A 55,859-nucleotide genomic window follows, 5' to 3' on the forward strand; every position below is an offset into this window, starting at 1 on the left:
CTTGCGGAGGGAGGTGACGGGCATGGATGCCCGTCAAGCGCTGCGCCCCAGGATGGGGCGTTCAGCGCGGTCCTCCCGGGAGCAAGGCCGGAGTGAGGGAACCCGGAGCGAAGCGGAGGGCCGGATGAATGGAGCGCAGCGGCTTTGCTTACTTTGGCCAAGACCAAAGTAAGCCGCCGTAAGGGCGGAAAGGTGACTATGCGTCGCCATCGCAAATGAATGCGCATACAACTTCAAAACAACCAAAACTCCAAAACCCCCAACCCCCCAAAAACCCCAACAAAAGATCACCGCGCCTCCATATGCGCAATCATCAACTGCACACTCTCATTCCCCCGAAACTCATTCACATCCAACTTGTAAGCCAACTCCACCCACCGCACTGTAGGATTCGGCCAGACCTCCCGGTCAATCCCAAAGGCAATCCCATCCAACCGCACCGCCCCACACTCGCTCTTGAGCACCACTTTCAGATGCCGCTCCCCTACGACCCGCTGTTCGACCAGCTGGAACACCCCATGGAACAACGGCTCGGGAAAGTGCTGCCCCCAGGGCCCGGCATTGCGTAATGCCCGCGCCAGGTCCAGGTGAAACTCCTCCACCGCCAACGTGCCATCCGACAACAACCGCCCGGTCAGGTCTTCCTCACGCAACTGGCGCCGCACCTCGTCGTCGAACGCCTCGGCAAACGCAGGGAAATTCTCGGCCGGCAAGGACAGCCCCGCCGCCATGGCATGCCCACCGAACTTGCTGATCAAGCTCGGATGCCGCGCCGCAACGGCGTCCAGCGCATCACGGATATGGAACCCCGGCACCGAGCGCGCCGAGCCCTTCAGCACCCCTTCTCCCGCATCGGCAAAGGCGATGGTCGGGCGGTGATAACGCTCTTTAAGGCGCGAAGCGAGGATACCGATCACCCCCTGGTGCCAGTCGGCGTCGAACAGGCACAAGCCATAAGGCATGGACTCGACCGGCAGATCCTTGAGCTGGGCCAAAGCCTCGCGCTGCATGCCCTGCTCGATGGACTTGCGATCCTGGTTCAGGCCATCCAGTTGCTGGGCCATGTCCAGCGCAAGCGCCGCGTCTTCGCACAACAGGCATTCGATGCCCAGGCTCATGTCGTCCAGGCGCCCGGCGGCATTGAGCCGAGGGCCAAGGATGAAGCCAAGGTCAGTGGAAGTGATGCGCTTGTGGTCGCGCCGCGCCACTTCGAGGATGGCCTTGAGCCCCGGGCGGGCGCGACCGGCGCGGATACGCTCCAGCCCCTGATGCACCAGGATGCGGTTGTTGGCATCCAGTGGTACCACGTCGGCGACGCTGCCCAGTGCCACCAGGTCAAGCAGCTCGCCGATGTTCGGCTGCGGCTGCGTTTCGTAGCGCCCCAGGCTGCGCAACCGCGCACGCAGGGCCATCAGCACGTAGAAGATCACGCCGACACCGGCCAGTGACTTGCTCGGAAACGCGCAACCGGGCTGGTTGGGATTGACGATGGCGTCGGCGGCCGGCAGTTGCTCGCCCGGCAGGTGGTGGTCGGTGACCAGCACCTTGAGCCCGGCAGCCTTGGCCGCGGCCACGCCATCGACGCTGGAGATACCGTTGTCCACGGTGATCAGCAATTGCGGCTGGCGCTCGAGCGCAACCGCGACGATCTCCGGGGTCAGGCCGTAGCCATACTCGAAGCGGTTGGGCACCAGGTAGTCGACATGGGCCGCACCCAGCAAGCGCAAGCCCAGCACGCCGACCGTGCTGGCGGTGGCGCCGTCGGCATCGAAATCGCCGACGATGAGAATGCGCTGGCGCTGATCGAGCGCCTCGACCAGCAGCTCCACCGCCGCGTCGATACCCTTGAGTTGCTGGTAAGGCAGCAAGCGCGCCAGGCTCTTGTCCAGCTCGGCCTCGGACGCTACGCCACGGGCGGCGTACAGACGGGTCAGCAAGGGCGGCAGGTTGCCCAGCAACGGCAGGGGGGACGGCAGGGGACGTGGTTCGATACGCATGGGGTCTTCGCAATTCCGCTTTGTTTCAGGTCAGCCGCGCTCGCCAAGCAGCCATTGCAACTGCACTTCGTGCTGGCCACGGTCGTCGGTGACGAACACAGTGCCTTCGCTGATCATCACGTCCCACTTGATGGTACGCGGCATATCGGTGGCGAGGGTTTCCAGCACTTCTTGCGGCACGGCGGCAATGCTCAGGTTCTTCAGGCCCTTGACCGCGCCGACCACCTTGGTCTCCCACACGCGCAGGCTGCCGTAGGCCAGCAGGCTGGTGCGCTCGGTGCGCCGCGAGCACCAGGTCAGGCGGTCGGCGTCAGGCTGGCCGACTTCGATCCAGTGCAGGATCCGGTCGTCCAGGCTTTTTTCCCACAGTGCCGCCTCATCGACGTCCGACAGGCCACGGCCAAAGGACAGCTGCTCGTTGTACCAGAGGGCATAGCCCAGCAGGCGCACGGCCATACGTTCTTCGGTTTCCGAAGGGTGGCGGGCGATGGTCTGGCGGACGTTCTCGTACACGCCGCGGTCGAGGTCGGTCAGATTCAATTCGAACTTGTAGGTGGTGGACGGCTGGGCCATGGGCAATAGGCTTCTTGCGGGGGGAAAGGCGCACAGTCTAACTGATCCCAGGCGTCAGCGCCGGTTCAGACAATGCCGATATACCTGCCGCCGCCGAGCTGTGATACAACCTGCGTCACGCCCAGACGCCACGGATGCCCCATGACAACGCCCAGCAAACCCCTCGCCGGCCTGAAAGTCATCGAGCTCGGCACCCTGATCGCCGGCCCGTTCGCCTCGCGGATCTGCGCCGAGTTCGGTGCCGAGGTGATCAAGGTCGAGTCGCCCGATGGCGGTGATCCGCTGCGCAAATGGCGCAAGCTGTACGAGGGCACCTCGCTATGGTGGTTCGTCCAGGCGCGCAACAAGCAATCACTGACCCTCAACCTCAAGCATCCTGAAGGCCGCGAAGTGCTCAAGCGCCTGCTGGCCGAGGCCGACATCCTGATCGAGAACTTCCGCCCGGGCGTGCTGGAAAAACTCGGGCTGGGCTGGGATGTGCTGCATGCCCTCAACCCGCGCCTGGTCATGGTGCGCCTGTCAGGCTTCGGCCAGACCGGCCCGATGAAGGACCAGCCAGGCTTCGGCGCGGTTGGCGAATCCATGGGCGGATTGCGCTACATCACCGGTTTCGAGGATCGCCCGCCAGTGCGCACGGGGATTTCAATCGGCGACTCCATTGCCGCCCTCTGGGGCGTGATTGGCGCGCTGATGGCCCTGCGTCATCGTGAAATCAACGGTGGCGACGGCCAAGTCGTGGATGTGGCGCTGTACGAAGCGATCTTCGCCATGATGGAAAGCATGGTGCCGGAATTCGACGTGTTCGGTTTCATCCGCGAGCGCACCGGCAATATCATGCCGGGTATCACCCCTTCATGCATTCACACCACCGCCGATGGCCGACATGTGCAGATTGGCGCCAATGGCGATGCGATCTTCAAGCGCTTCATGCAGGCTATCGGTCGTGACGACCTGGCCAACGATGCCGCCCTGGCCACCAATGATGGTCGCGATGCCCGCCGCGACGAGCTGTACGGCGTTATCGACCGCTGGGCCAACGGCCTGCCGCTGGACACGGTGATGCAGGTGCTCAAGGACGCCGAGGTGCCGGCCAGCCGGATCTACTCCGCCGAAGACATGCTGAGCGACCCGCAATTCCTCGCCCGCGAGATGTTCCTCCAGGCCCGGCTGCCGGATGGCAAACCATTCAAGATGCCGGGCATCGTGCCCAAGCTGTCAGACACCCCCGGTTCGACCGAATGGATCGGCCCTGCCCTGGGCGAACACACGGCTACGGTGCTGGCCGGCCTGGGCTACGACTCAGCCGCCATTGCCCGCCTGCGCGCGGCCGGTACGGTCTGATCGACATCCCATGGGTATTCGTCATCTGCCCATCATCCTCTGTCTGGCGCTGACCTCACTCGCGGGGCAGGCGGCAGAGGCCAGGGAGCGCCTGCTGTGGCTGGTGCGCGACCTGCCGCCGTTCACCATCTTCGAAGGGCCGGCCAAGGGCCAGGGGGTGATCGACCAACTGCTGCCGATGCTGATCACCCGAATGCCCGAGTACGATCACAGCATCATCCGGGTCAATCGAGCCCGGGGCCTGCAGATGCTCCAGGAGCCCAGTTTCACCTGCGATCCGACCCTGCTGTGGACGCCCGAGCGCGCCCGGTATGTGCACTTCTCTCTGCCATCGCTAGGAGTGTTGAGCAGTGGCCTGATCGTGCGCAAGCAAGACCAGGCGCTATTGACCCCATACCTGGAAGGGCAGCAGGTGGACCTGCAGCGCTTGCTTACCGAAACCCGCCTCAAACTGGGGATCGTCGCTGAACGCAGCTACAGCGCGCAGGTCGACGAAGTCCTGCGGCAACTGCCCGATACCGCGTTCAGCCGTCACTACGGCAACGATGCCACGGCCAGCCTGCTGCAAATGCAGCAATTGGGGCGCCTGCAGCTGGTGCTCGGCTACTGGCCGGAGATGCGTTACCTGATCCAGCAGCAGAATGGCTCACTGGACGATTACCGGTTCTATCCCATTCGTAGCGTCAACCGCTACCAGTTCCTCCATGTGGGTTGCTCGGACACTGCCCTGGGGCGCAAGGCGATCGACCATATAGACCAATTGCTGCCCGCGCTGCGTCGCGACACCTTGCCGGGCCTCTATGCACGCTGGCTGGATGCCGAACTCCAGGAGGATTACCTGGGCCAGGCCCGGCATTTCTTCGAAGAGGGTGAAGCCCCTGCGCACTGAGTTGATGTCCATGGGACGGTAACGGCTCCTACACGGGTGCGGGTGAATTCAGGCCAAAAGAAACCCCGGACGCTGGGGGGGGGCGACCGGGGTCAAGCGAAAGCCCTTGGGACTTCCCGTGACAGCCTGAATGGTACCGGAGCAAAGCACCATCAAACTGCCCTTGCTGTGTCTGACGGCCCGGTCAGGCAAAGGTTCCGGGTATTTGCTTCTGATGCTGCAAGGCGGCGATCACACAAGGCTGCAGGCGACCTTCGGCAATTTGCAGGTCACGGTGCAGGCCATCAACCAGGTCGACCAGCAATTGCTGCTCCACCAGCTCTCGCTCACAGACCGTACGCCGCAGAATCGACAAACCGTGTTCATCGAGAACACTCAGGTGCCGGCGGCCACGGCTATCGGCCGGCCCAATTTCGGCCTGGTAAGGGGTCAGGGCATCGTTGAGCAGTCTGCAGATTCTTTCCATCCGGATTACTCGCTGGTTAGGGTAAGGAAACTGACCATCGGGGCCGACGGAAAGTTCGCCCTGGCCCGTCATCACGAGCATGCGCCGCAAACATGACAGCCTAGATACTCTGCCCCCGCCCTGCTGCCGTTAAGCAGGCTACAGGCGCCCCAGTGCCTGTTCCAGGCCCACCATGGACATCGGCCAGGGCAACTCGGCCAGGACTTTCAAACCCTGCTTGCGCGCCTCGAGCGCCAGGCCGATACCCTCAGCGCCGTCACTGCCGACAAATAACAAGCCTCCCGTACAGGAAGCCTGCACCAGATACTTGAACAGGCGACGGGCATGGCGCCTTGGCATTGCCGGATCAAGCACCAGCACATCAACGGACTGCTGTCGCCGCGCCATATGGGCCGTCGCTGCTGGAACATCATCGGTGAGCCGGACGTTGTACACACCTTGGGCATTGAAGGCCTGATGTAACAGCATCTGATAGTAGGGCCGAGCCTGGTGGATAAGAACATTCAGCTGATGCATGAGCTTCCCCCCTGGAGCCATGTGTGGTGTTGGTTTGAACGCCACTTTAGTAGGGGGAACCATCGAACTACATGGGAAAGATCTGAAAGCCGTTCGCGCCTGTTGTGCACCCACAAAAAAGCCCGTGCAAAACGGGCTTCCCTGTGACTGGGGTCGGCTTAGAGTGGTTTGCCGCGGTTGCCATGCTGGCTGACAAAGGCCTGCACGGTCTTCAAGTCATTGGCCAGCACCGTGCAACGCTCCTCACGGGTGAACAGATCGCAAAGATGCGCCGGCAGCTCCAGTGCCTTGGCGACACCGGCCTTCTCCACCGCCTCGGGGAACTTGACCGGATGCGCGGTGCCCAGCACCACCATCGGCGTATCCAGGCTGCGGCGGCATTCGCGGGCGGCCTTGACGCCGATCGCGGTGTGCGGGTCGAGGACTTCACCGGTGCTCTGGAACACCTCGGCGATGGTCTCGCAGGTCTGCTCGTCGGTGACGGCCAGCGAATCGAACAGCTTGCGCGCTTCGGTCCAGCGATCCTGCTCGACGCTGAAGCCGCCGCCTTGCTTGAAGGTGTTCATCAGTTGGGCAACCGCGGCACCATTGCGGCCGTGCAGGTCGAACAGCAGACGCTCGAAGTTGGACGAGACCATGATGTCCATCGATGGCGACAGGGTCGGGTGCAGGGCGTCCTTGACGTACTGGTTGCCGCTCATGAAGCGGTGCAGGATGTCGTTGCGATTGGTCGCCACCACCAGCTGGCTGATCGGCAGGCCCATGTTGCGCGCCAGGTAACCGGCGAAGATATCGCCGAAGTTGCCGGTCGGCACCGAGAACGCCACCGAGCGCGCCGGGCCGCCGAGCTGCAGCGCGGCATGGAAGTAGTAGACGATCTGGGCCATGATCCGCGCCCAGTTGATCGAGTTGACCGCCACCAGGCGAGTGCCCTTGAGGAAGGACTGGTCGGCGAAGCTGGCCTTGACCATCTCCTGGCAGTCGTCGAAGTTGCCTTCGATGGCGATGTTGTGGATGTTGTCGCCGAGGATGGTGGTCATCTGCCGGCGCTGCACTTCCGACACGCGCTGGTGCGGGTGCAGGATGAAGATGTCGACGTTGTCGCAACGGCGGCAGCCTTCGATGGCGGCCGAGCCGGTGTCACCGCTGGTGGCACCGACGATCACCACGCGCTCGCCGCGCTTGACCAGCACGTGGTCGAGCAGACGGCCGAGCAACTGCAGGGCGAAGTCCTTGAAGGCCAGGGTCGGGCCGTGGAACAGCTCCATCACCCACTCGTTGCCATTGAGCTGGCGCAGCGGCGCGACCGCGGCGTGGGCGAAGTTGCCATAGGTCTCTTCGAGGATTTTCTTGAAATCGGCATCGGCGATGCTGCCTTCGACGAACGGGCGCATCACCCGGAAGGCCAGCTCGTGGTACGGCAGGCCAGCCCAGGACGCAATCTCTTCCTGGGTGAAGCGTGGCAGGTTCTCGGGTACGTACAGGCCGCCATCGCTGGCCAGGCCAGCCAGCAGGACGTCTTCGAAGTTCAGGGCCGGAGCCTGGCCGCGGGTACTGATATAGCGCATGGGTGCAAACCTTCGATGCTGGGCGCGGGCCGCCGTCGCGGCCCACCGCCGGAATTAATTGAGCTGTTCGACGCGGATGCGCACGACCTTGCCGACCACGTCCTGGAGTGCCTCCAGGGCGACGATGGCGTCGTCGATACGCTGCTCGACCACACGGTGGGTCAGCAGGATCATCGGCACCAGGCCATCCTGTTCCTCGGCTTCCTTCTGCATGATCGACTCGATGTTGATGCCACGCTCCGAGAGAATGCTGGCGACCTGGGCCAGCACGCCCGGGTGGTCCTTGGCCTGGATACGCAGGTAGTAGGCGCTTTCGCAGGCTTCGATCGGCAGGATCGGGTGGGCCGACAGCGCATCCGGCTGGAAGGCCAGGTGCGGTACACGGTTCTCCGGGTCGGAGGTCATGGCACGAACTACATCGACCAGGTCGGCGACCACCGACGAGGCGGTCGGCTCCATGCCGGCACCGGCGCCGTAGTACAAGGTGGAACCGGCGGCGTCACCATTGACCATCACCGCATTCATCACGCCATTGACGTTGGCGATCAGGCGATCATTGGGGATCAGCGTCGGGTGCACACGCAGCTCGATGCCGTCGGCGGTGCGACGGGCCACGCCCAGATGCTTGATGCGGTAGCCCAGGGCCTCGGCATAGTTCACGTCGGCGGTGGTCAGCTGGGTGATGCCCTCGGTGTAGGCCTTGTCGAACTGCAGCGGGATACCGAAGGCGATGGACGCCAGGATGGTCAGCTTGTGCGCGGCATCGATGCCTTCGACGTCGAAGGTCGGGTCGGCCTCGGCGTAGCCCAGCGCCTGGGCTTCGGCCAGCACATCGGGGAAGGCACGGCCCTTGTCGCGCATTTCGGTGAGGATGAAGTTGCCGGTGCCGTTGATGATCCCGGCCAGCCAGTTGATGCGGTTGGCCGACAGGCCCTCGCGGATCGCCTTGATCACCGGGATGCCACCGGCCACGGCAGCTTCGAAGGCGACGATGACGCCCTTCTCGCGGGCCTTGGCGAAGATCTCGTTGCCGTGCACGGCGATCAGCGCCTTGTTGGCGGTGACCACGTGCTTGCCGTTTTCAATGGCCTTGAGCACCAGGTCGCGGGCGATGGTGTAGCCGCCGATCAGCTCGATGACGATATCGATCTCGGGGTTGCTCGCGACTTCGAACACATCAGCGGTAATGGGGGTACCGGTAATCTGGCAGTTCGGGTTCTGCGAGCGCATGGCAATCTGTGCCACTTCAATACCGCGCCCGGCACGGCGGGCGATCTCCTCGGCGTTGCGCTGAAGTACATTGAAGGTTCCGCCACCGACGGTCCCCAACCCACAGATGCCTACTTTGACCGGTTTCACTGTGAACTCCCCATAGAACGGCCGGCACCTGCGCCGACCGTGAAACATGCCGTCACCCCATGACGACGGCGTACTGAATTGGTTACTTGCTCTCGGCCAGGGCCAGTTTGGCCACTTGCGGCGCCGGCTGGTAGCCCGGAATCACCTGGCCATTCTGTAGAACGATCGCCGGCGTGCCATTTACACCAATCGACTGGCCCAGCTGGAACTGCTTGCTGACCGGGTTGGCGCACTTGGCTGCCTTGATTTCCTTGCCATCGACCATCTTGTCCAGCGCCGCGCGGCGATCACTGGAGCACCAGACCGCCTGCAACTGCTCGTCGCCCGGCGAACCCAGGCCCTGGCGCGGGAAGGCGACGTAACGCACTTCGATACCGCGGCGGTTGAGCTCCGGCACTTCGGCATGCAGCTTGTGGCAGTACGGGCAGGTGGTGTCGGTGAACACGGTGATGTGCGACTTGGTCTCGCCCTTGGCCGGGTAGACCACCATCTCGCCGGCCGGAATACCGTTGATCAACTTGGCGATGCCCTGGCGCTCGGTCTTCTCGGTGAGGTTGACCGGCTTGCCGTCCTGGATCTGGAACAGGTAGCCCTGCATGACGAACTGGCCGTCGGCGCTGGCGTACAGCACGCGGCCGCCCTGCAGCTTGACTTCGTACAGGCCATTGAGCGGGCTGCTGGCAACGCTTTCGATCGGAACCTCCAGCTGGAGGTTCTGCAACGACTTGCGAATCGCCTGCTCGGCACCGGCATTGGTATCGGTGGCCGCGGCGAAGGCAAAGGTACTGGCCAGCGCCAGGGCGGCGGCAGCGAAAATCTGGGTCACGCGCATGGGAACTCCTGAAGGCGGACAGGGGGCCGGATGCAGCACGCCCGTGCTGAAATCGGGGTGTCATTGCGGCCCTCGGTGCAAACCGCCCAAGCCTACCACAGAAGCGACGGCGGTCGAGGCGTGCTTGATCGGGAGCGCAAGGCTGCGTGCGCCAGGGGCGGCGGTTACCGACGAATTTTGTTCAGGTGTCCCAATGCGTAGTCGCAAGTACCTTTAGCGCCAGGCTCTATCTCCTGCAACCGAGTGAAAAATTTGCGTGCGTGTTCGCTCATGACCCTGACAAATTCATCTTTATCGGCGGCGACAGACACCTCGCTGTGACAATTGACGCTCACCTGCAGACGACCATTGGCAGGGGTAAGTTTGACTTCGATTGGCTGGTCCGGAAAAAAGCAGCTGAACGCTTGCCCCTCACTGACCTTCAGCAGTCCCTCTGACAAATAGCTCCACAGGTCGTCGACATAATCAAACATGCTTTGGTCAATTAGACTTTTACCATTGATCGATAGAACCAAAGCCCCTTCAATTTGATCCAGGCGGCGTTCCTCGCCTTGAAACTCAAAGAAGTCAACAAAACCGTCGAAAACTTTAACGTAGGTTTCAACAATGATTCTACTTTTCATTGCCACCCTTTGAATATATGAGTGCACAGCCTTTGAGGTTTCTGGCAAATCTTGGAACACCTCACCTGCCTACGACACCCTATCAATCACCGTCTGCCAGCAAAACCTCATCTGCCTCACTGGCAACTTTCAAAAAATCAATAAAAAGAAGCACGCTGCCATCCGCATCCTTCGACAGGAGCGTGATGAGTATTTTTTGATGTTCAGGATAGATTCTTGTCCGACCATAAGGATCAATATAAACACCCGTTTTTTCGCGTAACCTAGCAAAGGCATCATGGACGCGTGCGACGTCAGCATCACTTAGCTGAAGGAAAGGCTTATCGCCTCGCTTGTCTGACAAATAAGAGAAGTCCAACATAAAAAATACCTTAAAAATGAGAGGGGTAAGATGTTACTACCTTATCCTTCACAGGGTCATAGATTGTGACATGACCTTTCTCACCCCGTGTACCGATCACCCTACCATAATCACGCTCATAACGAATTCGACCATCATTCTGACGAATAACTCTGGTGGGTTGTTTCATGGTTCTGTCCTCTAGCTTCTTGTACTGACTCGGCTTTCTGTATTTGCTTTTTGCCTGTAGCTTTCTATGTTCCGCAGGCGTGAATTTACTTTTGCCTACATCATTGTGCCGCCGGACGTGGCGATTCGGAACGTGCCGGGTCCTTCTAGGCCCACAGGAGAGCCCCAGTGGATCGATCCAATCAAACGGATTCGCACTGTACTGATAGAGGTTTATACCACCGGCCAGACTGATCGGGTCTGTCTGGATAAAGCGTCCGATATCCGGATCATAAAACCGAAACGTGTTGTAGTGCAGACCAGTCTCACGATCCAGGTACTGGCCCTGAAACCTCAGGTTCTGCTCTTCGATGAAATGCGCCTCACGCACTTCCTGCAGGGTATTGCCCCAGACCTGATAGCGTGCCTGCCAGAGCGCTTCGCCACTGTCAGCCGTCAACTGTTCGGGCAGGCCATTGAGATCGGTATGGTAGTAGCGCACCTGCTGGTACTGCCCTGTACCGTCAACCCGAGCCAAAGGTTCGTGACTGTCTTCCACATACAGATACAGGCTGGTCTGGCTGTGGCGATGCTCCTGCAGCAAGCGCAGGCCATCCCAGGCGAAGCGGGTCTGGTCGAGCAGATTGCCCTGATCGTCATATTCGCTTTTCTCGACACGCCGCCCGAGCGGGTCGTAGCGCATGTTCAGTATCCGTTCGCGCCCACCGTGCTGGCTGCGCACCTGGATCAGGCGGTGCTCGGCGTCGTAGCTGAAATGTTGAATGCCACGCCGGCTGCTGCGTTTCTCGATCAGGCGGCCGAAGCCGTCGTAGCGGTAGCGTTTGTCCTGGTAGGTGAGCAAGCGGTTATGGCGCACCAGGCCGATGCCGGCTTGCGGCCCATCGAGCAGGTTGGCGGCGGCGTCGTAGGCGAAGGTTTCGCTCTGGCCCTGGCCAGCGTCCTGGCTGGCCATGATCCGGCCGCTGGCATCGTAGTGCAGCAATTGCTGGTGCTGGCTGCCGGGCTGCTGGTTGAAACGGCCGATCAGGTTGTCTGCCGAGTCGAAATCGAAGCGTTGCTGTACCGTAGCCGGCAGTTGCGGCGGCTGGTGGTTGGGGCGGCGCAGGCGTGAGCGCAAACGACCGCTGCGGTCGTACTCGCTGCGGGTGCTGACCCGGCCCTGGGTGCGCAGCACTTCACGGTGCAGGCGGTCGCGTTCGAAATCGCTGATCACCTTGCCGTCGAGGTTGAGCTGGTGCAGATGGCCGCTGCCGTAGTACAGGCGGTTGAGCCAGCGGCCGTCGGGCAGCTGGGTCTGGATCAGGTTGCCGAGTTCGTCGTAGTGATGTTGCAGCACACCACTGGCGCTGTGCTCTTCCAGCAATTGGCCAAGGGCATCGTAAGTGAAGGCCAGTTGCTCGCTGTTGCCTGCCTTGTCGGTGAAGCTGATTGCCGTCAGTTGATCAAGGGGATCGTAGCTGTACCGGGTTTCACCATCGTCGGTGCGCTTTTTGATCAAGCGCCCGACGGCATCCCGGTGCAATTGATGAATGATCGCTTCAGCATCGCCTTGGGGGGCGGGGAGGTACTCAACGCAACTGAGGTTATCCAGCCGGTCGTAGTGATAGCGGCTGGCGCTGCCGTCAAGATCCTGCTGTTCAGTCAGGCGATCAGCCAGGTCCCAGCTGAACCTGTAGCTTTCGCTATTTTCATTGGTCAGCGCCAGCAGCCGCCCGTAGGCGTCGTAACTGAACTGCACCCGCCGACCATGCGGATCGATACGCTGCTGCACCTGGCCACGCCGGTTATAGCGGTATTGGGTGGAGTGCCCGGCAGGGTCGGTATAGCTGTTGAGCTGGCCGTTGCGATCAAGCTGATAGTGCTCACTGCGCCCATCGGGCAATTGCGAGCCGAGCAATCGGCCCTGGGCATCGTACTGGTACTCGGTACGTTCGCCGAGGGCATCGGTGACCGCCTGCAGATGCCCGCGCCGGTCATAGCTGAAGCGGGTCGGGTACCCCGAACAATCGACCTGCTCGATCAGCAGGCCCAATTCGTTCCAGCGCAGGTGCTTGTGCTTGCCCGCCGCATCGATGATCTCCACCACCTGGCCGCGTTCGTCATGGCGGTAGCGGGTGGTGCGGCCCAGCGGATCGGTTTCGCTGCTGCAGTTGCCGCGCTGGTCGTAGCGATAGCGCCAGCGCTTACCGGCCTTGTCGGTCTGTACCCGGGGCAGTGACCAGTGCTCCAGCCACTGGGTCGCCTCGCTGCGGCCCAGTGGATCGATGCTTTCGCAGAGGTTGCCGGACTCATCGTACAGATATTGCCATTGCCCACCCTGCGGGTCGGTGGCGCCCAGCAACTGGCGTTCGTCGTTCCACTCGAAACGCCAGGTGTGGCCGAGGGCGTCGGTGTACTGGGTGATCTGGTACTGCGGGTTCCAGTAGCGTGTGCTGACCCGCTGCAAACCGTCGGTGACCCGGGTGATGCCAGCTTCGATGTCGTAGTCGAAACGGTACTCGTCACCGTCGTCGGTCCAGTGCCGGGCCACGCGCCAGTCGTCTACGGCACGAGTCCATTCATAGAAGCAACGCAGGCCGCTGGGCAGCTGGTGTTCGACCATGCGCCGGCCCTGGTCATAGGCAAAGCGCCGCTGCACCTGGCCGCTGGCGTCGCGGACTTCGGCCAAGTCGCCGTTGCTGTCATAGGCATAGCTGACCAGCAGCTCGTTCGACTCGTCGCTGTACCATCGCTCGATATGGCTGACCCGGGCTGGCCATTGGCTGCTGTAAACCAACTGCACCTGGACCACATCAAAGGTATCGCGCAGCCTGAGCAAGCGGCCGTTGCTGTCGTAGTCCAGGTAGATGCGGTTGTCGTTGCGGTCACCCAGTTGCGCCAGGCGCAGGCGCTGCGGATTGTTCGGGGTGGGCTGGAACAGACGATAGAGACCGTCGACGCTTTCGATCAGCAGTTCGCCATTGTGCGCGCGACGCACGCTGAGGCCTTCGCCGGCGCTGAACACGGCATCACCACGAGGGATATGGCCCATGTCGACGACCCGTGCCTGCTCATCGGTGAACAGCAGGTGCTCGCCGCCTTCAGGATGCGCTTCGATAGCGACGGAGACTTCGTAATCGACGCTCCAGCCAGCACCGAACAGGCCGTCGCGGCGTTCATCCCGGCTGTTGTAGTAGCGCTGCCAGTCCAACGGGATCAAGCCCGGAAGGCTGAAATCAAGCTCGGCTTCGCCGCTCAACAGTTTGGCGCCAGTGGAGCTGTGGACCGGGTTGGGTGAGCCGGCGATGGCGCTGGTGATCGCGCCGGTAACCTGGCTGGTGACGGCGCTGCCGATGCCGCCAATCAACATGCAGCCGAACTTGCTGTAGAACTTGCCGCCGCGCCCGCGCAGCATCATCAAGGCGGTAATCGCCAGGCCGATGCCTGGGGTCTTGCCGCTGCGAATCTCCCGGACCACGATCGAGTCGCCGCCGATACGCACATTATCGGAGACCAGCCCGGCGTCGACGATCACCGCCTCGCAGGTGCTGCGATCGCCGCTGCGACAGGCCGGGTGACCGTTGATGGTGACCTTGCTCGAGCCTTCGGCCAGGTACTGCGGCGGCATCGGCGGATGCTTGCTGCAGAGGATCTTGTCGTCGTCGGCAGGCTCGGTGTTCGGCGCCGGGCTGGCGACCGTAGGCCGCCACATCTGCGAGAAAAATCCCTTGGCCATGTCGAGGAAGCTTTCTTCCTCCTCCTCGGCCGGCGACTGAGCCGCGTCGCTGCCGGCGGGCGCAGCGGCGGCAACGATGACGCCGGCAGCGCGTGCGGCCGGTTTGCCATTGGTGTGGGTATTCTTCGAGCCGGTGAGGATGTTGGCTTGCACCGAGGGCGGGAACAGGAAGTTGCCGATGCCCTCGCATAAACTGCTCAAGCCCTTGTCGGCCCCGGTCTTGCTCATGACCACGCCGACCACGATGCCCACCACCGCGCCGAGCACGAAGCAGCCGAGGCCGCCGGTGACCACGGTCAGGCCCAGCGCCGCGGTTACCGCCGCGGTGGCCAGCATGCCGATGGCGACGTTGGCGGCCACTTCCAGCACGCCACTGACGATGTCGGCCATCATCGAGGTGTGCATCAGCGCATCGCCCTCGCGGGCGGCCCACAGGGCGTCAGACATTACTGACCGGCAACGGCATGGCTGCAGGGCACTTGAACCTGGTCATGCTTGATTTCCATATCGAGCGTTTGAGGTGTCGAAATCTGCTGGATGATCGCCCGAGCGTCAACCCCGAGGGTGATGCAAAGCGTGTAGTTCCTGCAGCCGGGCCTTGGCCACATGGGTGTAGATCTGCGTGGTGGACAGGTCGCTGTGGCCCAGCAGCATCTGCACCACGCGCAGGTCGGCACCGTGGTTGAGCAAGTGCGTGGCAAAGGCGTGGCGCAGCGTGTGCGGGGACAGCGGCTTGTCGATGCCGGCCACCCGCGCGTAATGCTTGATGCGGTGCCAGAAGGTCTGGCGGGTCATCTGCTCGCCGCGCTGGCTGGGGAACAGCACGTCGCTGGGGCGCCCCCCCAGCAGCTCGGCGCGACCATCGCGCAGGTAGCGCTCGATCCACACCACCGCCTCCTCGCCCATCGGCACCAGGCGCTCCTTGCTGCCCTTGCCCATCACCCGCAGCACGCCCTGGCGCAGGTTGACCTGGTCCAGGGTCAGGCTGACCAGCTCGGTCACCCGCAAACCGCAGGCATACAGCACTTCGAGCATGGCGCGGTCGCGCTGGCCAATCGCCTCACCGCGATCCGGCGCCTGCAGCAAGGCTTCGACATCGGCCTCCGACAGCGACTTGGGCAGTGGCCGGCCCAGTTGCGGCATGTCCACCTGCAAGGTCGGATCGACGGCGATCAAACGCTCACGCAACAAGTAACGGAAAAAGCCACGTAACCCGGACAGGAAGCGCGCGGTGGAACGAGGCTTGTAGCCTTGGTCGAAGCGCCAGGCCAGGTGATCGAGGATCAGTTCGCGCCCGGCATCGGGCAACAGCACGTGCTTTTCCTGCAACCAGCCGTTGAACAAGGCCAGGTCACTGCGGTAGGAAGCGCGGGTGTTGTCGGAAAGCCCCTTTTCCAGCCACAAGGCATCGAGGAACTGGTCGATCAGCGGGTGGTCCAGTGCAGGCATGAAAACTCGGTGGCAAACGACGAAATGACGCTTAGTCTTTCACAACATGGCATGCAGAGGGAGCCCGCATGAACGAACAGCAGATTCTTTTGAGCGTCGGTGGCATCGGCGCGGCCGCCCTGCTCTGCCAATGGCTGGCCTGGCGCCTGAAACTGCCGGCGATCCTGTTCCTGCTGCTGTGCGGCATCCTCGCCGGGCCGGTGCTGGGCTGGCTGCAACCACAGGCATTGTTCGGCCCGTTGCTGATGCCACTGGTATCGCTGGCGGTGGCGCTGATCCTGTTCGAAGGCAGCCTCACCCTGCACCTGTCGCAATGGCGCGAGATCGGCAGCGTGGTGCATCGCCTGGTTACCGTCGGCGCGCTGAGCACCTGGCTGGTGATCGCCCTGGCCACCCACTGGCTGCTGGGTTTCGACTGGCCCCTGGCGATCCTGTTCGGCACCTTGACCCTGGTTACCGGCCCCACGGTGATCGTCCCCATGCTGCGGGTGGTGCGGCCGAAGGCGACGATCGCCAATATCCTGCGCTGGGAAGGCATCGTCATCGACCCGATCGGCGCGCTGCTGGCGGTGGTGGTCTACAGCTTCATCATCGCCAGCGCCGCTGGCGAAGGCCTGAGCCACAGCCTGGCGACCTTCGCCGGGGTGATTTTCTGCGGCAGCGCGCTTGGCGTCGCCGGAGGCTGGCTGCTCGGGCAGATCATGCGTGAGCAATGGCTGCCGGAGTATCTGCACAACCTGGCGTCGTTGGCCGCGGTGCTGGGCATCTTCATCGCCGCCAACCAGATCGTCCACGAGTCGGGCCTGCTGGCGGTGACGGTCATGGGCATGTGGCTGGCCAACATGCCCGGCGTGGATGTGCGGCAGATCCTGCACTTCAAGGAGAATCTCAGCGTGCTGCTGATCTCCGGCCTGTTCATCCTGCTGGCGGCGCGCCTCGACCTGCAGGCCCTGCTCGCCTTGGGCCCAGCGGTGCTGGCACTGCTGCTGGTGATCCAGTTGCTGGCCAGGCCGCTGAACGTGTTGCTGTCGACCCTGGGATCGCCGCTGAACTGGCGGGAACGCGCGCTGCTGGCCTGGATCGCGCCGCGGGGCATCGTCGCCGCGGCGGTTTCGGCTATCTTCGCCATTCGCCTGGACCAGGCCGGGCATGAGGGCGCACTGCTACTGGTGCCACTGACCTTTGCCGTGATCATCGGCACCGTGGTCCTGCAAAGCGCCACCGCACGCCCCTTGGCGCGCCTGCTGAAGGTGGCGGAACCGGCACCGAGCGGGTTTCTCCTGGTCGGTGCCAACCCACCTGCGCGCGCCATCGCCAAGGCCCTGCAACAACTGGGCTGCCGGGTACTGTTGACCGACTCGAGCTGGGAGAACATCCGCGCTGCGCGCATGGACAACCTGCCGACCTACTTCGGCAACCCCGCGTCGCAGCACGCTGACGCCCACCTCGACCTGGTCGGGCTTGGCCACCTGCTGGGGCTGTCGCCGGCGGGCGAACTCAATGCCCTGGCCTGCGCGCGCTTTCGTCATGACTTCGGCCACGCCCGGCTTTTCGTGCTGGCCAGCGGCCTGGAGAAACAGCGCAGCGACAAGCATCGGGCCAGCGAGGAGCATCGCGGGCAATTGCTCGGGTCGAGCGCGATGACCTATGGGCAGCTGGCCAAACTGCTGCATCAGGGTGCCGAGCTGTACAGCACCACGCTGACCGAGGCCTTCGGCTGGGGCGACTACCAGCAGTTGCATGGCCCACGGGCGACGCTGCTGTTCGCCCGCGACGGGCAAGGCTGGGTACATGTGGCCAGCCCGGACAACCCACTCAAGCCACAGCCGGGGTGGACACTGGTGGCGCTGGTGGAGCCGGAACTGACCGAACAGCCTGTGGCACATTGACCTGTAGGAGTGGCATTAGCCGCGATGAATGCGTCGCGGTGCCTGGCACCCGCTTTGCGGGTGATCGCGGCTGAAGCCGCTCCTACAGGGACACGTCAAATCAAGGCGATGGCAATCAGGCCAACGGCAGCACCGGCACCGGGCGCTTGTCCTCGTCGATGGCGACGAAGCTGAACACGCCATGTATCGCCCGCTCGCGGCCATCGAGGTACATGTTCTCGACGAACACATCCACCTGCACCTGCAGGCTGGTGTTGCCGACCTTGATCACCGTCCCCACCAGCTCGACGATCGATCCTGCCGGAATCGGGTGCTTGAAATCGATGCGGTCGGTGGACACGGTCACCAGCGGCAGCCGGCAGAAACGGGTGGCGGCAATGAACGAAACTTCGTCCATCCACGCCAGCGCCGTGCCGCCGAACAGGGTGTTGTGGTGGTTGGTGGTGTTGGGGAACACCGCCTTGGTCACGCGGGTCACCGACAGTTCGGTGCGGCGCTGGATTTCCTGGTCTCGGGTTGTCATCTCGGAGTCACATCGCAAAGGCAAGATTCAAGACGCAAAAAAGCAGCCCGAAGGCTGCTTTTTCTCGCACGGGGGCCTAGGCCACCGGACAAACTGTACTCAGGACAGTTTTTCCTTGATGCGAGCTGCTTTACCGGACAGGTCACGCAGGTAGTACAGCTTGGCTTTACGCACGTCACCACGACGTTTCACGGCCAGGCTGTCGATCTGCGGGCTGTAGGTCTGGAAGGTACGCTCTACGCCAACGCCGCTGGAGATCTTGCGCACGGTGAAGGCGCTGTTCAGACCGCGGTTACGCTTGGCGATAACGACGCCTTCGAACGCCTGCAGACGCGAGCGGTCGCCTTCCTTCACTTTGACCTGGACGACAATGGTGTCGCCTGGTGCGAAGGTCGGGATCTCTTTGCTCATCTGCTCGGCTTCGAGCTGCTGGATGATCTTGTTGGTCATGCTGTGCTCCTAAGATGGATAACGCGATCCACCATCGATACGTTTAACTATCGTCCCGCTCGCGGAGGTATTCCTCGAGCAGCTTCTTCTCTTCTCCAGAAAGCGAGCGACTTTCCAGAAGATCGGCGCGTCGTTCGAAGGTCCTACCAAGGGACTGCTTCATCCGCCATCGCCGGATATGTGCATGGTTGCCACTAAGCAACACGTCGGGTACACGCTGATCCGCATACACCTCGGGTCGGGTGTAGTGCGGGCAATCCAGCAGACCGTCGGTGAAAGAATCTTCCTCCGCCGAGTCCACATGCCCTAAAGCTCCGGGCAGCAGCCGCGTAACCGCATCGATCAGTACCATGGCCGGCAGCTCGCCACCGGAAAGTACATAGTCGCCAATCGACCACTCCTCATCGACATGAGCCTCGATAAAGCGCTCGTCGATGCCTTCATAACGGCCGGCGATCAGGATCAACGATTCCTGCTCGGCCAAGCCTTTGACCGCCTGCTGGGTCAGCTTGCGGCCTTGTGGCGAAAGGTAGATCACCTTTGCCGCAGCTCCGGTCGCCTGCCTGGCGCTAACCAGGGCGTCTTCCAGAGGCTTGATCTTCATCACCATGCCCGGACCACCGCCAAACGGCCGATCATCCACGGTGTGGTGGCGATCTGTGGTGTAGTCCCGCGGGTTCCAGCAGGTCACTTGCAGCAACCCCTGTTTCACCGCTCGGCTGGTAATGCCGTACTCCGTGATGGCCGAGAACATCTCGGGGAACAACGTGATGACTTCTACGCGAAGGCTACCCATCGTCTAGAAATCCGCGTCCCATTCGACTCGCATCACACCGGCCTGCAGGTCGATTGCCAGCACGCATTGCTCCGTATAGGGCAACAGACGCTCGCGATCATCCAGGCTGCCTGTGCAAGGCTTGACCACCATTACATCGTTCGCACCGGTCTCCAACAGGTGATCGATCGTGCCGAACAGCTGTTCGTCCTGATTGATGACCTTCAGGCCTTCCAACTGGTACCAGTAGTACTCGTCGGCTGCCAGGTTGGGCAAAAGGCTCCGCGCAATGCAGATTTCGTAACCGCTCAGAAGACGGGCTTCATCACGATCCTCGAGACCTTTCAATTTCACGACCAGGCCCTTTTGGGAGCCACGACCGCTGACCAGCTCGACCTGCTTTACCTTGCCTTCGTGCCTAAGCGTCCAGCGCGGATAATCCAACAGGTTTTCAATCGGATCGGTAAAGGAATACACCTTCACCTCGCCGCGAACGCCGTGAACCGAAAAAATCTTGCCAACGACGATGAGGTCATCAGCCTTTTCTGGCGTCGCGTTCATACTGCTCAGGCTGCAGCCTTGGCAGCTTCCTTCAGCAGCTGAGCAACACGCTCAGACGGCTGTGCGCCCTGGCTCAGCCAGTAGGTGACGCGCTCTTGGTTGACCGACAGCTTGACTTCGGCGCCCGATGCGATCGGGTTGAAGAAGCCAACGCGCTCAACGAAACGGCCGTCACGGGCGTTACGCGAGTTGGTCACGGTCAGGTGGTAGAATGGGCGCTTTTTCGAGCCGCCACGGGCCAGACGAATGGTTACCATGTGAACATCGTTCCTATAGTCGGTGCTGCAAAACTGAATGCCCAATGGGCACACGGGTGCCCAAAAGGCCGCATATTCTCGGGGAATACACGGACATTTGCAAATGCCTTTTTCGGCGAGCGCTTGACCCACCGTTCAGATCTGCCGGTTAAGCCGCCGTTTGGCGGCACTGTTCCCGCCGAAGCGGGGGCTGGGCGACTGTCTTCATAAAAAGACAGTCGCCCGAATTCACTTACATCTTGGGCATGCCGCCACCCGGCAGCATCCCGCCGAGGCCGCGCATCATCTTGGCCATGCCGCCCTTGGCGGAGAATTTCTTCATCATCTTCTGCATCTGCTTGTGCTGCTTGATCAGCCGGCCGATGTCCTGCACCTGGGTGCCGGACCCGAGGGCGATGCGGCGCTTGCGCGAACCACTGATCAGGTCAGGGTCGCGACGTTCGGCAGGGGTCATGGAATTGATGATCGCTTCCATCTGCTTGAACTGCTTCTCGGCCGCGCCCTGGGCATTGCCCATCTGCGACAGGTTGACGCCACCGATGCTCGGCAGTTTGTCCATGAGGCCACCAAGGCCGCCCATGTTCTTCATCTGTTGCAGTTGATCGCGGAAGTCTTCGAGATCGAAGCCCTTGCCCTTCTTCAACTTCTTGGCCAGCTTGTCGGCCTTTTCCTTGTCGATGTTCTGCTCGGCCTGCTCGATCAGGCTGAGCACGTCACCCATGCCAAGGATGCGCGAAGCGATCCGGTCGGGGTGAAACGGCTCGAGGGCTTCGGTCTTCTCGCCCATCCCGATGAACTTGATCGGCTTGCCGGTAATGGCGCGCACCGACAGGGCGGCACCGCCACGGGCGTCACCGTCGACCTTGGTCAGCACCACGCCGGTCAGCGGCAGCGCATCGCCAAAGGCCTTGGCCGTGTTGGCGGCGTCCTGGCCGGTCATGGCGTCGACCACGAACAGGGTTTCGATCGGCTTGACCGCGGCGTGCAGGGCCTTGATCTCGTCCATCATGTCGGCGTCGACGTGCAGACGACCTGCGGTATCGACGATCACCACGTCGATGAACTTGAGCTTGGCTTCGCGGATCGCCGCTTCGGCGATGGCCACCGGCTTCTGGCTGATGTCGGACGGGAAGAAGGTCACGCCGATATCATTGGCCAGGGTCTCGAGCTGCTTGATCGCCGCCGGACGGTAGACGTCGGCCGACACCACCATCACGCTCTTCTTCTTGCGTTCCTTCAGGTGGCGCGCCAGCTTGCCGGCGGTGGTGGTCTTACCAGCACCTTGCAGACCGGCCATCAGCACCACGGCCGGCGGGGCGGCGTTGAGGGTCAGCTCTTCGTTGGCCGCGCCCATCAGGCTTTCCAGCTCGGCCTGGACGATCTTCACGAACGCCTGGCCTGGGGTCAGGCTGCGCGACACTTCGGTGCCGACCGCACGCTCCTTGATGCTGTTGACGAAATCCTTGACCACCGGCAGGGCGACGTCGGCCTCGAGCAGGGCCATGCGCACTTCGCGCAGCGTGTCCTTGATGTTGTCTTCGGTCAGCTTGGCCTTGCCGGTGACATGGCGCAGCGTCTGTGACAGGCGGTCGGTCAGGTTTTCGAACATGGTGATCCTTTCAGGCCCATTGAAGCCGAGGTTTTTCAGGCGCCCAGGTGGAAATGCACACACGCTGGGCACAACAAGGCGGCGATTATAGCGGAGACTGGGATAGACGCACACCTCGCGCTGGACCACCGGCCAATCACGCAGCTCAGGCCTGGCTGCCTCACGCACATCGCGGGAGCGGGCTTGCCCCGCGATTGATGCGCAGTCTTCCTTGCCCACCGCGTTCTATGCCAAACTCCGTCCCTTTAGGGCTTGCACGCCAGGACTTATGTTCTCTTCACCCAGCCTCATCCCCAACCTGCTCGCCGCCTTCCTTTATCTGGCCGCGACCATCTTCCAGGCCACTGGCCTGGCCCGTGGCGCCCGTGCCGACAAACGGCTGCTTGCCCTGCTCGGCACCCTGGCGGTCATCGCCCAGAGCGGTGCCCTGTTCTTCCAGCTGATCACGCCCCTGGGCCTGAGCCTCGACTTCTTCAGCGCCGCCAGCCTGATCGCCGTGGCGGTGATCGGCCTGACCCTGCTCGCCTGCTTGAGCATCCCCGTGGAAAACCTGCTGGTGCTGCTGTTCCCGCTCGGCGCGGTGACCGCGCTGCTGGCCCAGTTCGCCCCACCCGGTACGGTGCCGCTGATCAACGAAGAGCCAGGCATCCTAGCCCATATCCTGCTGTCGATACTGGCCTACGGCCTGTTCACCATCGCCGTGTTCCAGGCCCTGCTGCTGTTGCTGCAGGACCACCAGCTCAAGCACAAGCACCCGTCCGGGCTGATCCGCAACTTCCCGCCGCTGCAAACCATGGAAAGCCTGCTGTTCGGCTTCCTCTGGGCGGGCTGGGGGCTGCTGTCGCTGTCGCTTATCTCCGGCTGGCTGTTCCTCGACAACCTGTTCGCCCAGCACCTGGTGCACAAGACGCTGCTGGCCTGCGTTGCCTGGATCGTCTTCAGTGTGCTGCTGTGGGGTCGCACTCGCCTGGGCTGGCGCGGTCACAAGGCGATCCGCTGGACCCTGGCCGGTTTCTGCCTGCTGATGCTGGCCTACTTCGGCAGCAAGCTGGTCCGCGAATTCATCCTGCACATCTGACGGCCGCCCATGGACACTCTGCCGTACGCCCCGCTGCTCGGCATCATCGCACTGGCCCTGCTGTGGTCGGCGTTGTTCACCGCGGTAGATTGCGCCCGCCAGCAGCTTAATGGCCACGGTGCCCCGACCCTGCCGGCCCAAGGCCTGGTATTGGGCGCCAGCCTCGGCAAGTTGCTGGTACTGGGCCTGGCCTGCCTTATTGGTCAGCGCTACAGCGGCGAACACGGTTTCTGGCTGGCCGGCCTTGGCGCCAGCGTCACCCTGCTGGTACTCGCCGACTACCTGCCGCGCCGCCTGGCACGCCGTAACCCGCAAGCCTTCCTGGACCTGGGCGGCAACCTGCTGAAATTGCCGCTGGCGCTGCTGCAGCCGCTGGGCTGCTTGCTAGACGGCTGCGCCAAAGTGATCCTGCGCCCTTTCCGCTTGCAACCCACCGCGGTGGCACTGCACCCGCAGCAGGGCGCCACATTCGACGAAGACGAACCTACCGAGACCAGCCAGCACGGCCTGCTGGAGGGTCTGCAGGCGCTGGACAAGATCACCGTCAACGACATCCTGGTACCACGCAACGAAGTAGACGGCATCAACCTCGACGATCCCATCGAGCAGATCATCGAGCAACTGATCATCAGCCGTCACACGCGCCTGCCGGTCTATCACGACGACATCAACCAGGTCGAGGCCGTCCTTAACACCAAGTTGATCAGCCACCTGCTGCCACGGGCAGAGCTCACCCCGGAGAAGCTCCAGGCGGCCTGCTACGAGCCCTACTTCGTGCCCGAAAGCACACCGCTGCAGATGCAGCTGCTGAACTTTCACAAGCAGCAGCGACGCATGGGCGTGGTAGTGGATGAGTATGGCGAAGTCCTGGGTATCGTTACCCTGGAAGACATTCTCGAAGAGATCGTCGGCGAGTTCGAGGACGAGCAGAGCCTGGACAACCCCCATGTCCACCCCCAGCCCGATGGCCGCTTCGTCATCGAAGGGACGGCTTCGCTGCGCGAGATCAACCGCACCCTGGGCTGGCACCTGCCCTGCGATGGCGGGCCGAAAACCCTCAACGGCCTGGTCACCGAAGCACTTGAAAGCATTCCAGAAAGCGCCGTATGCCTAAAAATTGGCAGATATCGGCTGGAAATCCTCGAAACGGAGGATAATTGCGCAAGCAAGGTACTGGTCTGGACACTGGCTCGATAGTTATACTCGGGTCACGCTTACCCAGCCCTGCCGTCCCGCCCGCTACCCGCACCCGGCGTCCGACGGCCAGTCCGCCCCACTGACACGCCCCGCGGCCCTGCTCAGCACCCCGAGCAGCCACCGCTTCAGCGCCTATCCCTTGGGCTATCGTCAGGCGGCGACCAACAACAATACGCTCCGGCTCCCGTGTGGCCGCCACATGGGCCGTGCCCCATGGAGCATGACTGTCAGGGACCTTCGCATGACTACCAGCAGCACCTACGCCGAACCTGCCTCGGCTGCCCCGGTCAACTCGCCTGCCCGGGTGGCCACCGCCAGCTTCATCGGCACCGCCATCGAGTTCTACGATTTCTATGTCTACGCCACTGCCGCCGCGCTGGTGATCGGGCCAGTGTTCTTCCCGTCCGGTTCCGGCACCGCGCAAATGCTGGCGGCCTTCCTTACCTTCGGTATCGCCTTCCTCGCCCGGCCACTGGGATCGGCGCTGTTCGGCCACTTCGGCGACCGCATCGGGCGCAAGTCCACGCTGGTCGCCTCGCTGTTGCTGATGGGCGTCTCGACCACCCTGATCGGCGTGCTGCCCGGGTATGACAGCATCGGCGTATGGGCACCGATCATTCTCTGCGTGCTGCGCTTCGGCCAGGGCCTGGGGCTGGGCGGCGAATGGGGCGGCGCGGCACTGCTGGCCACGGAAAATGCCCCTGAGGGCAAGCGCGCCTGGTTCGGCATGTTCCCGCAGTTGGGCCCGTCGATCGGCTTCCTCGCCGCCAACGGCCTGTTCCTCACCCTGGCCCTGGTGCTCAGCGACGAGCAGTTCCGCGAGTGGGGCTGGCGCATTCCGTTCCTGCTCAGCGCAGCACTGGTGCTGGTCGGGCTCTATGTGCGCCTGAAACTCGAGGAAAGCCCGGTGTTCGCCAAGGCCGTGGCCCGCCAGGAGCGGGTCAGGATGCCGGTGATCGAGCTGTTTTCCCAATACTGGCTGCCGACCCTGCTGGGGGCTGCGGCGATGGTGGTGTGCTACGCGCTGTTCTACATCTCCACGGTGTTCTCGTTGAGCTATGGCGTGTCCACGCTGGGCTACAGCCGCGAAACCTTCCTCGGCCTGCTGTGCTTCGCCGTGGTGTTCATGGCCCTGGCCACGCCCCTGTCGGCCTGGTTGAGCGACCGTTACGGGCGCAAGCCAGTATTGATCGCCGGCGCGCTGCTGGCCATCGCCTCGGGCTTTGCCATGGAACCACTGCTGACCTCGGGCTCGACTACCGGGGTGGCGTTGTTCCTGAGCATCGAGCTGTTCCTGATGGGGGTGACCTTCGCCCCGATGGGCGCGCTGCTGCCGGAGCTGTTCCCGACCCATGTGCGCTACACCGGCGCCTCGGCGGCCTACAACCTGGGTGGCATCGTCGGCGCCTCGGCGGCACCGTTCTTTGCCCAGAAGCTGGTGAGCATGGGGGGCTTGAGCTGGGTGGGAGGCTATGTGTCGGCGGCGGCGCTGATCAGCCTGATTGCCGTGCTGTGCCTGAAAGAAACGCGTAATACCGAGCTTTGAATCAATCGCGGGGCAAGCCCATGCCAGACTGATCTGGCGTGGGAACGGGCTTGCCCCGCAATCGCTTGAGGTCAGAACTCGACCTTGACCGCCTGCGAAGCCCGGGTCGCCTTGGCTCGTGCCGCCTCGACCGATTCATCACGCGCCAGGCACACGCCCATGCGCCGGGTACCATTGATCTCCGGCTTGCCGAACAGGCGGATGGCAGTATCCGGCTCGCTCAGCGCCGCGCCCAGGTTGGCGAAACTGGTCTGCTGCGACTGGCCTTCAGGCAGGATCACCGCCGACGCCGACGGACCGAACTGGCGCACCACCGGGATCGGTAGGCCGAGGATGGCCCGCGCGTGCAGGGCGAACTGCGACAGATCCTGGGAAATCAGGGTCACAAGGCCCGTGTCGTGCGGCCGTGGCGACACTTCGCTGAACCAAACCTGGTCACCCTTGACGAACAGTTCCACACCGAACAGCCCACGGCCGCCCAGCGCGTCGGTGACCGCCTGGGCCACACGCTGCGACTCGGCCAATGCCTTCGGGCTCATGGCCTGGGGCTGCCACGACTCCTGGTAGTCACCTTTCTCCTGTCGATGGCCGACCGGCGCGAGGAAGGTCGTGCCACCAACATGGCGTACGGTGAGCAGGGTGATCTCGTATTCGAAGTCGATGAAGCCTTCGATGATCACCCGCCCCTTGCCGGCACGGCCGCCTTCCTGGGCGTAGTCCCAGGCTTTCTGCAGGTCATCGGCGCCGCGCAGCAGGCTCTGGCCCTTGCCGGACGAGCTCATCACCGGCTTGACCACGCACGGGTAACCCAGGTCGGCCACCGCCTTGCTGTAATCCTCGAAGGTGTCGGCAAAATGGTACGGCGAGGTCGGCAGGTCCAGCTCTTCGGCAGCCAGGCGACGAATGCCTTCGCGGTTCATGGTCAGCTGGGTGGCGCGGGCGGTGGGGACGACATTGAAACCTTCGCTTTCCAGCTCGACCAGCGTGGCGGTGGCAATGGCCTCGATCTCGGGAACGATGTAGTGCGGTTTTTCCGCCTCGATCACTGCGCGCAGGGCCACGCCGTCGAGCATGTTGATTACATGGCTGCGGTGCGCGACCTGCATCGCCGGCGCATTGGCGTAGCGGTCCACGGCGATCACTTCGACGCCCAGGCGCTGCAGTTCGATCACCACTTCCTTGCCCAGCTCGCCGCAGCCGCACAGCAGTACACGGGTCGCGGTGGGCGACAGTGGGGTTCCGATACGGGTCATTTCAGGTCCTCGAAGGCGTCCGGGGCCGCGCCACGCTGGCTGCCGCCCGCTGAAAAATGGACCGGTATTCTACATCAGGATGTGGCCACCGCGCGCCGTGCCCGCCAGGCCATGATCAACCACACCGCCGTGACCCCGGCGAACTTCGATGCCATCGCCGTGCCGATTACCGCAGGCGTCAGGGCACCGATCATGCCGAAGAAGATGAAGGTGTCCACCGGGATGCTCAGCGCCGAGCTCAGCCACAGGCGGTCGCGCAGGGGCCGCCGGGTAACGCTGAACACCAGCCAGTCGATCAGTTCGGAGACGAAGAACGCGGTCGCGCTGGCCAGGGCGATGGCAGGCTCGGAGGTGATATAGGACAGCACCAGCGCCACCAGCATGGCCAACAACGCGCCATGGCCGTAGCGGGTCTGCACCATGTCGCGCAGGATGAACACCAGCCCGCCCCAGGCGGACCAGATCACATCCAGGTGCGGCGCACTGGAAAAGGCGAAGTTGATCAGCACCACGCTGCTGATGTAGGCGATGAGATAGAACATGGTCTGCGTTTTCGGAGGGCCAGCCGCACAGATTAGCGCCGGCACCATCGCGGGACAAGCCCGCGCCACGGGCGTCGGCTCTACAGACCGATGATCAGCCCGGCCGCCACCGCCCGCTCATGACAGCGCTGCAACACCACGCGCCGCTCGGCATTGTCCATACGCCCCCAGCGCGTGATCTCGCTCACCGTGCGCTGGCACCCGGTGCAGATATCCTGCTCGTCCAGCGCGCAGACATTGACGCAGGGCGAGGCCACGGGCCGCTCGTCAGTCATCGTCGCTCACCAGGTCACGGGCATAGCGCTGGGCATTGTGCACATAATGGGCGGCGCTGGCCTCGAGCATGCGTTTCTGCTGCTCGGTCAACTCACGCACCACCTTGCCCGGTGAGCCCATCACCAGCGAGCCATCGGGTATCTCCTTGCCCTCGGGGACCAGGGCGTTGGCGCCGATGATGCAGTGCTTGCCGATACGCGCCCCGTTGAGGATCACCGCGTTGATGCCGACCAGGCTGTAGTCGCCCACCGTGCAGCCATGCAACATGGCGTTGTGGCCGATGGTCACCCCGCGACCAAGGGTCAGCGGCGAGCCCATGTCGGTGTGCATCACCGTGCCGTCCTGGACATTGCTGTCCTCGCCGATGTCGATCAACTCGTTGTCGCCGCGCAGTACCGCGCCGAACCATACGCTGGCCCGGGCCTGCAGACGCACCTTGCCGATCAGCGTGGCAGTGGGCGCGGCCCAGCTTTCGGGATGGGCTTCGACCCGCAGGTCGCCCAGGCGGTATTTCATGTGTCGCTCCTCACGGTTGAACGCCAGTGGCGGGGTGTGCCCCGCTCAATTTTCGATGAAACGCTCGGGGGGCTGGTGCAGGCTGATACCAGCGTCGAACAGCAGGTTGACCAGTTCGACGATCATGATCGCCGATAGCCCCCAGATCTTGTAGTCGCCGTAGCGGTAGCTGGGCACGTACCAACTGCGGCCCTGATAGTCGATGCGGTGGGTGTGCTCGCGGGGGTCCTGGCGGAAGAACGCCAGCGGTACACTGAACACGGCAGCGATTTCCGCGTCGTTGGCGCGGTACTCGACATAGTTCGGGATCAAACCGACGAACGGCGTGACCTTCAGGCCATGCAGCGAGATCAGCGGGCTGAGCGGGCCGATTACCTCGACCAGCCCGGGCGGCAGGCCGATTTCCTCCTCGGCTTCACGCAGGGCCGTGAACACCAGGTCTGGGTCCTCCGGGTCGCGCCGCCCGCCCGGAAAGGCGACTTCACCACCGTGGGTGGACAGGCCCTTGGCGCGCAGGGTCAACACCAGCTCCGGCTCCTCGCTGCGGGTAATGGGCAGCAGCACCGCCGCTTCGGGGAAACGGCGGTCCGTCTCCGGTGACGCGGGGGTATGGTTGCTCATTCGGCGAAGAAGCTCGTCCAGCATTACGCACTCTCGTGTCCAAGGCCTGCCCTGCATGATGCACCAAAGCCGCGAGGCACCCAAGCCCCGCCCGCAGGCCGCTTGCGGTAAGCGAGCCGGGCGCGCCAAGATAGCCCGACCCCACTGGAATGAATGAAAGCATGAAATTCTGCAGCGCGTGCGGCCAACCGGTCACCCAGCGGATCCCCGAAGGCGACAGCCGTGCGCGGTATGTCTGCGACCATTGCCAGACGATCCACTACCAGAACCCCAATATCGTCGCAGGGGTATTGCCTACCTGGGGCTCCCAGGTATTACTGTGCCGCCGGGCAATAGAACCGCGCCGAGGGTTCTGGACACTGCCCGCCGGTTTCATGGAAAACGGCGAGACCCTCGATGCCGCCGCCCGTCGCGAAACCGTCGAGGAGGCATGCGCACAGGTCGGCGAAACCAGCCTGTATCAGCTGTTCGACCTGCCGCACATCAATCAGGTGCACGTGTTCTTCCGCGCCGAACTGGTCGATCTGGACTTCGCCGTGGGTATCGAGAGCCTCGAGGTACGCTTGTTCGAAGAGCACGAGATCCCATGGCGCGAGCTGGCTTTCCGCACCGTCACACGCACACTAGAATGCTATTATCGCGACCGCGTCAGGCAGCACTATCCGATTGGCCATGAGTATCTGCCGCCGATGAACGTCACGTCGTCAACCACCTAAGTTTTCAGGGATACGGTTTCATGCGCTGGCTGCTTGCCCTCTTCTGCCTCAGTGTCGCCTCGGTGTCGCAAGCCGCCTTCACCGAGACCATTATCCGCAAGACGCCGTCGGCCGCGCCGTCGCCGGTCCAGCCCGCCACCAGCGGGGTTCAGCAGCAACGCCTGATCGACAAGGTGCTGGTGATCAAGTCCGAACGCCGGCTGCAATTGATCAGCCGTGGCGAACCGCTCAAGACCTACCGTATCTCCCTGGGCAAGCAGCCCAAGGGAGCCAAGGAACGCGAAGGCGACAAGAAGACCCCGGAAGGCCTGTACTGGCTGGACTGGCGCAAGGTCAGCGACCGCTACAACCTGGCTATGCACATCTCCTACCCCAATATCACCGACGCCGCCAAGGCACGGCGCGACGGGGTCGCCGCTGGCAGCATGATCATGATCCACGGCACGCCGATCAACGAGGAGTACCCTGAGTGGTACTTCCACACCTTGGACTGGACCGAGGGCTGCATCGCCATGCGCAACGACGACATGCGCGAGGTGTGGAGCATGGTGAAGGATGGCACGCTGATCGAAATCCGCCCCTGAGCGCTCACCGTTGGCACCAAAGGCCTGTCCTGCTCACGCTGAACGGGCCTTCTCTTTCTAGCGCCCTCTTTCGCCACCCCATCGCCCACTTTTCCTACAGATAGAATCGTCTCATTCCCCGCAATATAGTGGCGTTGGGCCACATAAATGCCATCACTGACATTCTTAGAATTCCCGCAGCTGATTTCACGATTTCGTACATCACTTGCGAGGTTTTCATGCACAATCCTGTATCCAAGATCAGACCAGATACCCTGCGCTGGGCTGTCTTCCTTGCCCTGCTCGGCAGCACCCAGGTTCAGGCGCAAGGCGCCCTGACACCGACATCAGGACCTGGCGGCACCCCGATCATCGACAATGGCCATGGCGTACCGGTCATCGACATCGTCGCACCCAATGCCAGCGGCCTGTCACACAACCAGTTCCTCGACTACAACGTCGGCAAGCCTGGGCTGGTGCTGAACAATGCCCTGCAGGCCGGACAGTCGCAGCTGGCCGGCCAGTTGGGCGCCAACCCGCAGTTCCGGGGCCACGCCGCCTCGACCATCCTCAACGAGGTGGTCGGCCAGAACGCCTCGCGAATCGAGGGGGCTCAGGAAATCTTCGGCCAGAAAGCCGATTACCTGCTCGCCAACCCCAACGGCATCACCCTCAACGGCGGCAGCTTCATCAATACCACCCGGGCCGGCTTCCTGGTCGGCAAGGCGGACATTCACGATGGACAGATCAAGCAGCTCGACAGCCGCGACGCCAACGGCACGCTGAAAGTGCTGGGCCGTGGCCAGAGCAATGCGGCAGGCGCCCTGGACCTGATCGCGCCGCGCATCGACAGCACAGGGCACTTGCTGGCCAAGGGGCAGCTGAACCTGACCATCGGCCGCAACCTTGTCGACACCGGCAGCCGCGAGGTGCTCGAACACCTGCCCGTCGCCACCGCCATCGATGCCAACCTGCTCGGCGCCATGCAGGCCGGACGCATCCGCATCGTCAGTACCGCCGAAGGCGCCGGCGTACAAGTGGGTGACAAGGAGCTGCGCGCGGACCGCGACTTGATCATCCACTCCGCGGGTGACCTGAAAGTACAGGGCAATGACAAGCGCCAGGCCAGGCTGGTCAGCAACACCGGCAAGCTGGACTTGAAGGCCGACGGCGACCTGCAGCTCACCCATGCCCATGGCAAGGCCAGGCAGATCGAGGTTCACTCTGGCAAAAAGCTGTCCCTGGACACCGCCACCCGCGAACAGGTGACGGACGCCCCGGTCAACTGGGCGAAGCAATGGCTGTTCATCCCCACCGAAAGCCATGAGGGTAATGCCACGCAAACCAGTCGCCAGCAACTGGGTAGCCGTCTGGTGGCCGAAGACAGCCTCAGCCTGAAGGCCGGTACCGACCTGCACCTGACGGCCACGCAACTGGAGGCGGACAACGCCCTGCAACTGCGCAGCGGTGGAAAGATGACGATCGACGCTGGCGTGGACACTCTCGATATCGCCGAGCAGTCCACCCACAGGTGCTATCTAGACCGCACCGATATCGACAGCCAGGCACACACCGAGCGGGTCAAGGCCAGCACCCTCAAGGGCGGCACTCTCATCGCCAGCGCCGGGGCCGACATGCAGATCTCCGGCGCCCGCCTCGAGGCGCGCAAGCAGGTCGAACTCGACGCCAAGGGCGCCCTGCGGATCGAAAGCGCCGTGGAAAACGACCATGCCCAACGCACCACTGGCAAGCGCGAGTTCGTGGCCAGCGCCGGCAAGGCCGCGCCGGACTCGGAGCAGTACTCGGCCAAGGTCGGCTACGAAAAACTGCAGAGCGACGAGCAGACCACCGCGACCCGCCAGGTCGCCAGCAGCATCAACGCGGGCTCCGTCACCCTGCGCAGCGATCGCAAACTGAAGGTCAGCGGTTCGGACGTGCAGGCAGACACAGGAGACCTCAAGCTGGCCGCCAGCGAAATCGAACTGGCGGCGGCCTACGACAGCCACGCCAGGCATACCCTCGATACCCGCACCGGCGCCGCGTTGAACGTCACCGGCGGCAGCGACCGTGTAGGCCTTGGCATCGATGGCCAGCATGGCCCGGCCGCGGTACTCGAGCACGAAACGACCGCGCGACGAAGCAATCTGGAGTCAGCTCGCGACCTGCACATAGACGCCACGCAACTGACTACGGCCGCTGCACAGCTAAAAGCGGGACGTACCTTGAAAGTGGACGCCGAGCACATTGACAACCGTGCAGCAGCCGACACCAAGGTCCGCGAAACCAGCGTCGCTGAATGGCAGGGCGGCCTGAGCGTCGGTATCGATTACAAATACCTCAGCGATCGTGTCAAGTGGCTGTTCGGTGGTGAGAAAGCCGCAGACCAGGCGGCCTCCCCAAACGCCGGCGCCGACCTGTCGCTGCAGCGCACGTCGCGTGTGCACAAGGACACCGACAGCACCGCGCAGGTCACGACCTTCGACGGTGGCGACATCACCATTCGAGCCAATCAGCTCATGGATGAAGGGAGCGCCTACAAGGCCAGGACCGGGAGCCTGCGCATCGAGGCTGGGGAGCACCAGATGCTGGCCGCCCGGGATCAGAGCAGCAGCGAAGTCCGCGACACCACGGGTGGCGGCAGCCTGCGTGTTAGCACCATCACGGGAACTGATCTCAAAGCAAGACTTGAAGGTCATGGCAACACCCTGAACCAGCTGAAGCAGACAACCACAGCTCGAGTAGGCAGTTTGCAGGGCAGCCAGGGGGTTCAGGTAGAACTCGAACGTAGTGGTCACTACGAGGGAGTCCGTGTCGACGGCGGCAACGGCGATATTACCCTGCACAGCCAAGGCACACTGAGCGTGACAGCCGCCAGCGATACACGCCAGAGCCAGGGCCAGACCAGGGGCGGCAAGCTGGATGTCGAAGGCAGCAGCACCGGTGGCGGACTGGGTGGCCAGGGCACCTTCGGTTGGGTCAACGAGCGGGGCAGTACAGCCATTGGTGCGCGGTTCGACAGCAAGGGCACACTGCAACTCACCAGTCTTGCCCACGACGACGTCGCGCTACACGTGCAAGGGCTGCAAGCCAACGCCAAGCGGATAGGTCTGGACGCTGGCAATGGTGGTCTGCTGGTCGAGGCGGCCAGTAACACCGAGCGCCACGACAACCTCGACGTTACCCTTGGTGGCGGCCTGAAGGTCAATGCCATGGACATTGGAGGCATCAACGCCCAGGTCAAGGTCGGCCGGGACAAACGCGACAACACCACCTGGCATGACAGCAAACTGCGCGCCGACCTGATCGACTTGCGCAGCCAGGGCGATACCCGCATCGAAGGCGCTCAACTTGAGGCGCAGGCAATCGAAGGCAAGATCGACGGCAACCTGCGGGTGGCCAGCCGTCAGGACCAGGTCGACAGCGTGAAGCTAGAGATCGATGCCAGTCTCGCCCAGAAGCAACAGGCAACTGCCGACACTGACGCTCCGGCCTCGCTGGCGAGCGTTTTCGAGGGCGGCAACATCACGGAAATCGCCGGGGCGCTGTGGAACAAAGTCACCGCGAAATTTACCCCATCGGTCAAGATCGACTACGCCAAGCGCAGCAACGACACCGTCAGCCAGCAGACGCTCCTGTCCGGCACGCAAGGCATTGATCTGCAGGTAGGTGGCGACACTCGCCTGGTCGGCGCCACGCTGCAGGCGGCCGATGGCCAGGTCGGACTCGGCGGCGGCGCGGTCGCCCGCGACAACCTGAGCGGTCGGGACTACGCCAAGGATGTGAAGGTCAATGTCGATTTGTCGACGACCGGTCTTGCAGGTACCGCCTATTCGTACCTCTCGAATCTGTTCACCGGCAACACCGACAAGGCTGACGACCACAAGGCGTACAGCAACACCGGTCACGACCGCACTACCGAGTATGTCTCGCAGATAAAGGAGAGCCGCCAGCGCTGACGCGTGCCAGGCAGCGGCCTGTGGGTCGCTGAGCCTCCCACACGGACTCTGCGGGAGCGGGCACACCCGTTCCCACAGCGGCATCGGACCGAATCCCATGAACGTACCGTTCTTCTCTTCCCATATTTTCCGCCCATCAAGTGCAGGTATGCGCCGCGTCGCCACTGTCGTTCTGGCTTGCCTCATCATGACGCTATCGGCCAACGCCATAGCCACGTTCGACCCGGCCAGCCAGCAGTTACGGGATCAGCAGCAGGCAGTGCGACAACTGGAGCAGCAGCAGCGGCTCGAACGCTGGCAGCGCAATCAACCTGCCAACGCCACTGAAGACCGCGACACTGCAACGCTCGACCCCGACCAGCACTGCTGGGCGATCAGCGGAGTACGCCTGGCCGGCAACCGCATGCTCGATACCCGGCAACTGCAGCCGATCGTGCGTGCGCTGTCGTCCTCCTGCATGGGTGTCGCCGAAATTGACCGGCTACTCAAACAACTGACCCGGCACTACGTGCAAGCCGGATATCCCACCAGTCGCCCCTATGTGGCCCGCCCCCCCGAGCACGGCGCCCCGCTGGACATCGTCATCGTCGAAGGCTTCATCGAATCGATCGAACTGGCTGGCACCGACCTGCCCCTGTCGCGGCAAGGCGCATTTCCGGGCATGCTCGGCCTTCCCCTGCACCTGCCAGACCTCGAGCAAGGCCTGGACCAACTCAACCGACTGCGTGCCTATGACCTGCAAATGGCCTTGCTGCCGGGCGAGATGCAGGGCGGCACCCGCGTCGTGCTCGAACCTCGGCGCGTCGCTTCCCGCGCTCACCTGGATGCCTTGCTCGACAACCGAGGCGGTGAACTGACCGGTCGCCACCGCCTCAACCTGGGCCTTGGCCTGGACAGCCCGCTGGGCCTGAACGACGACCTGCGCCTGTCGCTGAGCTCGGTGGTGTTCGACGCGCCTGGCCAAAGCGAAGGCGCCAGCCTTTACTACAGCATTCCCCATGGCCGCTGGACCTTCAGGCTCAATGCCAGCCAGATGCGCTACCGAGCACCGATTCCGAACACCCGCTACGCCAGCAGTGGCCGCAGCGAATTCTACGGTGTCAGCGCCGAGCGCGTGCTGTGGCGCAACCAGCAAGGCATGCTCAGCGCCAGCGCCCGCCTGGACCGCAAGCAATTGCTCAACCGCTTCGGCCCCGCCGTACTGGCACTGCAGAGCCCGACCCTGGCGACTGTCGAAGCCGGGCTGAACCTGCTGTGGCTCGAAGGTGGATTGTGGAACGCTTACCTGGGCGTAAGCCAAGGGGTACGCTGGTTCGGCGCCGATCGCCCGTTCGCCCACAAGCAGGCGCCCCGCCCGGACTTCACCAAGTACCGCGCCAACCTGCTGCACCTGCGCCAAGGCCCGGCTCAATGGCCCTGGCGCTGGCAGAGCGAACTGGCCCTGCAATACAGCGCCCATGTGCTGCCCGCCGTCGAACAGATGCAACTGAGCGATCATTCGGCGGTGCGCGGATTCCGCCAGCACAACGTCGCGGGGGCCAGCGCCGGGGCATGGCGCAACACCTTCAGCCAGCCACTGCCCCTGCCGCTGCAGGTACGCCCATCCTTCGGCGTTGACCTTGGCTGGGCCCGTTATGCGCGCACCAGCCCGTCGCAGCGCCTGGTCGGCGCCTCGGCTGGCGTCGAGTTGAACCTGCCGCACAGTACGGTGCGCCTGGACTACCAACGCGCACTGCATGCCAGCGATCGCCCGCGCAAATCACTGGAGCAAGGCTTTTGGGTCGCGCAATGGTCCCTCGCCCTCTAACCGGCAAGCGAGCTACCACCTGAGGCGGCGCTGCCCGACCGTGTCTTCGGGCCCCAGCCATTGCACGCCGCGCAGCACCGGCGTCAAACCGGCATCGGCCTGCAACACGAAATCGACCTGCGCCTGCCGGGCCGCGAGGTCGGCGTCCAGGCTCATCTGGTGCTGGCCTTGGCGAACCAGGCCAGCGCTCAACCGCCAGCCCTGACGGCAGGCCATCGCCAGCGAGCCCTGCCCCAGCTCCAGCGACCAGGGCGCGTTCAAAGCCAGGTCGACGACGGTGATGCTGCCTGCGGCGGCTCGACAATGTTGCCCCGAGCCTTGCAGCTTGATGCTGCCCTGCCATTGCCCGGCCAGGCGATAGTCGCCGCCGACGCTTGGCTGTGCGCCCAGTGCCTTAAGGTCGGCCTGCCAACGCCACGGCCAACCGCTCAGCCGGCCTTGCCAGCCCTGCCCCTGGAAGCCCAGGCGCACCTGCAGGTCGCGCTGCCATGGACGCCATGTCCATTGCACGGGTCCCACCGGTCCGAGCCGGGCAAACTGCCCTTGCCACAGGCTGCCGTTCACCCCCTCCGCCGGCAACCCGAACCCCGCCACCAGCCAACGCGCCGGAAGTTCTGCCACCAGGGTCAGCCAGAACACCAGCCCCATCCAAAGGTACGCCCGCCTGTTCATGGTCGAAGCCGCACAGTAAAACGCAGCCCCTCGGTATTTCGCTCCAGCCCCCATTGCAACGGCTGCGCGCCGTCATCGCGCAGGCTCTGCAACCAGCCCTGCAGGGTTTGCGCATCGATCACCTTGCCGCGCAGCAGCCAGCCCTCGTCCTCGGACTGCACCTCGGCCAATTCGATATGCCGGGCCTGGGCCGATTGGTGCAACGCTTCGAGGGTCAGCGCAGGCGGGCGCGGCTGTGCCGCCAGCGATTCGGCCAGTGCCTGCCATTGCCGCTGTTCCTGCCACAAGGCCATGCCCTCGCGCAGCGCCAGCAATACCAGCAACAGCGCGACGACGCTCCAGGCCAGCGATAGCCGATGCTGTCGCATCCATTCATGGCTCATGCGGCGCTCCCCAGGTCAAACACCACGCGGCGCGCCTCGTCTTCCACCTGGACCTGCACGCCAGCCGCCTTGGCCATCTCCTGCCAGGGCGTGGCTACCCCCTCTCCGACCAGCTCAAGGTGCCAACGCTGGCCATCGAAGCGCACCACTTGCAGGCGCCAGCCGGGATGATCGTTCAACCATCCATGGACTTGCGCCTGCAACGCCTCGAGCTGGCGCAGGCGCACCTGGCTTTCACGCGCCTCGTCCTGCAGTTGCGTCAACACCCGCGCCGCCTGGCGAGGCGTCGGTTGAAGGCCGGTCACGGCCTGCACCTGGGCGCGATAGAGCTGGGCCTGGCGCCACTGTTGCGCGCTCCACAGCCCGCCCCACGCCAACATCAACGCCAGGCAGGCAATTGCCAGGCGCGCCTGCCCTTTTGCCAGGCGCAGGCCTTGGCGGGGGCGGCGGGCTTCGAACAAGCTAGGCAAGCCATCGAGCGGGGCCAGCACATCGGGCCAGTCGCCGTCGATGCCCTCGACCTCGCCAGGCAGCCAGGCGAGCGCGGGAGGCGGGCCAAGGCCCTGCGGCCAGGCCAGCCAGTGGGCCTGGCCCTTGTACAGGCTCATCGCTCCTCGGCGCCAATGCCAAGCCGCTTCTGCTGCACAGTCGGGCAGCAACTGGAACTCAGCCCAGCAACGTTCCACGGCCAAGCCCCAGGCGGCGCACTGCCCACGCCACTCGCTCAACCTGTCCCGCGCCACCACCAGCAGGCGCAACTGCCCTGCGTGGCGCCCGATACGGGCACACAGCACGTCATCGTCGCCTTGCAGCAAGCGATCCTCGAGCAGCAAGGGCCATTCCTCGCGTTTCAGCCCAGGCGGCGCGGACAGCTGGAAATGACTGCAATGTTCACCGGGGACGATCAGGGCAACCCGCGCCCCGAGCCCCGCCGGAGGTTCGCCCTGCCCCTGGCGCAATGGACGGCCTTGGCTGACCAACAGCCACTCCCAGACCTCCCCGGGGCGCAGCAGCAGCCAGGGTTGTGCCGGCGCCCGCCGGCGCCATTCAAGCTTCATGCGCGCCCCCAGGGCAGAACGAAGGTACAGGTATAAGGTGCTCCATCACGCACTAGCTCCACGCGCACGCCCCTACCGGGGTGCGCCGTTTGATCGGAAGGCCAGGCGAGCCAATGGCCGGCCTGGTGGTAGAGAACATTCATCGCGCTGACCCGCTCCAGCCGTTCACGTAGCACCCAAACCGGTGCCGCGACGGCATACAGGTCGGCCGAGGTTTCCAGCAGCAGCCGTTGTTCACGCGGCTCGAAGCGCAAGCGCTGGCGCTGCAGGCGCGATCCCCCTTCGGCCTGCGGCCAGGCGGCGGCGGCCACCCACAGCAGTTGCTGGCGGTCGGGCTGCCAGTCGAGCCAGCGCGTCGCCAACGGCAAACGCTGCTCGTACAGGCGGCGCAGCACCGGGCTGTCGAAGCGCCGCTCCAAGGCCAGGCAAAAATCCACTACGCCGGTTTCGCTCACCTGTTCATCGAGCCGCTCGCGCACCTTCAGCCAGCCGTTGACCAGCGCCGACAGCATCACCCCAAGCAAGGCCGTGAGGGCCAGGGCCACCAGCAGTTCGATCAGGGTCATGCCCGCCTGGCGCCGTTTCATGGCCGCTCCAGAAACACCGTGAACTGCCCCAGCGGCAGGCGCTGGTCACGATCGGCATGCAACAGCAGTTCGCCACGGCGCAGGTCGCGCACACCGGTGCGGCGCAACTGCAACTGCCAATGACAGGCCTGCCCGCCCTGCACCAGCACGCCGTTGTCCTGGTTGGTCGCCGGCCAATACTGCTCGACCACGAAACGTGCCTGCAGCTCACGGGCGCACAGCAGGCCCAGACGATGCTGCTGCACGGTTTCCTGCACCGCCAGGCGCTGGCGCAGGACCTGGCTGGTGATCACCGCGAGGACGGCGGCGATGCCCAGGGCCACGCTCACCTCCAACAGGGTGAAGCCGCGTTGCCGGCGCTTCATGGCATCGCGCTCACGCGCAACTGCCCGCCGCGGTCCCAGTCCCAGCGCTGACCGCCCTCGGCCCAGCGCCAGCGCACAGTGCCCGGACGTGACCAGCCATCGGGGGTGAACAGCAGCGCTGGCGCCTGGCTCGCTGGCCAGTCCGGCCGCAAGTCCTTGGGCCAATCACCCAGTGCCACGCTTTCCACCTGCCAGTGCTCGCCTTGCCGACGGACGAACTCGGGGCGTTGACCGTTCCAGCGCAGCCCGCGCAACTGCCCGGCATGGCGCGCCAGATCGGCCTGGGCCACGGTGGTGGCGGCCAGGCGATCGAGCGCCTGGTCGATGCTGCTTCTGCCGCTGTCAAGCCAGGCCACGGCCATGCTGGTCATCAAGGCGGCGATGGCCAGCACCACCAGCAGTTCGAGCAGGCTGAAGCCGCGCTGGAGGGAGTGGGCCATAGGCTTGATCAACTTAAAGCGCCCAGTTGCCCAGGTCGGCATCGAGCCCTTCGCCGCCCGGCACGCCATCGGCGCCCAGCGAATACACATCGACCCGACCGTGCTCGCCGGGCATGCGGTACTGGTACGGGGTGCCCCATGGGTCTTCCGGCAGGCGGCGGATATAGCCGTCACTGCGCCAGCTGCGCGGCAGCGGTTCCTGGGCCGGCTTCTTCGCCAGCGCCGCCAGGCCCTGTTCGGTGCTGGGGAAGCGCAGGTTGTCCAGGCGGTACATGTCCAGCGCCTGTTCCAGGGTCGCGAGGTCGGCCATGACTTTCTGCTTCATGGCCTTGTCCTGGTTGCCCAGAACGCTGGGCGCGACCACGGCGATCAGCAGGCCGATGATGAAGATCACCACCATGATTTCCATCAGCGTGAAGCCCCGCTGGCGGTTGCGTCGTCGTTGCATCGAAGTTCTCCTTGTCACAGTTGCAATCCCTGGTTGAGCTGCATGATCGGCAGCAGCACCGCCAGCACGATGAACAGCACCACGGCGCCCATCACCAGGATCATCAGCGGTTCGAACAGCGCCATGGCGGTGTCCACCTGGCGGGCGAAGCCGCGCTCCTGGTCATCGGCCACCCGTTCGAGCATGTCGGCCAGGGTGCCGCTGGCCTCGCCGCTGCCGACCATGTTCACCAGCAGCGGCGGAAATTCCCCGGCGTTGTCCAGCGCCCGGTGCAGGCTGGTGCCGCCCTGCACCTGCTGGCGCACCTGCTCCATGGCTGCGCGGATGCGCCGGTTGCCAACCGTCTCGGTGGCCACCTGCAAGGCTTCGAGCAGGGCCACGCCGCTGCCGCAGAGGATCGCCAGGCTGCGCGCCAGCCGCGCGCTCTCGAGCACTTGCAGCAGCACGCCGATACGCGGCAGGCGCAGCAGCAGGTCGTCGCGGCGCAGGCACCAGTGCGGCTTGCGCAGCAGCCAGCCGCCCAACAGCGCGGCCAGGATCGCCAGTGCCAGCAGATAGGGGCCGGCCTGCACCAGCCCCTGGCTCAAGCCGATCAGTAGCGACGTGATCAAAGGCAGACTCTGCCCGGAGTGGGCGAACTGCTCGGTGAGCTTGGGCACCACGAAGGTCATCAGGCCGACCACCACGGCCAGCGACACGCCCATCAGCACCGCCGGGTAGATCAGCGCGGTGCGCGCCTTGTGACGCTGGCGCTGAACCTGTTCGAGATGGTCGGCCAGACGGCTCAGCACCTGGCCAAGGCGCCCGGAGCGCTCCCCGGCCTCGACCAGCGCGCAGTACAAACCAGTGAACGGCGCGCCCTGTCGCGCCAGGCTACGCGCCAGCCCCAGGCCCTCGGCGAGGGAACCGCGCAAGGCCACCAGCACCGCGTGCAAGGCCGGCTGGCGCAGTTGCCGCTCCAGTGTGGCCAGGGCATCGACCAGGGGGATGCCAGCGCCAACCAAGGTCGCCAATTGGCGGGTCAGCTCGCACAGTTGGGCGCGGGTCAGGCGCTGACGACGGGGCTGGGCGCTGTCGTGGCGTTGCAAGTGTCGGGTGAACAGCCCCTGCTCGCGCAGCAATTGCCGCGCATGGCGCTCGTTGTCGGCCTGCACGCTGGCCTTGTGTGCCTTGCCGGCAAGATCCACGGCCTGGTAGCGATAGGTCGGCATGCTCAGCCCTGCACCACGCGCAACACTTCGGCCAGGCTGGTCTCGCCACGGGCCAGGCAATCGCGGGCCTCAGCCACCAGGCTCTGCCGGCGGCCATCCAGGTAGGCCTGCATGGTCAGTTCGCTCTCGCCGTCGTAGAGCAAGGCAACCAGCCCGGCATCCAGCTCGATGAACTCGTACAGCCCCAGCCGGCCGACATAGCCGCTGCCCTGGCAGTGCTCGCAGCCAACCGGGTGAAAGCTTTCACGCAGGCTGCCCAGCTCCGGCCACAGTTCGCGCTCGGCGCTTTGCAGCGGCTGCGCCACCGCGCAGGCGCACAGGCGCCGCACCAGGCGCTGGGCCAATACGCCGCGCAGGCACGAGGCGATCAGGAACGGTTCGATGCCCATGTCGCGCAGGCGGGTCACCGCGCCCACGGCGCTGTTGGTGTGCAGGGTCGACAGCACCAGGTGCCCGGTGAGGCTGGCCTGCACGGCGATCTGGGCGGTCTCCTGGTCGCGGATCTCGCCCAGCATGATCACGTCCGGGTCCTGGCGCAGGATGGCGCGCAAGCCACTGGCGAAGGTCAGCCCGGCACGAGGGTTGATGGCGGTCTGGCCGATGCCGGCAATGGCGTATTCCACCGGGTCCTCGACGGTGAGGATATTGCGGCTGCCGTCATTCAGGCTGTTGAGGCTGGCGTACAGCGTGGTGGTCTTGCCCGAGCCGGTGGGGCCGGTGGACAGCACGATGCCGTTGGGCCGCGCCAGGCAACCACGCAAGCCACGCAGCACTGCGGCAGGCATGCCCAGGTTGTCCAGCGCCAGCAGGCTGGCCTGCTTGTCGAGCACGCGCATCACCACCCGCTCGCCATGGATGCCGGGCAAGGTCGAGACCCGCACGTCCACCTCGCGCCCGGCGGCGCGCAGGGTGATACGGCCATCCTGGGGCTGGCGCTTCTCGGCGATATCGAGCCGCGCCATGACCTTGATCCGCGACACCAGCATCGCCGACAACGCCCGTGGCGGGCGCAGTACCTCGCGCAGGTGGCCGTCGATGCGCAGGCGCACCACCAGGCTCTGCTCGAAGGTCTCGATATGGATGTCAGAGGCGCGCAGGCGCAGGGCCTGGCCGAACAGGCCATTGATCAGGCGAATCACCGGGGCTTCGTCGTCGCTCTCCAGCAGGTCCTCGATGCGCGGCATCTCGCTCATCAGGCTGTCCAGGTCGACCTGCTCGCCGATGCCTTCGATCAAGGCCTGGTTCGCCGCCTCGCCGGCCTGGTAGAGCTGGCCGAGGCGCTCGTCGAAGCTAGCGCTGTCGAGCTGCTCGACGCCCACCGGCTGGCCATGCACGCGCAGCAGTTCCTGCAACTGGTCACTCTCGGCGTCGCCGCGCAGCCACAGCTGCCAGCCGTTTTCACCCGGTGCCATGGCCACCCCGCTCTGCCGTGCCAGGCGATAGGGCAGCATCACCAGTCACCGCCTTCAAGGCGTGCCCGGCTGGAGGGGAACACCTGCAGCAACGGCAGGCCTTCAGCCAGGGCAGGCAGCTTGAGCGCAGTGTTCTGCTGCAGGCTCCGGTACTTTTGCTGGCTGATCCCGGCCAGACTCTCGCCGTCACGCAGGATGCGCGGGCGGATGAACACCATCAGGTTCTGCTTGGTGTTCTTGCTGGCGTCGGAACGGAACAGCCGGCCCAGGTAGGGAATATCGCCGAGCAGCGGCACGCGCTGGTTGCTGGTGGCCATTTCGTCGCTGATCAGCCCGCCGAGGATCACCAGGCCGTTGTCTTCGACCATGACCTTGGTCTTGATCTCGCGCTTGTTGGTGATCACGTCACTGGCGGCGCTGGAGTCGGCGATCGACGACACCTCCTGGACGATGTCCAGGCGCACGCTGTCGTCGATGCTGATCTGCGGCTTGATGCGCAGCTTCACCCCGACTTCCTTGCGCTCGATGGTCTGGTAGGGGTTGGCGTTGTTCTGGGTGACGGAGCCGGTGACGAACGGCACCTCCTGGCCCACCAGGATCGACGCCTCGGCGTTGTCCAGGGTCAGCAAGGTCGGTGTGGACAGCAGGTTGAAACCGCTCTTGCCCTTCAGCGCGTTGACCAGCATGGCGAAGTTGAAGCCACCACCGATATGGCCGATGCCGGCGGTGGCGCCAGTGGTAGCCGACAGCAGCTTGCCGAGTTTCTCGTTGTCGCCACTGCTGGCGGCCCCGGCGATGCTGGCGATGTTCACCCCGTTGCTGCCAAAGTTGACGATGCCGGCGCCGAACTTCTCATCTGCGAACAGCCACTGCACGCCCAGTTCCTGGGCGCTGCTGTCGGAAACCTCGGCGATGATCGCCTCGACCACCACCTGCGCCCGGCGAATGTCCAACTGCTCGACGATGCTGCGGTAGGCGGCCAGCTCGCTGTCGGGGCCAACCATCACCACGGCGTTGGTGCCTTCCTCGTACTCCAGGCGAATGCCCGAGTCGCTGGCCGCCGGCACGGGCACATCCTTGCCCTCGCCTTCCGCCGCCGGCACCGTGCCAGCCTGGCTCAGGCCGCGCAGCACCTTGACCACCTCGGCGGCATTGGCGTGGCGCAGATAGATGACCTGGGTGTTGCTGCTGCGCAGGCTGTCGCTGGGCCGGTCGAGCTGCACCAGCAGCGCCCGCACCCGCTCCCGGCTGTCGGCGCTGCCGCGCACCAGCAGCGCATTGCTGCGCGGGTCGGCAACCACCTGGGCGCTGTCGGCGCCCTGCTCGCGGGCCAGCAGGCGGGTCACCAGGCCAGCGGTGTCGGCGGCGCTGGCATGCTTGAGCGGCATCACCTGCAACGGCTCGTCGCTGACCTGGTCGAGCTGGCGCAGCAGGCTGTCGATGCGCTCCAGGTTACTGCGCCAGTCGGTGACCACCAGCAGGTTGGCCGCCGGATACGGGGTGATCACCCCGACCCGTGGGTCGATCAGCGGCTTGAGAATGCCGAGCATCTGCTCGCTGGCGGCGTTGCGCACATTGAACACGCGGGTGGCCACGCCGTCGCTGCCTTCGGCCTTCTTGCCCGCGGTTTCCACCGGCACTGGCTCCAGGCGCGCGGCCTGGTCGGGCACGATCTTCACGCTGCCGTTGGGCAGGTCCACGGCGGCGAAGCCCTGGGCGCGCAGCTGGGCAAGGAAGATGTCGTAGATGGCGTCGGCGTCGTGGCGATCGACCGTGCGCACAGTGACCTTGCCCTGCACCCGGGGGTCGACGATGAAGGTGGTGCCGGTGATACGCGACACGCTGTCGATGAACTCGCCGAGCTCGGTATCGACGAAGTTCACCTCGTACAGCGGCGTGCCGTCGTCGGCGAAGACTTCCGCCTCTTCGGCCCGGGCCAGGGACATGCCGAGCATCAGCAGCCCGGCCAGACAGTACCTTGCGATCATCATTCATCCTTGGCGCTTGAAGCCGGTCACGGCGGGGCGTGGTGGCCAGGGCAGGCGCTCGCGCCGCCCGTTGTTGTCGAAGATCAGGCCATCGGCGTCGATGTCCTGCAGCACGATGCCCGGTGCCAGGCGCTGGCCACGGCCGAGGGTGCGCACCTGTTGGCCATGGCGCAGTACCACCACGCTGGCCGACAGCGGCTGGGCCTTGAGCCCGCCCAGGTAGGCCAGGGGCAGGCGGGTCAGCGGAATACGGCCGTCGTCCACCGGCGCTTGCCAATGCTCGGCCAGCAAGCCCGGCAACGGCGCCAGCGCCGACACCGGCGCACTGGCAGGTTGCGGCTGGCGGCTGAGCAGCAGTACGCACTGCGCCGCCAGCCAACCGGCGAGAGTCAGCAACGCGAAGCTGAAAACACGCGAGATCACGCGGCCACCTGGTGCGGGTGCCAGCCAGGGTGGCCCTGCACGTAGCGCACGGCCGGCAGTTGCAAGGGTGCCAGGGCCCAGCCCGGCGCCTGGCGGGTCAGCCAGGCTTCGAGGGTCTGCCACAAGGGGGCGCCGGCCTGGGCATCGAAGTGCAGGCCAAAGGTGCGGCACAGGCCCTCGACGGGTTGCAGGCCGATGATGCGCTTGCCGTTGGGGCTGTAGCTGACCTGCCAGTCCTGGCTTTGCCAGCGCGGCAGGTCCTGGCTGTTGTCCAGCAGCAACGGGTCGCCGAACAGTTGCTCGGCGGCGTTTTCCAGCACCTGCTCGACCTGGCGCGCCGGGGCCTCCACCACCGGAGCGGGATAGCCGCCAGTCAGGCTGATCAGATGCTCGCGGCTGATCGCTTCACCGGCTTGCAGAGGGTAGTCATAACGCAGACCGGGCAGCAGCACCGGCATGCTCGAATCGTCGGCCAAGGCCTGGTGCAGCAGGCGGTCCCAACTGCCGCCACGGGTATCGCGGCGCCACAATGTTTCTGGGGCACGGGCCAGCGGCTGGTCGAGCCAGGCGGCATGGCCGCTACGCTGGCGTTGCAACTCGCCGCGCAACTGGTTGGCGCGGGCCAGGGCCTGGGGGGCGAGGCTGTGCTCGAAGGCCGGGAAGAACCGCGCCTCGAACTGCCATTGGCCGCCTGCCTGGCGGCAGCGCAGGCGAAACGCGCCACTGGCCCGGCAACCGGCGAACAGCACCGGTACCCGACGGCCGCTGGCCTGGGTGGCCTGCACCGGCGCCGGCCACAGGTCCTGGCCACGGGCGCACAACAGCACATCCACCTCGGGTATGCGCTCGGCCAACCACAAGCCCGGGCCGGTGCCGACATCTGCCAGCGCCACCACCAAGTCCGCCTCGCGCCGGGCTTGCTGGAAGCTCGGTTGCAAGGCTTGGTACCACTGTTTAAGGGAGGCTTTCTGATCCTGTGCATAAGGATCGGTGACGCCGACCACTGCAATGCGCACACCACCACGCTGGAACACCTGCAGCCCCTTGACGCCCAGGGCCTTGGCCTGGGCATCGGCCAGGCCGGCACCCAGGGTAATAGAGGAGGACTGGCGATAGAGTCCGGCACTGCGCTGTGGCCACAGCACGCGTTCATCGCTGCTGACCCGCACCTCGCTGCCCAGCAGTTGGCTGCCCTGGACACCGCTTTCGCCCTGGGTGAGGTAGGCCAGGCCACTGCCGTTCCAGCATTGGCCGTTCTCCAGGGTCAGGCATTGTTCGCTGCCGGCCTCGCGCCGCAGCTGTTCGAGCAGCGCGGCCAATACTGCATAGCCTCCAGTCTGGGCCTGGCCGGCAAGGCCGGCATCGAGCAACGGCGCCAGCTCAAGCTGCCCGGCACTCGCATTCGGCCCGCTCATCCACGGGGCACGCCCCAGGTGGCTGACCGGGCCGAGGCGCGTGGCCGGTACCACGGCCTGGCCCGGCTGGCGGGCATCGAGGGTATCGGCGACATACAGCAGGTCCAGCGCGCGGTCGCCAGCGCCACCGGGCATGGGCAGGGCCGAACAGGCGCCGAGCAACGGTGCCAGGGCACCGACACCCATCCAGCTGATCACTTCGCGCCTGCTCGCCATCGACTCCGCCATCCCTGTTCACGTAGGGCTCCGGATATTGCGGCGCTTGCGTGACAGTTTGATGGCAGAAAACCGACTTTAATTCCAAAACAGCGCAGGTTAACGCTTTAGTAATAGCGGTGAGTTTTAAAGGCTGTTTAACAAATCTGACAAACAATCATCATACTTGCCCTCTACATTCGCGGTTTCCTTCAACTCAGCCAAAAAAGGACACCCTGATGAGTCGAGATACCGGCGATAACCTGGACCGCAACCAGAGCGGCAACCTGCCGATGGCCAGTGTCATGGACACCTACCTGAGCCGTCGCTCCGTGGTGCGAGGCAGCCTCGGCGCGGCCATCGCCATGATCGCCGGTGCCGGCCTGACCGGTTGCTTCGACAGCGGTGGCGGCTCGGATCACGACGATCCAGCGCCGCAGCCGGAGAAGCCCAAACTCAAGCTGGGCTTCAACTCCATCGCCGGCTCGCGCACCGACGCCTGCGTGGTCGCCGCCGGCTACAGCGCCTACGTGCTGGCCCCTTGGGGCACGCCGTTGAACGCCACCGCCAACCCATGGAAGGCCGACGGCAGCAACACCTCCACCGACCAGGCCAACGCCATGGGCATGCACCATGACGGCATGCACTTCTTCCCCATCAACGGCAGCTCCAGTGATGGCCTGCTGGCGATCAACTTCGAATACATCGACACCGCCGCCCTGCACCCGGCCGGACCCACCACCGTCGCAGGCAAACGCCCGGTCGAAGAGGTGCGCAAGGAGATCAACGCCCATGGCGCCGGCGTGGTGCGCATCAGCAAGGTCGCCGGGCGCTGGCAGGTGGTCGACAACGACCCGCTCAATCGCCGCTTCACCACCGTCTCGCTGATGGATATCGCAGGCCCCATGCGTGGCACCGACCACGTCAAGACCAAGTTTTCACCCACCGGCACCCAGTGCCGCGGCACCAACAACAACTGCGGCAACGGCTACACCCCGTGGGGCACCTACCTGACCTGCGAGGAGAACTGGCCCGGCATCTTCGTCAACAAGGGTGTGCGCCCGGCCGACCAGGTGCGGATCGGCGTCTCTTCGAGCAGTGGCCAGTACAAGTGGGAAACAGCGGCTGGTGATGCCAGCGAAGTGGCCGGCGAATTCGCCCGCTTCAACATCACCCCCAGCGGCGCCAGCGCCACCGATGACTTCCGCAACGAAGCCAGCACCTACGGCTACATCGTCGAGATCGACCCGTACACCAACAACACCCTGGCGGTGAAGCGCACCGCCCTGGGCCGCTTCCGCCATGAAGGCTGCTGCCCAGGCCTGCCGGTGGCCGGCAAGCCGCTGGTCTGGTACACCGGCGACGACTCCAACAACGAGTACCTGTACAAGTTCGTCTCCGACGCCCTGTGGGACCCGGCCGACGCCAACCCAGCCGACCGTTTGGCCACCGGCGCCAAGTACATGGACAAGGGCAAGCTGTATGTCGCCCGCTTTGATGCCAACGGCACCGGCGCGTGGCTGCTGCTCGACGTGGCCACCCCGACCACCGCCGGCAGCACCCTGGGCGCGCAGTTCGGCGACCTGCCGGGCATCATCCTCAACACCCGTGGCGCTGCCGACGCCGTGGGCGCCACGCCCATGGACCGCCCTGAGTGGACCGCCGTCAACCCGCTCAACGGCGACGTCTACCTGACCCTCACCAACAACAGCGCGCGCACCGCGGCCAAGGTCGACGCGGCCAACCCACGCGGGCCGAACCGCCACGGCCACATCATCCGCTGGCATGACAGCGACGACCACAAGACCTTCACCTGGGACATCTTCGTGTTCGGCGCCAACGCCGCCGGTGCGCCGGACATCAACCGCTCGGGCCTGACCGAACTGAACCAGTTCGCCAGCCCCGACGGCATGAGCTTCGATAGCCGCGGCGTGCTGTGGTTCGAGACCGACAACGGCGAAGCCACCCTGACCAGCTACACCAACGACCAGGTGCTGGCAGTGATCCCCACCGACCTGGTGGACGCCAACGGCAAGCAGGTCCCGGTCAACGCCACCAACCAGGTGGACCTGCGCCGCTTCTTCGTCGGGCCGAATGGCTGCGAGGTGACGGGGATTGCCTTCACCCCGGACAACAAGACCATGTTCGTCAACATCCAGCACCCGGACAACTGGCCGAGCACCGACAAGGCCACCGACGTCACGCCGGCCGGCACCCCGGTGCGGCCACGGGCTTCGACGGTGGTGATCCAGCGTAACGATGGCGGGGAGATCGGCACCGTCTGATCGATCAGCTTTCACCTCAATCGCGGGACAAGTCGCATCGGCGCACCGATGCGACTTGTCCCGCGATTTTGTTCTACCAGGCCACCGCCTCCCTGCCCCTGACCCGCACCTGCTGCGCCGGCACCCGCGCATGCCATTGCACCACGCCCAGCGCCTCGATCTGGAACTGGCTGCGTAGCGTGCGCCCCTCTTCCTCGAACGACAGTTGCAGGACGAAATGGCCGCTGTTGAGCAGCAACCCTTCGCTCAGCCGGGCGAAGGTCTCGTCATCCACCGCCCCCAGCGCCTGGCGCAACGCCGCGGCATCGACATACCCGGCCGCCGGGCGGCCACTGATCACGCGGCTGAGCATGGAACGGGAGAACCGCCCTTCGTACATCGCCTCCAGCAACGGCAGGTGCTCCAACCCAAGGGCATTGGCATTGAGCCGCCAGCCGCTGGTCGACGGCAGCGCGCAGAGCATTCGATAGCGGCCTTGCCGAGCACTGTCCGGCTCCAGCAGCAGGTTGAGTTCACTGGTGTCGAGCATGGGCTGGTTGGCCGCCAGCCGCGGTGGTTGCTGGCGCAGGTACTGGGCGCTCTCGGCGCCCTGCAGGCGGGCATCGCTATCGGCGTCCAGCCAGTCGGCCAGGGTATCGACCAGCCGTTCGGCGGCCATGTCATCGCCCAACAGCTGGCGCAACTGGCGCTCGGCCCGTGGGCCATCCTCCCCCAGCAGGGCGTTGACGTTGAAGCAGCTGTGCTGGTCGATCACCCGCAACTGCGCCTTGCCGGCGCCAAAGTCGTAGGCCAGCGGCTGCCCGCGAAGGGCCTGCCAGAACAGCGGGCTGGCGCGCCAGGCCGGATCACGCAGGGCCTGGGAGGCGTAGGCCAGCCCCGCCTGCTCCATAGCCCGTACCTGCACCCGCTGGTGCAACAGGCGCACTGCGTCCACCTGGCGCCGGCCATCCTCCACCAGCCAGGCCAGCCCCGCTGCCAGCATCGCCAGCACTACCAGCACCATCAGCAGTGCCGCGCCCCGTTGTCGCCTGCGCCCCATCCCTGTCTTCCCGTGGCTGCTGAAAAGCGTCAGTCAACACGCCGGTTGTTGCAGGCAGATGGCAGTCATCTGCCCGTCATCTGCGCAGGGCAGGATTGGCCTTCTTTTTCTTTGACCTGACAGGAGTGGTCTTACATGGGTGGCATCGGAATCTGGCAATTGGTGATCGTGCTGTTGATCGTCTTCCTGCTGTTCGGCACCAAGCGTCTCAAGGGGCTGGGCGGTGATGTGGGCGAGGCGATCCAGGGCTTTCGCAAGTCCATGGGCGGTACTGCTGACAACACTGTCGAGCAGCCCCCGCAAGTGCTGAACAATCAGCCGGTGCAGCAGACACAAACGGATCGTCAGGCCTGATGTTCGAGATCGGCTTCACCGAACTGCTGTTGGTGGGCATCGTCGCCCTGCTGGTGCTCGGCCCCGAGCGCCTGCCGGTGGCGGCGCGGACCCTGGGCCGTGGGCTGGGCCAGGCCCGTCGGGCACTGAATGCGTTGAAGGCGCAGGTGGAACGGGAGATCGACATGCCCGCCCTGGATGCCGCGCCGTTGCAGCGCCTGGAGCAGGATCTGCGCCAGGGCATCCAGCTCGACGCGACGCCGGCCAATGACCCGACACCCGTCGCCCATGCCAAGGAGAGCGCTTGATGTCCCTCGCTCTCGACCAGGCGGCGCGCATGCCGCTGACCGATCATCTGCGCGACCTGCGCAAGCGCCTGGTGCGCTGCCTGCTAATGATCGCGCTGGTGTTCTGCGGCTTGTTCCCCTTTGCCCAGACGCTGTACACGCACATCTCCGAACCGCTGCGCCGCTACCTGCCCGAAGGCGCCAGCATGATCGCCACCAGCGTCACCTCGCCGTTTCTTGCGCCATTCAAGCTGACGGCGATGTGCGCGCTGTTCGTCGCCATGCCGCTGCTGCTGCACCAGGCCTGGGGCTTCATCGCCCCGGGGCTGTACCGCCGCGAACGGCGTATCGCCCTGCCCCTGCTGGTGTCGAGCATCGTGCTGTTCTATGGCGGCATGGCGTTCGCGTTCTTCCTGGTGTTCCCGATGATGTTCGGTTTCTTCGCCAGTGTGACCCCGGACGGGGTGGCGATGATGACCGACATCGGCCTGTACCTGGACTTCATCCTGGCGCTGTTTTTGGCGTTCGGCCTGGCCTTCGAGATCCCGGTGGCGACCTTCATCGTGGTCTGGGCAGGGCTGACCGACGTCGCCACGCTGCGGCGCAGCCGGCCTTATGTGATCGTCGGCTGCTTCGTGGTGGGGATGATCCTGACGCCGCCGGATGTGTTTTCCCAGACCATGCTGGCGGTGCCGATGTGGGTACTGTTCGAGGTGGGGTTGCTGGCGTGTGGGTTGATGCGCCGGGCGGAGTAAAGCTGTACCGGCCTTATCGCGGGGCAAGCCCGCTCCCACGCCAATCGCACATTTGCACACTCTGCGGGGGAGCGGGCTTGCCCCGCGATAGGGCCATCAGCTCAACCAGAACGGTTCAACCCCACCTCCATGTCATCGATCAGCGCCTTGGCCATGGCGCTGAGGATCCGCGCCGAGCTGCCGGCCAGCAGGTCACCCTCCATTTCCGCCTCGCAAGTCAGGTGGCGGATGCAGCCGAGCAGCACCGACAACTCGCTGAAAGCGTCCTCGAAGGAAACACCCGGTTCGACCTTGAACAGGTCCAGGCAGACCGTGCGACCTGCAGTATGTCCGCGAGTCATGGTCGCAGCTCCGGTTTGTGTTCGAGCAGGGCGCAGGCCAGTTGGCCGAGGTAGTCGCTGGCGGTGAACAGACGGTCCTGAACTTCACCGGGTTCGGTCTGGAAGTAGATATCGAGCACATCGGAAATGGCAGTGGCTACCTCGACGGCGGCGGCCATCGCCTCCTCGCGGGCGAGCGTGGGACGGATACTGATAAAGGGTGCGAGACGGGGTGGGTCAGGTACGCGTTTTTTCATTGGGAAGTTCCTTCGTGATTAACAGGAACCGCCACTTGATCGTTCTCACATGATTGGGTGGCAGCCGTACACGGAGTGAGAACCCGGTCACGAAGAAAACCGGTCAGGCAGAACCTGCCCGCGCACGGCTGCCATAGCAGAGCGGCGTTCTTCGTGATGCGGGTTCTCACACCCTGTCACCACAATGTGGCGACCCGGTGAAGTTATCCCTGGGGTCTTTCCCCGACAACGCGCCAGCTTCCGGCAAGCACGTAGGATAGTTCCCAAGCTTTTCCGGTTGAAGCATTTGGTTTCAAGTTCGGAAATGTCCGACAGGAGATTTGGGGGACGGGGCGTTCATCGATAGGCGCCAAATCTCTATCGATATTCATCCCCATCGACACACTAATACAGACCAGTGGTATTGACCTGGTATTAAAGTGGTATTAGTTTTCATCCCACAACAATACCGGACACCGCCCATGCGTCCTCTAACCGCTTTGCGCCCCGACGACACCAGTGCCACCCCGCTCTACCTGCAGCTGGCGCGCAACCTTGAGCAGGCCATCCATGCCGGCCAGTGGACCGCCGACCAGGCCCTGCCCTCGGAGCGCACCCTCAGCGAAACCCTGGACATCTCCCGGGTCACCGCGCGCAAGGCCCTGGAAGTCCTGCTCGAACAAGGCCTGATCCAGCGCATCCAGGGCTCCGGCACCTTCATCACGCCACGCCTCGAACAACCCCTGTCGCGCCTGTCGAGCTTCAGCGAAATGCTGCGCATGAAAGGCTTCGTGCCCAGCTCGCAGTGGCTGGAGCGCAGCATCGGCACGCCGAGCAGCGACGAACTGATCCGCCTCGGCCTGTCGCCCACCGACCAGGTGGCCCACCTCAAGCGCCTGCGCAAGGCCGACGACATCGTCATGGCGGTGGAGGTCAGCACCCTGCCCGCCCGCCTGCTCGGCGACCCGCAGGCCATCGGCGATTCGCTGTACCAGCACCTCGACCAGCTCGGCCGCCCGGTGGTGCGCGCCCTGCAGCATATCCGCGCGATCAACGCCAGCGACGAACTGGCCGCCCAGGTGGGCATCGCACCCGGCACCGCCATGCTGCTGATGACCCGGATCGGCTACCTCGACGACAACACCGCCATCGAACTGACCGACACCTACTGCCGCAACGACTACTACGACTTCGTCGCCGAACTGCGACGCTGACCGGAGCCCCCATGGACATCGCCAACATCCTCACCCCCGACGGCTGGGTGCGCGGACAACTGCACCTCGAAAACGGCCGCATCCGGGCCATCGAGGGTACGCCGTGCGACCCGCAGACCAACGACCTGACGTATCTGCTGCCCGGGTTCATCGACCTGCACGTGCACGGTGGTGGGGGCAGCGACATCATGCAGGGCGGCGACGCCTTCGCCACCATCGCCCGCACCCATCGGCGCTTCGGCACCACTTCGCTGCTGGCCACCACCATGACCGCGCCCCGCGAGGAGCTGACCCGCGTGCTCGCCGAACTGGGCGAGCACCTCAAGCAGCCGCGCCAGGGCGCGCGCATTCTCGGCGTTCATCTGGAAGGCCCATATATCAACCCCGGCAAGCTCGGCGCCCAGCCGAACTTCGCCCACCAGGCGCTGCTCGACGAAGTCGAGGAGTACCTGGCCCTGGCGCCGATCAAGGTCATCACCATCGCCCCGGAAATCGCCGGGCACCTGCCGCTGATCCAGGCCTTGAGCCAGCGCGGCATCCGCCTGCAGATCGGCCACACCCTGGGCAGCTACGAGGAAGGCGTGGCGGCCCTGGAGGCCGGCGCCAGCAGCTTCACCCACCTGTACAACGCCATGAGCCCGCTGCACCACCGCGAGCCGGGCATCGTTGGCGCGGCCCTGGCCCACGCCCGCTACGCCGAGCTGATACCCGACCTGCTGCACGTGCACCCTGGGGCGATCAAGGTGGCCCTGCGCGCGATCCCGTGCCTGTACTGCGTCACCGACTCCACCGCCGCCGCCGGCATGCCCGACGGCGAATACCGCCTGGGCAGCCACACCGTGACCAAGTGCCTGGGCGGCGTGCGCCTGCCCGACGGCACCCTGGCCGGCAGCACCCTGACCATGGACCAGGCCCTGCGCAACCTGGTGAAGATCGGCCTGCCCCTGGCCGAGGCCTCCGCGCGCCTGTCCCGCTACCCCGCCGATTACCTCGGCATCGCCGACCGTGGCCGCCTGCAACCGGGCGCCTGGGCCGACACGGTGCTGCTCGATCGCCAACTGAACCTGACCGCCGTGATGGTCGAAGGAGAAACCGCATGAGCTCAAGGATGCTCGAAGAAGCTCGTAGCTGCGCCGATGTCGTCGAACGACAGAACCAGGTACTGGACCCGCGCCTGGAAACCCTGAGCGAACAACTGCGCCGGCTCGACCCGCAAGTGGCGCTGACCGTGGCCCGGGGCAGTTCGGACCACGCCGCCAGTTACTTCGCCTATGTCGCCATGCAGCAGCTCGGCCTGCCAGTGGCCTCGCTGCCGATGTCGGTGGTGACCTTGCAGCAGGCGCCGCTGCGGGTACGCGGCCAGGTGGCGCTGGGCTTCTCGCAGTCGGGCCAGAGCCCGGACCTGGTCGACAGCCTGCGTCGCCTGAACCAGTGCGGCGCGACCACGGTGTCGCTGGTCAATGCCGAGGGCTCGCCGCTGGAGCAGGCCTGCCAGCATCACCTGCCGCTGGGCGCCGGGCCAGAGCTGTCGGTGGCGGCAACCAAGAGCTTCGTCGCCACCCTGAGCGCCAGCGCCCGCCTGGTCGCCCATTGGGGCCAGGACCGCGCCCTGCTGGCAGCCGGCCTTGCCCTGCCCGCGCAATTGCGCGAGGCCGCCGCCCAGGATTGGAGCCCGGCCCTCGATACCTTGCGCGATGCCGAACGGCTGATGGTGATCGGTCGTGGCGCCGGCTTTGCCATCGCCCAGGAAGCGGCCCTCAAGCTCAAGGAAACCTCGGTGATCCAGGCCGAGGCTTTCAGCAGCGCCGAGGTGCGCCACGGCCCCATGGCGCTGATCGACGCCCAGTACCCGCTGCTGGTGTTCGCCCCGCGCGGCGTCGAGCAGGCCGGCCTGCTGCAACTGGCCGCCGACATGCGCCAGCGCGGCGCCCATGTGCTGCTGGCCGCGCCCGCCAATATCGCCGGGCGCGACCTCACCCTGAGCTGCGCCGAACACCCGGCCCTGGACCCGCTGCTGGCGATCCAGAGCTTCTACGTCATGGCCGCGGCCCTGGCCGAGGCCCGTGGCCTCGACCCCGACCAGCCGCGCCACCTGAGCAAAGTGACCTGCACGCAGTGAAGCCGCGAGGAACAGCGCATGCCCGACAATAACAAGATCATCCTCCATGCCCCGCTCGCCGGGCCGCTGGTGCCGCTGGAGCAGGTGCCGGACCCGGTGTTCAGCAGCGCCACCCTCGGTGACGGCGTCGCCATCGACCCACTCAACGACGTGCTGCACGCCCCGTGTGCCGGCGAGGTGGTGCAACTGGCCCGCACCGGTCACGCGCTGACCCTGCGCGCGGCCAACGGTGCGGAAATCCTCCTGCATATCGGTGTCGACACCGTGCAACTGCAGGGCCGTGGCTTCTCGCCATTGGTGGCGCTGGGCGACCAAGTCCGCCAAGGCCAGCCGCTGGTGCGCTTCGACATGGACCTGGTGGCGCAGCACTGTGTCAGCCTGGTCACCGTGATGCTGATCAGCAATGGCCCTGGCTTTGGCCTGAGGCGACTGGAGGCAGGCACTGCGCAGCTCGGCGCGGCGCTACTGGAGGTCGAGGCCACAGGTCACGAAGCGCAGGCCCGGCCGGTCAGCGATGAAAGCGCGCGCGGTCACGCCCGGGTCGCTCATCACGGCGGCCTGCACGCCCGCCCCGCTGCCTTGCTGCGCCAGACTGCGCAAGGTTTCCAGAGCCATGCCGTGCTGCGCTTCGCCGAGCGCGAGGCCGACCTCGACAGCCTGGTGGCGGTCATGGGCCTGGGCG

General features: G+C 64.7%; 55 protein-coding genes (1 of these 55 only partly in view). 18 read left to right on the forward strand and 37 right to left on the reverse strand.

From position 1 onward, the window contains the following. Positions 1–287 precede the first annotated feature (287 nt). Both recJ and BMY03_RS16110 read right to left on the reverse strand, forming a co-directional pair. Complete coding sequence (gene recJ / locus BMY03_RS16105) at positions 288–1,997, reverse strand: single-stranded-DNA-specific exonuclease RecJ (protein WP_094011647.1); 1,710 nt, start codon at positions 1,995–1,997, stop codon at positions 288–290. A 30-nt stretch (positions 1,998–2,027) separates the two neighbouring features. Beyond that, on the reverse strand, positions 2,028–2,570 hold the full coding sequence (locus BMY03_RS16110) for a YaeQ family protein (RefSeq protein WP_038706702.1): 543 nt from the start codon (positions 2,568–2,570) through the stop codon (positions 2,028–2,030). 141 nt (positions 2,571–2,711) lie between these two features. Here BMY03_RS16110 and BMY03_RS16115 point away from each other — a divergent pair, with 141 nt between their 5' ends. Beyond that, the gene (locus BMY03_RS16115) at positions 2,712–3,911 is read left to right on the forward strand and encodes a CaiB/BaiF CoA transferase family protein (RefSeq protein ID WP_094011648.1); all 1,200 of its coding nucleotides are present in this window, start codon (positions 2,712–2,714) and stop codon (positions 3,909–3,911) included. Positions 3,912–3,921: 10 nt separating this feature from the next. Continuing rightward, on the forward strand, positions 3,922–4,800 hold the full coding sequence (locus BMY03_RS16120; protein ID WP_023630114.1) for a TIGR02285 family protein: 879 nt from the start codon (positions 3,922–3,924) through the stop codon (positions 4,798–4,800). 184 nt (positions 4,801–4,984) lie between these two features. Here BMY03_RS16120 and BMY03_RS16125 read toward each other — a convergent pair whose 3' ends face one another. The 9 genes from BMY03_RS16125 to xerD form a co-directional block, all read right to left on the reverse strand. After that, positions 4,985–5,266, reverse strand: a complete 282-nt coding sequence (locus BMY03_RS16125) for a DUF3509 domain-containing protein (RefSeq protein WP_031314914.1) — start codon at positions 5,264–5,266, stop codon at positions 4,985–4,987. 138 nt (positions 5,267–5,404) lie between these two features. Then, positions 5,405–5,782: a response regulator gene (locus tag BMY03_RS16130; RefSeq protein WP_023630112.1), complete on the reverse strand. Its 378-nt coding sequence runs from the start codon at positions 5,780–5,782 to the stop codon at positions 5,405–5,407. A gap of 158 nt (positions 5,783–5,940) precedes the next feature. After that, positions 5,941–7,350, reverse strand: a complete 1,410-nt coding sequence (thrC, locus tag BMY03_RS16135; RefSeq protein ID WP_094011649.1) for a threonine synthase — start codon at positions 7,348–7,350, stop codon at positions 5,941–5,943. Between the two features lie 54 nt (positions 7,351–7,404). Continuing rightward, complete coding sequence (locus tag BMY03_RS16140; RefSeq protein WP_023630110.1) at positions 7,405–8,709, reverse strand: homoserine dehydrogenase; 1,305 nt, start codon at positions 8,707–8,709, stop codon at positions 7,405–7,407. A gap of 82 nt (positions 8,710–8,791) precedes the next feature. Beyond that, positions 8,792–9,541, reverse strand: coding sequence for a DsbC family protein (locus BMY03_RS16145; protein WP_023630109.1), 750 nt, complete (start codon positions 9,539–9,541; stop codon positions 8,792–8,794). A 164-nt stretch (positions 9,542–9,705) separates the two neighbouring features. Further along, on the reverse strand, positions 9,706–10,164 hold the full coding sequence (locus BMY03_RS16150; protein WP_094011650.1) for a hypothetical protein: 459 nt from the start codon (positions 10,162–10,164) through the stop codon (positions 9,706–9,708). An 82-nt stretch (positions 10,165–10,246) separates the two neighbouring features. Next, positions 10,247–10,525: a hypothetical protein gene (locus tag BMY03_RS16155; protein ID WP_023630107.1), complete on the reverse strand. Its 279-nt coding sequence runs from the start codon at positions 10,523–10,525 to the stop codon at positions 10,247–10,249. A gap of 10 nt (positions 10,526–10,535) precedes the next feature. After that, entirely contained in the window at positions 10,536–14,855 is a 4,320-nt protein-coding gene (locus tag BMY03_RS16160) for an RHS repeat-associated core domain-containing protein (protein ID WP_094011651.1), read from the reverse strand. A gap of 105 nt (positions 14,856–14,960) precedes the next feature. Beyond that, on the reverse strand, positions 14,961–15,857 hold the full coding sequence (xerD, locus tag BMY03_RS16165) for a site-specific tyrosine recombinase XerD (protein ID WP_038706703.1): 897 nt from the start codon (positions 15,855–15,857) through the stop codon (positions 14,961–14,963). Positions 15,858–15,925: 68 nt separating this feature from the next. Here xerD and BMY03_RS16170 point away from each other — a divergent pair, with 68 nt between their 5' ends. Next, positions 15,926–17,746 (forward strand): cation:proton antiporter, encoded by a 1,821-nt coding sequence (locus BMY03_RS16170; RefSeq protein ID WP_094011652.1) that lies wholly within the window; start codon positions 15,926–15,928, stop codon positions 17,744–17,746. Positions 17,747–17,861: 115 nt separating this feature from the next. Here BMY03_RS16170 and BMY03_RS16175 read toward each other — a convergent pair whose 3' ends face one another. The 6 genes from BMY03_RS16175 to ffh all read right to left on the reverse strand — a co-directional run bounded on the left by BMY03_RS16175 (position 17,862) and on the right by ffh (position 21,921). Next, a complete protein-coding gene (locus BMY03_RS16175) occupies positions 17,862–18,269 on the reverse strand; it encodes an acyl-CoA thioesterase (RefSeq protein ID WP_023629813.1) in 408 nt (135 codons plus the stop codon). A gap of 99 nt (positions 18,270–18,368) precedes the next feature. Further along, positions 18,369–18,719, reverse strand: a complete 351-nt coding sequence (rplS, locus tag BMY03_RS16180; protein ID WP_023629812.1) for a 50S ribosomal protein L19 — start codon at positions 18,717–18,719, stop codon at positions 18,369–18,371. A gap of 43 nt (positions 18,720–18,762) precedes the next feature. Further along, positions 18,763–19,515 (reverse strand): tRNA (guanosine(37)-N1)-methyltransferase TrmD, encoded by a 753-nt coding sequence (gene trmD / locus BMY03_RS16185; protein ID WP_023629811.1) that lies wholly within the window; start codon positions 19,513–19,515, stop codon positions 18,763–18,765. 3 nt (positions 19,516–19,518) lie between these two features. Then, positions 19,519–20,055 (reverse strand): ribosome maturation factor RimM, encoded by a 537-nt coding sequence (gene rimM, locus BMY03_RS16190; protein WP_023629810.1) that lies wholly within the window; start codon positions 20,053–20,055, stop codon positions 19,519–19,521. A 5-nt stretch (positions 20,056–20,060) separates the two neighbouring features. Beyond that, positions 20,061–20,312 (reverse strand): 30S ribosomal protein S16, encoded by a 252-nt coding sequence (gene rpsP / locus BMY03_RS16195; protein ID WP_011535318.1) that lies wholly within the window; start codon positions 20,310–20,312, stop codon positions 20,061–20,063. A gap of 232 nt (positions 20,313–20,544) precedes the next feature. Continuing rightward, entirely contained in the window at positions 20,545–21,921 is a 1,377-nt protein-coding gene (ffh, locus tag BMY03_RS16200; protein WP_023629809.1) for a signal recognition particle protein, read from the reverse strand. A 268-nt stretch (positions 21,922–22,189) separates the two neighbouring features. Here ffh and BMY03_RS16205 point away from each other — a divergent pair, with 268 nt between their 5' ends. The 3 genes from BMY03_RS16205 to BMY03_RS16215 all read left to right on the forward strand — a co-directional run bounded on the left by BMY03_RS16205 (position 22,190) and on the right by BMY03_RS16215 (position 25,742). Beyond that, a complete protein-coding gene (locus tag BMY03_RS16205; RefSeq protein WP_094011653.1) occupies positions 22,190–22,999 on the forward strand; it encodes a cytochrome C assembly family protein in 810 nt (269 codons plus the stop codon). Between the two features lie 9 nt (positions 23,000–23,008). Continuing rightward, positions 23,009–24,196, forward strand: a complete 1,188-nt coding sequence (locus BMY03_RS16210) for a transporter associated domain-containing protein (protein WP_038706706.1) — start codon at positions 23,009–23,011, stop codon at positions 24,194–24,196. 241 nt (positions 24,197–24,437) lie between these two features. Next, positions 24,438–25,742, forward strand: coding sequence for an MFS transporter (locus BMY03_RS16215; RefSeq protein WP_046854366.1), 1,305 nt, complete (start codon positions 24,438–24,440; stop codon positions 25,740–25,742). A gap of 71 nt (positions 25,743–25,813) precedes the next feature. Here the strand turns inward: BMY03_RS16215 and purT are convergent, their stop codons facing one another. The 5 genes from purT to BMY03_RS16240 all read right to left on the reverse strand — a co-directional run bounded on the left by purT (position 25,814) and on the right by BMY03_RS16240 (position 28,974). Beyond that, complete coding sequence (purT, locus tag BMY03_RS16220) at positions 25,814–26,995, reverse strand: formate-dependent phosphoribosylglycinamide formyltransferase (protein ID WP_023629808.1); 1,182 nt, start codon at positions 26,993–26,995, stop codon at positions 25,814–25,816. Positions 26,996–27,069: 74 nt separating this feature from the next. Next, entirely contained in the window at positions 27,070–27,537 is a 468-nt protein-coding gene (locus tag BMY03_RS16225; RefSeq protein WP_023629807.1) for a 7-cyano-7-deazaguanine/7-aminomethyl-7-deazaguanine transporter, read from the reverse strand. A gap of 80 nt (positions 27,538–27,617) precedes the next feature. Beyond that, entirely contained in the window at positions 27,618–27,812 is a 195-nt protein-coding gene (locus tag BMY03_RS16230; protein ID WP_023629806.1) for a DUF1289 domain-containing protein, read from the reverse strand. Then, entirely contained in the window at positions 27,805–28,329 is a 525-nt protein-coding gene (locus BMY03_RS16235; protein WP_023629805.1) for a gamma carbonic anhydrase family protein, read from the reverse strand. Before BMY03_RS16235 ends, BMY03_RS16230 begins: the two co-directional genes overlap by 8 nt. A 45-nt stretch (positions 28,330–28,374) precedes the next feature. Then, positions 28,375–28,974 carry a CoA pyrophosphatase gene (locus BMY03_RS16240; RefSeq protein ID WP_023629804.1) on the reverse strand — a complete coding sequence of 200 codons (600 nt, stop codon included), beginning with the start codon at positions 28,972–28,974 and terminating at the stop codon, positions 28,375–28,377. Between the two features lie 137 nt (positions 28,975–29,111). On the opposite strand from BMY03_RS16240, the gene BMY03_RS16245 reads away from it, so the two are divergent. The 4 genes from BMY03_RS16245 (at position 29,112) to BMY03_RS16260 (ending at position 35,992) form a co-directional block, all read left to right on the forward strand. Further along, positions 29,112–29,666 (forward strand): NUDIX hydrolase, encoded by a 555-nt coding sequence (locus BMY03_RS16245; RefSeq protein ID WP_094011654.1) that lies wholly within the window; start codon positions 29,112–29,114, stop codon positions 29,664–29,666. A gap of 20 nt (positions 29,667–29,686) precedes the next feature. Beyond that, complete coding sequence (locus tag BMY03_RS16250) at positions 29,687–30,250, forward strand: L,D-transpeptidase family protein (RefSeq protein ID WP_094011655.1); 564 nt, start codon at positions 29,687–29,689, stop codon at positions 30,248–30,250. 218 nt (positions 30,251–30,468) lie between these two features. Further along, complete coding sequence (locus tag BMY03_RS16255; RefSeq protein ID WP_094011656.1) at positions 30,469–34,185, forward strand: hemagglutinin repeat-containing protein; 3,717 nt, start codon at positions 30,469–30,471, stop codon at positions 34,183–34,185. 187 nt (positions 34,186–34,372) lie between these two features. Continuing rightward, positions 34,373–35,992, forward strand: a complete 1,620-nt coding sequence (locus BMY03_RS16260) for a ShlB/FhaC/HecB family hemolysin secretion/activation protein (RefSeq protein WP_244891330.1) — start codon at positions 34,373–34,375, stop codon at positions 35,990–35,992. A gap of 12 nt (positions 35,993–36,004) precedes the next feature. Here the strand turns inward: BMY03_RS16260 and BMY03_RS16265 are convergent, their stop codons facing one another. Genes BMY03_RS16265 through BMY03_RS16320 form a run of 12 tightly spaced genes read right to left on the reverse strand, consistent with a single transcriptional unit; the run spans position 36,005 to position 46,622 of the window. Then, positions 36,005–36,640, reverse strand: a complete 636-nt coding sequence (locus BMY03_RS16265) for a type II secretion system protein N (protein ID WP_244891334.1) — start codon at positions 36,638–36,640, stop codon at positions 36,005–36,007. A 20-nt stretch (positions 36,641–36,660) separates the two neighbouring features. Beyond that, positions 36,661–37,047 carry a type II secretion system protein GspM gene (gene gspM / locus BMY03_RS16270; RefSeq protein WP_094011659.1) on the reverse strand — a complete coding sequence of 129 codons (387 nt, stop codon included), beginning with the start codon at positions 37,045–37,047 and terminating at the stop codon, positions 36,661–36,663. After that, positions 37,044–38,105, reverse strand: coding sequence for a GspL/Epsl periplasmic domain-containing protein (locus BMY03_RS16275; RefSeq protein WP_094011660.1), 1,062 nt, complete (start codon positions 38,103–38,105; stop codon positions 37,044–37,046). Before BMY03_RS16275 ends, gspM begins: the two co-directional genes overlap by 4 nt. Then, positions 38,102–38,692 carry a prepilin-type N-terminal cleavage/methylation domain-containing protein gene (locus tag BMY03_RS16280; RefSeq protein ID WP_094011661.1) on the reverse strand — a complete coding sequence of 197 codons (591 nt, stop codon included), beginning with the start codon at positions 38,690–38,692 and terminating at the stop codon, positions 38,102–38,104. The genes BMY03_RS16275 and BMY03_RS16280 overlap by 4 nt, the downstream gene beginning before the upstream one ends. Then, positions 38,689–39,057 (reverse strand): type II secretion system protein, encoded by a 369-nt coding sequence (locus BMY03_RS16285; protein ID WP_094011662.1) that lies wholly within the window; start codon positions 39,055–39,057, stop codon positions 38,689–38,691. Before BMY03_RS16285 ends, BMY03_RS16280 begins: the two co-directional genes overlap by 4 nt. After that, positions 39,054–39,497 (reverse strand): type II secretion system minor pseudopilin GspH, encoded by a 444-nt coding sequence (gspH, locus tag BMY03_RS16290; protein ID WP_094011663.1) that lies wholly within the window; start codon positions 39,495–39,497, stop codon positions 39,054–39,056. Before gspH ends, BMY03_RS16285 begins: the two co-directional genes overlap by 4 nt. 13 nt (positions 39,498–39,510) lie before the next feature. Next, positions 39,511–39,945, reverse strand: coding sequence for a type II secretion system major pseudopilin GspG (gene gspG / locus BMY03_RS16295; protein WP_094011664.1), 435 nt, complete (start codon positions 39,943–39,945; stop codon positions 39,511–39,513). Between the two features lie 14 nt (positions 39,946–39,959). Beyond that, entirely contained in the window at positions 39,960–41,156 is a 1,197-nt protein-coding gene (gspF, locus tag BMY03_RS16300; RefSeq protein WP_038706714.1) for a type II secretion system inner membrane protein GspF, read from the reverse strand. A 2-nt stretch (positions 41,157–41,158) separates the two neighbouring features. After that, positions 41,159–42,607: a GspE/PulE family protein gene (locus tag BMY03_RS16305; protein ID WP_094011665.1), complete on the reverse strand. Its 1,449-nt coding sequence runs from the start codon at positions 42,605–42,607 to the stop codon at positions 41,159–41,161. Continuing rightward, positions 42,607–44,556: a type II secretion system secretin GspD gene (gene gspD / locus BMY03_RS16310; RefSeq protein WP_094011666.1), complete on the reverse strand. Its 1,950-nt coding sequence runs from the start codon at positions 44,554–44,556 to the stop codon at positions 42,607–42,609. The genes BMY03_RS16305 and gspD overlap by 1 nt, the downstream gene beginning before the upstream one ends. A 3-nt stretch (positions 44,557–44,559) precedes the next feature. Then, positions 44,560–44,979 carry a pilus assembly protein PilZ gene (locus tag BMY03_RS16315; protein ID WP_038706716.1) on the reverse strand — a complete coding sequence of 140 codons (420 nt, stop codon included), beginning with the start codon at positions 44,977–44,979 and terminating at the stop codon, positions 44,560–44,562. Further along, the gene (locus BMY03_RS16320) at positions 44,976–46,622 is read right to left on the reverse strand and encodes a bifunctional UDP-sugar hydrolase/5'-nucleotidase (RefSeq protein WP_094011667.1); all 1,647 of its coding nucleotides are present in this window, start codon (positions 46,620–46,622) and stop codon (positions 44,976–44,978) included. The genes BMY03_RS16315 and BMY03_RS16320 overlap by 4 nt, the downstream gene beginning before the upstream one ends. Positions 46,623–46,828: 206 nt before the next feature. On the opposite strand from BMY03_RS16320, the gene BMY03_RS16325 reads away from it, so the two are divergent. After that, positions 46,829–48,874: a PhoX family protein gene (locus BMY03_RS16325; RefSeq protein WP_094011668.1), complete on the forward strand. Its 2,046-nt coding sequence runs from the start codon at positions 46,829–46,831 to the stop codon at positions 48,872–48,874. 73 nt (positions 48,875–48,947) lie between these two features. Here BMY03_RS16325 and gspK read toward each other — a convergent pair whose 3' ends face one another. Further along, positions 48,948–49,913: a type II secretion system minor pseudopilin GspK gene (gene gspK / locus BMY03_RS16330; protein WP_094011669.1), complete on the reverse strand. Its 966-nt coding sequence runs from the start codon at positions 49,911–49,913 to the stop codon at positions 48,948–48,950. A 135-nt stretch (positions 49,914–50,048) separates the two neighbouring features. Between gspK and tatA the strand changes: the two genes are divergently transcribed. From tatA to tatC, 3 genes are read left to right on the forward strand one after another with little or no spacing between them, the layout of a single operon-like run. Continuing rightward, positions 50,049–50,267 (forward strand): twin-arginine translocase TatA/TatE family subunit, encoded by a 219-nt coding sequence (tatA, locus tag BMY03_RS16335; protein WP_201754980.1) that lies wholly within the window; start codon positions 50,049–50,051, stop codon positions 50,265–50,267. After that, complete coding sequence (gene tatB / locus BMY03_RS16340; RefSeq protein WP_094011670.1) at positions 50,267–50,554, forward strand: Sec-independent protein translocase protein TatB; 288 nt, start codon at positions 50,267–50,269, stop codon at positions 50,552–50,554. Before tatA ends, tatB begins: the two co-directional genes overlap by 1 nt. Continuing rightward, positions 50,554–51,288: a twin-arginine translocase subunit TatC gene (gene tatC, locus BMY03_RS16345; RefSeq protein ID WP_094011671.1), complete on the forward strand. Its 735-nt coding sequence runs from the start codon at positions 50,554–50,556 to the stop codon at positions 51,286–51,288. Before tatB ends, tatC begins: the two co-directional genes overlap by 1 nt. Before the next feature lie 101 nt (positions 51,289–51,389). Here the strand turns inward: tatC and BMY03_RS16350 are convergent, their stop codons facing one another. After that, positions 51,390–51,629, reverse strand: coding sequence for a DUF3077 domain-containing protein (locus BMY03_RS16350; protein ID WP_050704173.1), 240 nt, complete (start codon positions 51,627–51,629; stop codon positions 51,390–51,392). Continuing rightward, the gene (locus tag BMY03_RS16355) at positions 51,626–51,865 is read right to left on the reverse strand and encodes a hypothetical protein (RefSeq protein ID WP_094011672.1); all 240 of its coding nucleotides are present in this window, start codon (positions 51,863–51,865) and stop codon (positions 51,626–51,628) included. The genes BMY03_RS16350 and BMY03_RS16355 overlap by 4 nt, the downstream gene beginning before the upstream one ends. A 461-nt stretch (positions 51,866–52,326) precedes the next feature. On the opposite strand from BMY03_RS16355, the gene BMY03_RS16360 reads away from it, so the two are divergent. The 4 genes in view from BMY03_RS16360 to ptsP are tightly spaced (at most 18 nt apart) and all read left to right on the forward strand, a layout consistent with a single transcriptional unit that may run on beyond the window. Beyond that, complete coding sequence (locus BMY03_RS16360) at positions 52,327–53,058, forward strand: GntR family transcriptional regulator (protein ID WP_038706720.1); 732 nt, start codon at positions 52,327–52,329, stop codon at positions 53,056–53,058. 11 nt (positions 53,059–53,069) lie between these two features. Continuing rightward, entirely contained in the window at positions 53,070–54,158 is a 1,089-nt protein-coding gene (gene nagA, locus BMY03_RS16365) for an N-acetylglucosamine-6-phosphate deacetylase (protein ID WP_094011673.1), read from the forward strand. Next, entirely contained in the window at positions 54,155–55,177 is a 1,023-nt protein-coding gene (locus BMY03_RS16370; RefSeq protein WP_094011674.1) for an SIS domain-containing protein, read from the forward strand. Before nagA ends, BMY03_RS16370 begins: the two co-directional genes overlap by 4 nt. An 18-nt stretch (positions 55,178–55,195) precedes the next feature. Continuing rightward, positions 55,196–55,859, forward strand: the 5' portion of a protein-coding gene (gene ptsP / locus BMY03_RS16375; protein WP_094011675.1) for a phosphoenolpyruvate--protein phosphotransferase. It continues 1,880 nt past the right edge of the window; only the first 664 of its 2,544 coding nucleotides appear in the window; it begins with the start codon at positions 55,196–55,198; its stop codon lies off the right edge, out of view.

It is taken from the genome of Pseudomonas soli (genome assembly GCF_900110655.1).
Lineage (GTDB): Bacteria > Pseudomonadota > Gammaproteobacteria > Pseudomonadales > Pseudomonadaceae > Aquipseudomonas > Aquipseudomonas soli.

Excerpts from the sequence above, each read along its gene's own strand:
- tatB (WP_094011670.1), top strand. The coding sequence starts at position 50,267 with ATGTTCGAGATCGGCTTCACCGAACTGCTGTTGGTGGGCATCGTCGCC.
- nagA (WP_094011673.1), top strand. The coding sequence starts at position 53,070 with ATGGACATCGCCAACATCCTCACCCCCGACGGCTGGGTGCGCGGACAA.
- tatC (WP_094011671.1), top strand. The coding sequence starts at position 50,554 with ATGTCCCTCGCTCTCGACCAGGCGGCGCGCATGCCGCTGACCGATCAT.
- BMY03_RS16145 (WP_023630109.1), bottom strand. The coding sequence starts at position 9,541 with ATGCGCGTGACCCAGATTTTCGCTGCCGCCGCCCTGGCGCTGGCCAGT.
- BMY03_RS16245 (WP_094011654.1), top strand. The coding sequence starts at position 29,112 with ATGAAATTCTGCAGCGCGTGCGGCCAACCGGTCACCCAGCGGATCCCC.
- BMY03_RS16125 (WP_031314914.1), bottom strand. The coding sequence starts at position 5,266 with ATGGAAAGAATCTGCAGACTGCTCAACGATGCCCTGACCCCTTACCAG.
- BMY03_RS16225 (WP_023629807.1), bottom strand. The coding sequence starts at position 27,537 with ATGTTCTATCTCATCGCCTACATCAGCAGCGTGGTGCTGATCAACTTC.
- gspK (WP_094011669.1), bottom strand. The coding sequence starts at position 49,913 with ATGGGGCGCAGGCGACAACGGGGCGCGGCACTGCTGATGGTGCTGGTA.
- BMY03_RS16205 (WP_094011653.1), top strand. The coding sequence starts at position 22,190 with ATGTTCTCTTCACCCAGCCTCATCCCCAACCTGCTCGCCGCCTTCCTT.
- gspF (WP_038706714.1), bottom strand. The coding sequence starts at position 41,156 with ATGCCGACCTATCGCTACCAGGCCGTGGATCTTGCCGGCAAGGCACAC.
- gspH (WP_094011663.1), bottom strand. The coding sequence starts at position 39,497 with ATGGCCCACTCCCTCCAGCGCGGCTTCAGCCTGCTCGAACTGCTGGTG.
- BMY03_RS16155 (WP_023630107.1), bottom strand. The coding sequence starts at position 10,525 with ATGTTGGACTTCTCTTATTTGTCAGACAAGCGAGGCGATAAGCCTTTC.
- BMY03_RS16255 (WP_094011656.1), top strand. The coding sequence starts at position 30,469 with ATGCACAATCCTGTATCCAAGATCAGACCAGATACCCTGCGCTGGGCT.
- gspG (WP_094011664.1), bottom strand. The coding sequence starts at position 39,945 with ATGCAACGACGACGCAACCGCCAGCGGGGCTTCACGCTGATGGAAATC.
- gspM (WP_094011659.1), bottom strand. The coding sequence starts at position 37,047 with ATGAGCCATGAATGGATGCGACAGCATCGGCTATCGCTGGCCTGGAGC.
- BMY03_RS16170 (WP_094011652.1), top strand. The coding sequence starts at position 15,926 with ATGAACGAACAGCAGATTCTTTTGAGCGTCGGTGGCATCGGCGCGGCC.
- BMY03_RS16130 (WP_023630112.1), bottom strand. The coding sequence starts at position 5,782 with ATGCATCAGCTGAATGTTCTTATCCACCAGGCTCGGCCCTACTATCAG.
- trmD (WP_023629811.1), bottom strand. The coding sequence starts at position 19,515 with ATGGGTAGCCTTCGCGTAGAAGTCATCACGTTGTTCCCCGAGATGTTC.
- BMY03_RS16210 (WP_038706706.1), top strand. The coding sequence starts at position 23,009 with ATGGACACTCTGCCGTACGCCCCGCTGCTCGGCATCATCGCACTGGCC.
- gspD (WP_094011666.1), bottom strand. The coding sequence starts at position 44,556 with ATGATCGCAAGGTACTGTCTGGCCGGGCTGCTGATGCTCGGCATGTCC.
- BMY03_RS16120 (WP_023630114.1), top strand. The coding sequence starts at position 3,922 with ATGGGTATTCGTCATCTGCCCATCATCCTCTGTCTGGCGCTGACCTCA.
- BMY03_RS16350 (WP_050704173.1), bottom strand. The coding sequence starts at position 51,629 with ATGACTCGCGGACATACTGCAGGTCGCACGGTCTGCCTGGACCTGTTC.
- BMY03_RS16325 (WP_094011668.1), top strand. The coding sequence starts at position 46,829 with ATGAGTCGAGATACCGGCGATAACCTGGACCGCAACCAGAGCGGCAAC.
- recJ (WP_094011647.1), bottom strand. The coding sequence starts at position 1,997 with ATGCGTATCGAACCACGTCCCCTGCCGTCCCCCCTGCCGTTGCTGGGC.
- BMY03_RS16240 (WP_023629804.1), bottom strand. The coding sequence starts at position 28,974 with ATGCTGGACGAGCTTCTTCGCCGAATGAGCAACCATACCCCCGCGTCA.
- BMY03_RS16360 (WP_038706720.1), top strand. The coding sequence starts at position 52,327 with ATGCGTCCTCTAACCGCTTTGCGCCCCGACGACACCAGTGCCACCCCG.
- BMY03_RS16235 (WP_023629805.1), bottom strand. The coding sequence starts at position 28,329 with ATGAAATACCGCCTGGGCGACCTGCGGGTCGAAGCCCATCCCGAAAGC.
- ffh (WP_023629809.1), bottom strand. The coding sequence starts at position 21,921 with ATGTTCGAAAACCTGACCGACCGCCTGTCACAGACGCTGCGCCATGTC.
- BMY03_RS16230 (WP_023629806.1), bottom strand. The coding sequence starts at position 27,812 with ATGACTGACGAGCGGCCCGTGGCCTCGCCCTGCGTCAATGTCTGCGCG.
- BMY03_RS16215 (WP_046854366.1), top strand. The coding sequence starts at position 24,438 with ATGACTACCAGCAGCACCTACGCCGAACCTGCCTCGGCTGCCCCGGTC.
- purT (WP_023629808.1), bottom strand. The coding sequence starts at position 26,995 with ATGACCCGTATCGGAACCCCACTGTCGCCCACCGCGACCCGTGTACTG.
- BMY03_RS16370 (WP_094011674.1), top strand. The coding sequence starts at position 54,155 with ATGAGCTCAAGGATGCTCGAAGAAGCTCGTAGCTGCGCCGATGTCGTC.
- thrC (WP_094011649.1), bottom strand. The coding sequence starts at position 7,350 with ATGCGCTATATCAGTACCCGCGGCCAGGCTCCGGCCCTGAACTTCGAA.
- BMY03_RS16115 (WP_094011648.1), top strand. The coding sequence starts at position 2,712 with ATGACAACGCCCAGCAAACCCCTCGCCGGCCTGAAAGTCATCGAGCTC.
- BMY03_RS16285 (WP_094011662.1), bottom strand. The coding sequence starts at position 39,057 with ATGAAGCGCCGGCAACGCGGCTTCACCCTGTTGGAGGTGAGCGTGGCC.
- BMY03_RS16275 (WP_094011660.1), bottom strand. The coding sequence starts at position 38,105 with ATGAAGCTTGAATGGCGCCGGCGGGCGCCGGCACAACCCTGGCTGCTG.
- xerD (WP_038706703.1), bottom strand. The coding sequence starts at position 15,857 with ATGCCTGCACTGGACCACCCGCTGATCGACCAGTTCCTCGATGCCTTG.
- BMY03_RS16250 (WP_094011655.1), top strand. The coding sequence starts at position 29,687 with ATGCGCTGGCTGCTTGCCCTCTTCTGCCTCAGTGTCGCCTCGGTGTCG.
- rpsP (WP_011535318.1), bottom strand. The coding sequence starts at position 20,312 with ATGGTAACCATTCGTCTGGCCCGTGGCGGCTCGAAAAAGCGCCCATTC.
- BMY03_RS16280 (WP_094011661.1), bottom strand. The coding sequence starts at position 38,692 with ATGAAACGGCGCCAGGCGGGCATGACCCTGATCGAACTGCTGGTGGCC.
- rplS (WP_023629812.1), bottom strand. The coding sequence starts at position 18,719 with ATGACCAACAAGATCATCCAGCAGCTCGAAGCCGAGCAGATGAGCAAA.
- rimM (WP_023629810.1), bottom strand. The coding sequence starts at position 20,055 with ATGAACGCGACGCCAGAAAAGGCTGATGACCTCATCGTCGTTGGCAAG.
- BMY03_RS16260 (WP_244891330.1), top strand. The coding sequence starts at position 34,373 with ATGACGCTATCGGCCAACGCCATAGCCACGTTCGACCCGGCCAGCCAG.
- tatA (WP_201754980.1), top strand. The coding sequence starts at position 50,049 with ATGGGTGGCATCGGAATCTGGCAATTGGTGATCGTGCTGTTGATCGTC.
- BMY03_RS16110 (WP_038706702.1), bottom strand. The coding sequence starts at position 2,570 with ATGGCCCAGCCGTCCACCACCTACAAGTTCGAATTGAATCTGACCGAC.
- BMY03_RS16355 (WP_094011672.1), bottom strand. The coding sequence starts at position 51,865 with ATGAAAAAACGCGTACCTGACCCACCCCGTCTCGCACCCTTTATCAGT.
- BMY03_RS16175 (WP_023629813.1), bottom strand. The coding sequence starts at position 18,269 with ATGACAACCCGAGACCAGGAAATCCAGCGCCGCACCGAACTGTCGGTG.
- BMY03_RS16265 (WP_244891334.1), bottom strand. The coding sequence starts at position 36,640 with ATGGGGCTGGTGTTCTGGCTGACCCTGGTGGCAGAACTTCCGGCGCGT.
- BMY03_RS16150 (WP_094011650.1), bottom strand. The coding sequence starts at position 10,164 with ATGAAAAGTAGAATCATTGTTGAAACCTACGTTAAAGTTTTCGACGGT.
- BMY03_RS16305 (WP_094011665.1), bottom strand. The coding sequence starts at position 42,607 with ATGCTGCCCTATCGCCTGGCACGGCAGAGCGGGGTGGCCATGGCACCG.
- BMY03_RS16160 (WP_094011651.1), bottom strand. The coding sequence starts at position 14,855 with ATGTCTGACGCCCTGTGGGCCGCCCGCGAGGGCGATGCGCTGATGCAC.
- BMY03_RS16320 (WP_094011667.1), bottom strand. The coding sequence starts at position 46,622 with ATGGCGGAGTCGATGGCGAGCAGGCGCGAAGTGATCAGCTGGATGGGT.